Source organism: Bradyrhizobium sp. USDA 4353, assembly GCF_054063215.1.
The window spans coordinates 6,847,093-6,904,763 of record NZ_JBSSGB010000001.1; the positions used below are offsets into that span (position 1 = coordinate 6,847,093).

General features: G+C 66.5%; 32 protein-coding genes and 1 pseudogene (2 of these 33 only partly in view). 9 read left to right on the forward strand and 24 right to left on the reverse strand.

Annotated elements, in window-relative coordinates:
* On the reverse strand, positions 1-347 hold the 5' portion of the coding sequence (locus tag ACVILH_RS30995) for a MarR family winged helix-turn-helix transcriptional regulator (RefSeq protein WP_011925373.1). Its footprint begins 148 nt before the window's first position; only the first 347 of its 495 coding nucleotides appear in the window; the start codon lies at positions 345-347; its stop codon lies beyond the left edge, outside the window.
* A gap of 318 nt (positions 348-665) precedes the next feature.
* On the opposite strand from ACVILH_RS30995, the gene ACVILH_RS31000 reads away from it, so the two are divergent.
* Both ACVILH_RS31000 and ACVILH_RS31005 read left to right on the forward strand, forming a co-directional pair.
* Entirely contained in the window at positions 666-1,838 is a 1,173-nt protein-coding gene (locus tag ACVILH_RS31000) for an ABC transporter substrate-binding protein (protein ID WP_456716286.1), read from the forward strand.
* Positions 1,839-1,858: 20 nt separating this feature from the next.
* Positions 1,859-2,317 (forward strand): cupin domain-containing protein, encoded by a 459-nt coding sequence (locus ACVILH_RS31005; protein ID WP_456716287.1) that lies wholly within the window; start codon positions 1,859-1,861, stop codon positions 2,315-2,317.
* A 115-nt stretch (positions 2,318-2,432) separates the two neighbouring features.
* Here ACVILH_RS31005 and ACVILH_RS31010 read toward each other — a convergent pair whose 3' ends face one another.
* From ACVILH_RS31010 to ACVILH_RS31025, 4 genes are all read right to left on the reverse strand, one after another.
* A complete protein-coding gene (locus ACVILH_RS31010) occupies positions 2,433-3,680 on the reverse strand; it encodes a flavin-dependent oxidoreductase (protein WP_456716288.1) in 1,248 nt (415 codons plus the stop codon).
* 54 nt (positions 3,681-3,734) lie between these two features.
* The gene (locus tag ACVILH_RS31015) at positions 3,735-6,083 is read right to left on the reverse strand and encodes a bifunctional salicylyl-CoA 5-hydroxylase/oxidoreductase (protein ID WP_456716289.1); all 2,349 of its coding nucleotides are present in this window, start codon (positions 6,081-6,083) and stop codon (positions 3,735-3,737) included.
* Positions 6,084-6,170: 87 nt separating this feature from the next.
* Positions 6,171-7,007 (reverse strand): enoyl-CoA hydratase family protein, encoded by an 837-nt coding sequence (locus ACVILH_RS31020; protein ID WP_456716290.1) that lies wholly within the window; start codon positions 7,005-7,007, stop codon positions 6,171-6,173.
* Positions 7,008-7,049: 42 nt separating this feature from the next.
* Positions 7,050-7,811 (reverse strand): SDR family NAD(P)-dependent oxidoreductase, encoded by a 762-nt coding sequence (locus ACVILH_RS31025; RefSeq protein ID WP_456716291.1) that lies wholly within the window; start codon positions 7,809-7,811, stop codon positions 7,050-7,052.
* A gap of 170 nt (positions 7,812-7,981) precedes the next feature.
* On the opposite strand from ACVILH_RS31025, the gene ACVILH_RS31030 reads away from it, so the two are divergent.
* From ACVILH_RS31030 to ACVILH_RS31050, 5 genes are read left to right on the forward strand one after another with little or no spacing between them, the layout of a single operon-like run.
* Positions 7,982-8,806, forward strand: coding sequence for an alpha/beta fold hydrolase (locus ACVILH_RS31030; protein ID WP_456716292.1), 825 nt, complete (start codon positions 7,982-7,984; stop codon positions 8,804-8,806).
* Positions 8,803-10,089 (forward strand): acyl-CoA dehydrogenase family protein, encoded by a 1,287-nt coding sequence (locus ACVILH_RS31035; protein WP_456716293.1) that lies wholly within the window; start codon positions 8,803-8,805, stop codon positions 10,087-10,089. Before ACVILH_RS31030 ends, ACVILH_RS31035 begins: the two co-directional genes overlap by 4 nt.
* Positions 10,090-10,092: 3 nt before the next feature.
* Positions 10,093-11,607: a class I adenylate-forming enzyme family protein gene (locus tag ACVILH_RS31040; RefSeq protein WP_456716294.1), complete on the forward strand. Its 1,515-nt coding sequence runs from the start codon at positions 10,093-10,095 to the stop codon at positions 11,605-11,607.
* A gap of 12 nt (positions 11,608-11,619) precedes the next feature.
* A complete protein-coding gene (locus tag ACVILH_RS31045) occupies positions 11,620-12,714 on the forward strand; it encodes an NAD/NADP octopine/nopaline dehydrogenase family protein (protein ID WP_456716295.1) in 1,095 nt (364 codons plus the stop codon).
* Positions 12,711-13,697 (forward strand): 3-hydroxybutyryl-CoA dehydrogenase, encoded by a 987-nt coding sequence (locus ACVILH_RS31050; RefSeq protein ID WP_456716296.1) that lies wholly within the window; start codon positions 12,711-12,713, stop codon positions 13,695-13,697. Before ACVILH_RS31045 ends, ACVILH_RS31050 begins: the two co-directional genes overlap by 4 nt.
* A 1,259-nt stretch (positions 13,698-14,956) precedes the next feature.
* Here ACVILH_RS31050 and ACVILH_RS31055 read toward each other — a convergent pair.
* The 6 genes from ACVILH_RS31055 to ACVILH_RS31080 form a co-directional block, all read right to left on the reverse strand.
* Positions 14,957-16,003, reverse strand: coding sequence for a peptidase M29 (locus ACVILH_RS31055; RefSeq protein ID WP_456716297.1), 1,047 nt, complete (start codon positions 16,001-16,003; stop codon positions 14,957-14,959).
* Positions 16,004-16,035: 32 nt separating this feature from the next.
* Entirely contained in the window at positions 16,036-16,797 is a 762-nt protein-coding gene (locus ACVILH_RS31060) for an ABC transporter permease (protein WP_456716298.1), read from the reverse strand.
* The gene (locus ACVILH_RS31065) at positions 16,794-17,570 is read right to left on the reverse strand and encodes an ABC transporter permease (RefSeq protein ID WP_456716299.1); all 777 of its coding nucleotides are present in this window, start codon (positions 17,568-17,570) and stop codon (positions 16,794-16,796) included. The genes ACVILH_RS31060 and ACVILH_RS31065 overlap by 4 nt, the downstream gene beginning before the upstream one ends.
* Complete coding sequence (locus ACVILH_RS31070; protein WP_456716300.1) at positions 17,567-18,412, reverse strand: ABC transporter ATP-binding protein; 846 nt, start codon at positions 18,410-18,412, stop codon at positions 17,567-17,569. The genes ACVILH_RS31065 and ACVILH_RS31070 overlap by 4 nt, the downstream gene beginning before the upstream one ends.
* A 638-nt stretch (positions 18,413-19,050) precedes the next feature.
* On the reverse strand, positions 19,051-20,757 hold the full coding sequence (gene ilvD, locus ACVILH_RS31075; RefSeq protein WP_456716301.1) for a dihydroxy-acid dehydratase: 1,707 nt from the start codon (positions 20,755-20,757) through the stop codon (positions 19,051-19,053).
* 21 nt (positions 20,758-20,778) lie between these two features.
* Positions 20,779-21,756: an ABC transporter substrate-binding protein gene (locus ACVILH_RS31080; RefSeq protein WP_456716302.1), complete on the reverse strand. Its 978-nt coding sequence runs from the start codon at positions 21,754-21,756 to the stop codon at positions 20,779-20,781.
* A gap of 282 nt (positions 21,757-22,038) precedes the next feature.
* Between ACVILH_RS31080 and ACVILH_RS31085 the strand changes: the two genes are divergently transcribed.
* Positions 22,039-22,389, forward strand: a complete 351-nt coding sequence (locus ACVILH_RS31085; protein ID WP_006614884.1) for a RidA family protein — start codon at positions 22,039-22,041, stop codon at positions 22,387-22,389.
* Between the two features lie 246 nt (positions 22,390-22,635).
* Here the strand turns inward: ACVILH_RS31085 and ACVILH_RS31090 are convergent, their stop codons facing one another.
* From ACVILH_RS31090 to ACVILH_RS31110, 5 genes and pseudogenes are all read right to left on the reverse strand, one after another.
* Positions 22,636-22,872: a hypothetical protein gene (locus ACVILH_RS31090; protein ID WP_456716303.1), complete on the reverse strand. Its 237-nt coding sequence runs from the start codon at positions 22,870-22,872 to the stop codon at positions 22,636-22,638.
* 114 nt (positions 22,873-22,986) lie between these two features.
* Positions 22,987-23,872: pseudogene (locus tag ACVILH_RS31095) on the reverse strand (manganese catalase family protein).
* Positions 23,873-23,978: 106 nt separating this feature from the next.
* Positions 23,979-25,370: a sigma-54-dependent transcriptional regulator gene (locus ACVILH_RS31100; RefSeq protein ID WP_456716304.1), complete on the reverse strand. Its 1,392-nt coding sequence runs from the start codon at positions 25,368-25,370 to the stop codon at positions 23,979-23,981.
* Positions 25,360-27,168 carry a sensor histidine kinase gene (locus ACVILH_RS31105; RefSeq protein WP_456716305.1) on the reverse strand — a complete coding sequence of 603 codons (1,809 nt, stop codon included), beginning with the start codon at positions 27,166-27,168 and terminating at the stop codon, positions 25,360-25,362. The genes ACVILH_RS31100 and ACVILH_RS31105 overlap by 11 nt, the downstream gene beginning before the upstream one ends.
* A 171-nt stretch (positions 27,169-27,339) precedes the next feature.
* Positions 27,340-28,662 (reverse strand): NAD(P)/FAD-dependent oxidoreductase, encoded by a 1,323-nt coding sequence (locus ACVILH_RS31110; protein WP_456716306.1) that lies wholly within the window; start codon positions 28,660-28,662, stop codon positions 27,340-27,342.
* 25 nt (positions 28,663-28,687) lie between these two features.
* Between ACVILH_RS31110 and ACVILH_RS31115 the strand changes: the two genes are divergently transcribed.
* Positions 28,688-28,909, forward strand: coding sequence for a hypothetical protein (locus ACVILH_RS31115; protein ID WP_456716307.1), 222 nt, complete (start codon positions 28,688-28,690; stop codon positions 28,907-28,909).
* Here ACVILH_RS31115 and ACVILH_RS31120 read toward each other — a convergent pair.
* From ACVILH_RS31120 to ACVILH_RS31155, 8 genes are all read right to left on the reverse strand, one after another.
* On the reverse strand, positions 28,906-30,225 hold the full coding sequence (locus ACVILH_RS31120) for a dicarboxylate/amino acid:cation symporter (protein WP_456716308.1): 1,320 nt from the start codon (positions 30,223-30,225) through the stop codon (positions 28,906-28,908). The genes ACVILH_RS31115 and ACVILH_RS31120 overlap by 4 nt on opposite strands.
* A 495-nt stretch (positions 30,226-30,720) precedes the next feature.
* Positions 30,721-31,035: a hypothetical protein gene (locus tag ACVILH_RS31125; protein WP_456717124.1), complete on the reverse strand. Its 315-nt coding sequence runs from the start codon at positions 31,033-31,035 to the stop codon at positions 30,721-30,723.
* 196 nt (positions 31,036-31,231) lie between these two features.
* A complete protein-coding gene (locus tag ACVILH_RS31130) occupies positions 31,232-32,563 on the reverse strand; it encodes a lysine N(6)-hydroxylase/L-ornithine N(5)-oxygenase family protein (RefSeq protein WP_456716309.1) in 1,332 nt (443 codons plus the stop codon).
* Between the two features lie 14 nt (positions 32,564-32,577).
* Positions 32,578-33,657, reverse strand: coding sequence for a GNAT family N-acetyltransferase (locus ACVILH_RS31135; RefSeq protein ID WP_456716310.1), 1,080 nt, complete (start codon positions 33,655-33,657; stop codon positions 32,578-32,580).
* Positions 33,658-33,788: 131 nt separating this feature from the next.
* Positions 33,789-35,522 carry a cyclic peptide export ABC transporter gene (locus ACVILH_RS31140; RefSeq protein ID WP_456716311.1) on the reverse strand — a complete coding sequence of 578 codons (1,734 nt, stop codon included), beginning with the start codon at positions 35,520-35,522 and terminating at the stop codon, positions 33,789-33,791.
* A complete protein-coding gene (locus ACVILH_RS31145; RefSeq protein ID WP_456716312.1) occupies positions 35,522-36,502 on the reverse strand; it encodes an alpha/beta hydrolase fold domain-containing protein in 981 nt (326 codons plus the stop codon). Before ACVILH_RS31145 ends, ACVILH_RS31140 begins: the two co-directional genes overlap by 1 nt.
* A 7-nt stretch (positions 36,503-36,509) precedes the next feature.
* Positions 36,510-52,916, reverse strand: coding sequence for a non-ribosomal peptide synthase/polyketide synthase (locus ACVILH_RS31150; protein ID WP_456716313.1), 16,407 nt, complete (start codon positions 52,914-52,916; stop codon positions 36,510-36,512).
* Positions 52,909-57,671 carry the 3' portion of an amino acid adenylation domain-containing protein gene (locus tag ACVILH_RS31155; protein WP_456716314.1) on the reverse strand. The gene runs 1,810 nt beyond the window's last position, so 4,763 of the gene's 6,573 nt are visible here — the last part of the coding sequence; the start codon falls outside the window, past its right edge; the stop codon is at positions 52,909-52,911. The genes ACVILH_RS31150 and ACVILH_RS31155 overlap by 8 nt, the downstream gene beginning before the upstream one ends.

Genomic DNA, 57,671 nt, shown 5'->3' on the forward strand with positions numbered 1-57,671 from the left:
GCACGGCCGAGCTTGGTCAGCCGGATCACCTGCACGCGACGGTCGGTGTCGGAGGTGCGGCGGTCGAGATGGCCGGACTCGACGAGGCGCTCGACCAGCCCGGTGACGTTGCCATTCGACACCATCATGCGCTTGGAGACGTCGGACAGCGTCATGCCGTCAGGCGCCTTGTCGAGCTGCGCCATCAGGTCGAAACGCGGCAAGGTCACGTCGAAGCGCTCGCGCAGGCGACCACGGATCTCGCCCTCGATCAAGGTCGTGCAGGTGAGCAGTCGCAGCCACAGCCGCAGCTCCTCGGCATGGTCCTCGGGCAGCTCGACGGCCTTGGTCTCGGAATCAAGCGTCATGACGGATTCACTGGTGGCAGGATCATTTGGGGCACGTTCAGCCTCGTCGGCGCGGCTCATGAGTTTGACCTTCAGGACCATACGTGAGCAAGGAAAAACGTACCGTCATTTGCGCCAGACAATGGGCAAAGAAATTCCTTTAACCTTCAAGCAATTGGCGCGCCGCTTGCATACAGCCGAAACTGCCCTTTCCGCAAGCAGCTCGCTTGCGGCTCGGGGCATCATCAGACTAGGCTTGGTCCCAAGCTGCGGTCTGACCCATCATTCGGTCAGGTACCAAAAACAAGACCTGAATTTCCGCATCCCGGGGGAGTTGTCATGAAAGTGAGTTCGAAGCTGGCCGGTCTCGGCGTCGCGGCGTGCCTGCTGGCGCAGCCGGCGCTGGCCGCCGACAAGATCAAGATCGGCGTCATCGTCACCCTGTCAGGACCCGCAGCCGCGCTCGGCGGACAGGTTCGCGACGGCTTCAACCTCGCGATCAAGGATCTCGGCGGCAAGATGGGCGGCAAGGACGTCGAGGTCGTCGTCGCCGACGACGAGCTGAAGCCGGACGCCGCGATCACCAAGGTCAAGGGCCTGCTCGAGCGTGACAAGGTCGACTTCGTCGTCGGCCCGATCTTCTCCAACATGCTGCAGGCGATCCATCGCCCGGTGACCGAGAACAAGACCTTCCTGGTCAGCCCGAATGCCGGTCCGTCCAGCTATGCCGGCAAGGAGTGCAGCCCGTTCTTCTACGTGACATCGTACCAGAACGACCAGGTTCACGCCGTGCTCGGCAAGGTCGCCCAGGACCGCGGCTACAAGAAGATGTACCTGCTGGTCCCGAACTACCAGGCCGGGCGCGATTCCGTCGCTGGCTTCAAGCTCGACTACAAGGGCGAGATCGTCGAGGAGTCCTACGTTCCGCTCAACACGCTCGACTTCCAGCCCGAGCTGTCGAAAATCTCCTCGCAGAAGCCGGACGCCGTGTTCACCTTCATGCCCGGCGGCATGGGCGTGAACCTGGTGAAGCAGTTCAAGCAGGCCGGCCTCGCCGATACCGTGCCGGTGCTCTCGGCGTTCACGGTCGACGAATCCACCCTGCCCGCGCAACAGGATGCCGCGGTCGGCATGTTCGGCGGCGCCAACTGGGCGCCCAACTTCGACAACCCGCAGAGCAAGAAGTTCGTCGCTGGCTACGAGGCTGCCTACAACATCGTGCCCGGCACCTATGCCATGCAGGCCTATGACGCCGCACTGCTGATCGATAGCGCCGTGAAGGCGGTCGGTGGCGATCTCGCTGACAAGGACAAGGTCGCAGCGGCGCTGAAGAAGGCCGATTTCAGCTCGCTGCGCGGCAACTTCAAGTTCAACACCAACGGCTATCCGATCCAGGACTTCTATCTGACCAAGGTGGCCAAGCGGCCCGATGGCAAGTTCCAGACCGAGATCGTTCAGAAGGTGTTCGAGAACTACGCCGACCGCTACGCTAGGGATTGCGCAGCCAAGTAACGACAGGGAGCGAAACCATCATGAGCCATCCGGAAATCGCCGGCATCACCCGGGCGAACGAGGGCATCCAGGGCATCTCCTGGAACATCCTCGGCCAGGTCTACGTGCCGAAGAACCGCACCGAGCACAGCTTCTCCTGGCATGCGACGTTCCCGGTCGGCACCTTCGTGCCGCCGCACATCCATCCCGACCAGGACGAGTATCTTTACATCCTCGAAGGCCGGCTCGACTTCTTCCTCGACGGCGCCGAGGAATACGCCACCGCCGGCGACACGGTGCGGCTGCCCATGGGCAAGCCGCACGGCATCTTCAACAAGTCGCAGCAAACGGCGAAGACCCTGTTCTGGGTGTCGCCGACACGGCGGCTTTACGAGCTGTTCTGGGGCATCCACAACATGCGCGACCAGAACCCCGACGACGTCGTCAAGCTCGCCGCCGAGCACAACATACACTTCCTGCCCCCACCTCCGGGGGCATGAGGCAACTAAGCGCGTGACTCACGAGCGGTCGCGCAGCAAACGGTGCGCCCCCTCTCCCCGTCCTGCACGGGGAGAGGGCTGGGGTGAGGGACAGCGGCACGGGCAGTCTCGGCGATTACGACGCCTGCCGCGTCACCATCCGAGCCGCGAAGCCCGCCCGGCTCGCATAGCCGCGCACGATGCCCTCACGGGCCTCGTAGTTCAGGATGGTGTTGATATCGGTGAACCCCTGCGGCGCGAGCTGCTCCACCGCATCGATCACGCCCTCCGGCCCGCCACGGCGGTTCGACGCCACGATGTCAGCGGTCATCGGCAGCCGCTTCTGCTCATAGGCCATCAGCGCCTGGCGCGGATGCTCGGAGCGAGCCAAGGCATCGGCGAGCGCGCGGGCATCGAGGATCGCCTGCGACGCGCCGTTGGAGCCGACCGGGTACATCGGATGCGCGGCATCGCCGAGCAAGGTGACGCGGCCGCTCGACCAGTACGGCAGCGGATCACGGTCGCAGCAGGGATATTCCCAGAACTCCGGCGTCGCCCGCACCATCGCGGCGAAGTCGACCTGGGGAATGGAGAAGCCGTTGACATGCGGCATCAGTTCGTCGGCCCGGCCGAGCCGCGACCAATCCTCGCGCCGCGGCGGCGCGGTGTTGGCGTCGCCGATGCGCACCAGCACGGCCCAGTTGGTGAGCCGCGTCGCAGGGCTCGAGCCCTCGGCAATTGGATAGATCACCGCCTTGGCGTTGAGGCCGCCGGCGATGATCATCGACCGCCCGGTCAGGAACACCGGCCAGTCGGTGGCGCCGCGCCACAGCATCAGGCCGTTCCAGCACGGCGCGCCCTCGTTCGGGAACAGCGTCTGCCTGACCTTGGAATGAATGCCGTCGGCGCCGATCAGCACGTCGCCGCGGGCGGTGTGAACATGGGAGCCGGAGCGGTCGAAGAAATAGGCGGTCACCCCGCCCTCGTCCTGGGTGAAGGAGCCGAGCCGGCAACCGGTATGGACCTTCTCCGCTCCGAGCCGCTGCATCACCGCTTCATGGATCACGCTCTGCAGCCGGCCGCGATGGATCGAGAATTGCGGTACGTCGTGACCCGCATCGACGCCGCGCGTCTCGTGCCAGACCTCCTGGCCGCGCCGCGTCAGATAGAACAGCTCATAGGTGCGGATCGCGACCTCATCGAGCCGATCGAGCAACCCAAGCTGGGCGAGCTCGCGGATCGCATGCGGCAGGGTGTTGATGCCGACCCCGAGCTCGCGGATCGCGTCAGCCTGCTCGAACACCTCGCAATCGATGCCGCGCGCCCGCAGCATCAGGGCTGTGGTCAATCCGCCGATACCGCCGCCAACGATGATCGCCTTCATCGCCCCCTACTCCACCTACATTGGACGTACCGAGCGGCAGCGTTGCACGACGCCTTACTCCGCCGCAAGCGGCTTCGCTGCCTCGGCCTTCAGCTCCGCCCGCGTTTTCGGTTTAGCCTTAATCTTCAGCTCCTCGAAATCCTGCCTGTCACGCACGCTGTTGCGGAAGATCTGCTCCTTGCCCGGCAGATATTGCGGCGGGCAGAACATGTCGGCGCCATACCAGGCGGCAGCCTTCATGGTGAAGGCGGCATCCACCAGATGCGGACGGCCGAGCGCGACGAGATCGGCGCGGCCGGCGGCGAGGATGGTGTTGACCTGATCGGCCGTGGTGATGTTGCCGACGCACATCGTGGCGATATGGGCCTCGTTGCGGACCTGATCGGAGAACGGCGTCTGGAACATGCGGCCGTAGATCGGCTTGGCCTCGCGCACCGTCTGACCGGTCGAGACGTCGACGAGATCGACCCCCGCCTCGCCGAACGCGCGAGCGATCTGCACCGCGTCATCGCCGGTGATGCCGCCCTCGGCCCAGTCGGTTGCGGAGATGCGCACCGACATCGGCTTGTCCGCCGGCCACGCCGCGCGCATCGCTACGAAAACTTCGAGCGGAAAGCGCAACCGGTTCTCCAGCGAGCCACCGTATTCATCGGTGCGCTTGTTGGTCAGCGGCGAGATGAAGCTCGCCAGCAGATAGCCGTGGGCGCAATGCAGCTCGAGCATGTCGAAGCCGCATGCGTGACCACGCTCTGCTGCCGCGACGAAGTCCGCCTTGATCGCATCCATCGACTTACGATCGAGCTCGCGCGGCACCTGGCTGTCCGGGAAGTACGGCAGCGGCGACGCCGAGACGATGTCCCAGCCGCCCTGCTCCAGCGGTCGGTCCATGCCGTCCCACATCAGCTTGGACGCGCCCTTGCGGCCGGCATGGCCAAGCTGTAGCGCGAACTTCGCTTGCGAGTTGGCGTGGACGAAATCGACGATGCGCTTCCAGGCCGCCTCCTGCGCGTCGTTCCACAAACCGGCGCAGCCGGGCGTGATGCGCGCATCCCGGCTGACGCAGGTCATCTCGGTAAACAGCAGGCCGGCACCGCCGATCGCGCGCGAGCCGTAATGCACCAGATGGAAATCGCCGGGCACGCCCTCTTCCGCCGAGTACATGCACATCGGCGACAGCACCGCGCGATTGGCGAGCGTCATGTCGCGCAGCTTGAACGGCTGGAACATCGGCGCGACCGGCTTGTCGACATCGACGTCGAAGCCCTTGCCACGCACCTGTCGAGCGAAGGCCTTGTCCACCTCCGCCACGAAGTCCGGCGCCCGCAGCGTGAGATTGTCGTAGGTGATCGCCTTCGAGCGGGTCATCACGCCGAACGCGAACTGCACGGGATCGAAATCCCAGAAGCGATCGACATGCTCGAACCAGACCAGCGACACGTCGGCGGCATGCTGGGTCTTCTCGACCTCCTCGCGGCGGCCGTGCTCGTAGAGATCGAGTGCGGCTGGAATGGTCGGCGCACCCTGCATGGCGTCAGCCAGCGCGATCGCGTCTTCCATCGCGAGCTTGGTGCCCGAGCCGATCGAGAAGTGCGCGGTCGACTTGGCGTCGCCGAGCAGCACCATATTGTCCTTGACCCAGCGCTTGTTGCGGATCATCGGGAAATTGCGCCACATCGAGCGGTTGATCAGCAGCGGATGATCGCCGAGGAACCAGCCGAAGATCTGCTTCATGCGGTCGGCGGACTGCCGCTCATCGAGCCCCGTCAAACCCGCCTTTTCGAAGGTCTCGGGATCAGTCTCGAAGATCCAGGTCGAATGCCCCGCCTCGTACTGATAGGCGTGCGCGATGAACGGTCCCCACTCCGTCTCCTGAAAAATGAAAGTGAAGGCATCAAGCGGCTTGGTCGAGCCCATCCAGGCGAACTTGTTGGCGCGCAGGTCGACCTCCGGCTGAAAGTGATCGACGTACTTCTGGCGGAAGCGGCTGTTGATGCCGTCCGACAGAATCATCAGGTCGGCATCCGCGAACTGCGTCTCGTCCTCGAGATCGACCTCGAAGTGAAGGGCGACGCCGAGCTCGTGCGCCCGCTCCTGCAGAATCCGCAACAGCGTGCGGCGCGAGCAGCCACAGAAGCCGTTGCCGCCGACGCGGTGCACCGTGCCGCGGAAGTGCACGGCGATATCGTCCCAGTAGGCGAACTCCTGGGTGATGCGCTGGTAGCTCGGCAGGTCGTGCTTTTCGAAATTGTCGAGCGTGGCGTCGGAGAACACCACGCCGAAGCCGAACGTATCGTCGGCGCGGTTGCGTTCGTAGACCGCGATGTCGGCCTTGGGCCGCTGCTTCTTGAGCAATATCGCCGCATAGAGACCGGCAGGTCCGCCGCCGATGATCGCGATCTTCATGAGCGCCTCCACTGGAGAGCCGAGCCAATGGAAATTATTTTAGACCTAAAATATTTCCTGGCAAGCCCCTTCGGTTCCCGCGAGCGTTCAATTCCCTTCGAAGACCGGCTTCTGCTTGGCAGCAAAGGCTTCGAACGCGCGGTTGAAGTCCTCTGTTGTCATGCACAAGGCCTGGGCAACTGCCTCCGCCTCGATCGCTTCCTCCACCGACATCGCCCATTCCATCGCCAGCATGCGCTTGGTCATGGTGTTGGCGAAGGTCGGGCCGTTCGCGATCTCGGTGGCCAGCCCCACGGCCTGCGCCAACGCGTCGCTCGGCGCGACGATGCGGCTGAAGAAGCCCCAGCGCTCGCCCTCGTCTGCACTCATGAAGCGACCGGTGTAGAGCAACTCGGACGCCCGCGACTGGCCGATGATGCGCGGCAGGATCGCGCAAGCGCCCATGTCGCAGCCGGCCAGACCGACCTTGTTGAACAGGAAGGCAACCTTGGCGCCGGTCGCGGCGAGCCGGATGTCCGAGGCCATCGCGACGATCGCGCCCGCCCCCGCGCAGATGCCCTCCACGGCCGCCACGATCGGCTGCGGACAGGCGCGCATCGCCTTGACGAGGTCGCCCGTCATCCGCGTGAACGCGGTCAGACCCTTGGTGTCCATCTTCACCAGCGGTCCGATGATCTCGAACACGTCACCACCGGACGAGAAATTGCCGCCCGCGCCGGTCACGACGATGGCCTTGACGTCGTCGTCGAACGCGCAGGCGCGGAAGAAGTCGGTCAGTTCGCGATAGCTCTCGAACGTGAGCGGATTCTTGCGCTCTGGCCGGTTGAGCGTCACCGTCGCGACGCGATCCTTGAACGCGAGCAGGAAATGGCTCGGCTTGTAGTCAGCCAGCGGCACGGTGACGGAATTGGCGGGCTTCGACATGGTGGCTCCCTTCGTTCGACTGTTCTGATTGATCGATTCGACTCAGACTTCGCCGCCCGCGACCGCGATTGCCTGTCCCGTGATGGCGCTGGCGCCAGCGCCGCAAAGCCACAACACGGTATCGGCGACCTCCTGCGGCTTGATCAGCCGCCCCTGCGGATTGTGTTTGGCGAGCTCGGCGACGGCCTGCTCGCGGCTGCGGCCGGTCTTCTTCATGATGTTGTCGACGCTGTCGGCGACGAGGTCCGTATCGGTAAATCCAGGGCACACGGCGTTGACGGTGACGCCCGTGGCGGCCAGCTCCAGGGCAAGCGATCGCGTGAGGCCGACGACCGCGTGTTTTGCGGCCGTGTAGGCGCTGACATAGGGATAGCCTTTGAGACCCGCTGTGGATGCGACCGCAACGATGCGGCCGTAAGGCTGTGCCTTCATTGCCGGCAATACGGCCTGCACCGCGTGCACCACGCCCATGAAGTTGACGTCGATCATGCGGCGGAACAGCGCGGCATCGGACTTCAGGAACGGCGCGGACTCCGCGCTTCCGGCGTTGGCGACGAGAATCGTGATCGGCTGCCGCGCAGTTGCAGCGGCGACCGTCTCGCTCAGCGCAGGCTGATCGGCGACATCGGCAACGGCGGCGTGGTCGGCACATCCTGCAGCAATGGCCTCATCGAGCGTTGCGCGATGACGCCCGACGATCGTCACGGTTGCGCCGGCGAGCTTCAGGGCCCGCGCGATTTCACGCCCGATGCCGCGGCCGCCGCCCGTCACCATCGCATGCGCTGCTGCAGGCAGTCCGGACATGCGCGCGCCTCCTCATCTCTTGCCATACGATCGCAGCTTGCAGATTATTTTAAACTTCAAATTTTTGCAACAACGCGCCCGAAGCGGCTTGACACTCCTGTTGCCGTGGCTAGCGTTCGAAGGCCTGGAGCAAGCAGCGTTGCGGCTTCGGGCTCATCTCGGAGGTCTGCGTGCCCGCGTCGCAAATCCTGACCACGAAGGACGGCCGCTTCGGCTACGAGGCAGCGGGAGCGCCTGATCGGCAGACCCTGGTGTTCCTCCACGGCATCGGCGGCGCGGCGCGCGCTTGGCGCGGCCAGCTTGCGCATTTCGGCGAGCGCTTTCATACGGTGGCGTGGGACATGCCAGGCTATGGGCAATCCACCAAACTCGATACGGCGAGCATCACCACTCTGGCTGCTGCGCTTCAGGACTTCCTGATCCAGATCGACGCCCGCAAGCCGATCCTGGTCGGCCACTCGATCGGCGGGATGATCGTCCAGGAATGGCTGATGACTCACGCGCAGGCTGCGAGCGCCGTCGTGCTGGCGCAGACCAGCCCGGCGTTCGGCAAGGCCGATGGCGACTGGCAGAAATCCTTCATCGAGGCGCGCCTCGGGCCGCTCGATCGCGGGGCGACGATGGCGTCGCTGGCTTCGGACCTCGTGAAGGAGTTGGTTGGTGACGACCCCGACCCGCAGGGACTCGAACTCGCGACCTCCTGCATGGCGGCCGTGCCCGAGGCAAGCTATCGCGCCAGCATGCTGGCGCTGCTTGGCTTCGACCGTCGGCAGGCGTTGAAGGAGATCAAGGTCCCGACGCTGGTGCTGTCGGGATCGAAGGATCGAAACGCACCGGCTCCGATGATGGAGAAGATGGCGAGCTTCATTCCCGGCGCTCACTATGTCGAGCTTCATGGCGCTGGCCATCTCGTCAATCTCGAGCGCCCCAGCGAGTTCAACGCCGCGCTCGATTCATTTCTGACAGCACACGCGACGACTGCGGAGGCACGATGACCATCCAGGTGCAGAAGACGGCGACGGCATCCGGCGAGGCGCTCGATGCGCCGATGTTCGATCCGTCTGCTTTTCGGCTGACGCCTGAGCAGGCCGATATCATCACCCGTGCGCGGCAACTCGGGCAGAGCGTGCTGGCGGGGCGGGCCGCCATCTGGGACCGCGAGGCGACATTCCCCACCGAAAACTACAGGGACCTGCATCGGGCCGGCCTGCTCGGCATCTCCGTTCCCAAGGCGCTCGGCGGTCTCGGCGCCGGTTACCAGACCTACGCGCTGACGGCCGCGGAGATTGGCCGCTATTGCGGCGCGACCGCGCTGACCTGGAACATGCATGTCTGCTCGACCCTGTGGTCGGGGCCGCTCGCCGATGATCTCGACATGGACGACGATGTCCGCGCCGAGCACCAGCGGCGGCGCGCGATCCACTACAAGCGCATCGTCGAGGACGGCGCGATCTACTCGCAGCCGTTCTCGGAAGGCGGCGCAGCGGCGGCGGGTGGCGTCGCGTTCGGCACCGAGGCCAAGCCGGTCAAGGGCGGCTGGCTGGTCAGCGGCAAGAAGATTTTTGCCTCGCTGTCCGGCCATGCCGATTACTACGGCGTACTCTGCACAGAGATCAGCGAGGGTGAGAAGGCCTCGCGGCGGAATACGCTCTATCTCGCGATCCCCGCGAAGAGCGAGGGCGTGTCCGTCGTCGGCGACTGGGATCCCCTCGGCATGCGCGGCACGGTGTCGCGCACGCTGATCTTCAAGGACGTGTTCGTCGACGAGGATGCGGCGCTGATGCCGCGCGGGGTCTACTTCCAGGCGGCGATGCGCTGGCCGCACATGTTCATGACCTTGTCGCCGACCTATATGGGCCTGGCGCAGGCGGCCTACGACTTCACCCTCAAATATCTGCGCGGCGAGGTGCCGGGTATGCCGCCGGTCAAGCGGCGCATGTATCCCACGAAGCAGATCGCGGTGGCGCAGATGCAGATCAAGCTGGAGCAGATCAAGGGCATCTGGTTTCAGGCGGTCACCGAGGCGCGCGCCAACCCGACCAAGGAGCAGGTGCTGCGCGCCTATGCTGCGCAGTACTCGGTGATGGAAGGCGCCAACGAGCTCGCCGCGCTCGCCATCCGCACCTGTGGCGGACAGTCGATGCTAAAGACCCTGCCGCTGGAGCGCATCTATCGCGACAGCCGCTGCGGCTCGCTGATGCTGCCGTGGACCGCCGAGCTGTGCCTCGACCGCATCGGCCGCGAGGCGCTGTACGAGCCCGGCGAGACGGACGAGTAGAGCGTGGACCTCTGCAGCCTGATCGAGCGCAACGCCGCGTTCACGCCGGACAAGCCGGCGATCCGTTTCGAAAGCGCGACGCTGACCTATGCCGACTTCAGCGCGCGGATCGCGTCGATGGCCCGGGCGCTGAAGTCCGAGTTCGGCGTCGGACGCGGCGATCGCGTTGCGATCCTGAGCCTGAACCGGCCGGACTATCTGGTCCTGCTCTATGCCTGCGCCCGGCTCGGCGCGATCCTGGTGCCGCTGAATTGGCGGCTCGCGGTGGCCGAGCAGGTCTTCATCCTGTCGGATGCCGCGGCCAAGGTGCTGGTGCTGGAGCAGGCGTTTGCGCCGGTGCTGCCGGCGCTCGCGGAGCAGCATCCGGAGACGGTGCCGGTCGGCGTCGACTTCACGCCGGCCAACGGATTTGCGCTCGACGAGCTGCTCGCCCGTGGCCGCGGCGACGATCGCAATCCGCACATCGATCTCTCCTGCCCGCTGCTGATCGTCTACACCTCGGGCACAACGGGCCGGCCGAAGGGCGCGGTGTTGCGGCAGGAGGCGCTGCTGTGGAACGGGGTGATGAGCCAGCACATGCATGGCCTCACCTCGGATGATCACGTGCTGACGGTGCTGCCGCTGTTTCATGTCGGCGGCCTCAACATCCAGACCACGCCGGCGCTGCATCACGGCGCCACCGTCACCTTGCATGCGCGCTTCACGCCGGACACGACGCTCGCGGCGATCATTCACGAGCGACCGACATTGACGGTGCTGGTGCCGGCGACCATCCAGGCCATCACCGAGCATCCCGGCTGGGCCAAGGCGGACTTGTCGTCGCTCAAGGCCGTCTCCACCGGATCGAGCATCGTGCCGCCCGCGTTGATCGATCGCATCACCGCGCGCGGCGTGCCGGTGCTGCAGGTCTATGGCTCGACCGAGACCTGCCCGATCGCGGTCTATACGCGGCTCGGCGGCGACCTCTCGCGCGCGGGCTCGACCGGCCTTCCGGGCCTGTGCTGCGAGGCGAAGATCATCGATCGCGATGGTGATGATCTGCCGGCCGGCAAGGCCGGCGAGATCGCGGTGCGCGGGCCCAATGTGTTCTTCGAATATTGGGGCAACGCCAAAGCCACCCAGCAGGCCATCCACGATGGCTGGTACCGCACCGGCGACATCGCGCAGCGCGACGCCGACGGTTACTTCTTCGTGCTCGAGCGGAAAAACAACATGATCATCTCCGGCGGCGAGAACGTCTATCCCGCCGAGATCGAGCGCGTGCTCGGCGAGCATCCCGACGTCGTCGATTGCGGCGTGATCGGTCGGCCCGATCCACGCTGGGACGAGGTGCCGGTGGCGTTCGTGGTCAAGCGCAAGGACTGCGCGCTCGATGCGGAGACCTTGCGCGCGCATCTGCAATCGCAGCTCGCGCGCTACAAGGTGCCGCGCGACATCGTCTTCGTCGACGATCTGCCGCGCACCGCGCTCGGCAAGGTGCAGCACCATCTGCTGCGCCAGAGGCCCGATGATCGATAAGGAGATCCGCTTGTGAAGATAGCAGTGCTCGGCGGCGGCAACGGCTCGTTCGCGGCCGCGGGTGATTTCGCGCTGGCAGGCCACGAGGTCCGGTTCTGGCGCCGTGATGCGGACGCTGTGGCGCAGCACCAAGCGGCTGGCTCGATCATCACCCTCAAGGACGTCAACGGCCGGCACGAGGCCAAGCTCGCGCTCGTCACGACCGACATCGGCGAGGCTATCAGGGGCGCCGAGCTGATCCTTTGTCCGGCGCCGGCGTTCGCGCAAGGAGACATCGCGAAGCAGCTCGCGCCGCATCTCACCGATGGCCAGGTCGTGTTCCTGCCACCGGCGACGTTCGGCACGATGATCTTTGCCGCCGCCGCGCGCGCCGCCGGCAACAAGGCAGAGGTCAGCTACGCCGAGACCGGCACCCTGCCCTGGCTGACGCGCAAGCATGGTCCGTTCGAGGTCGCGATCACCATTCGCGCCAAGCGGCTGCCGGTCGGCGTCTTCCCGCTGAAGACGGCCGAGCATGCGCTCGCCGTGATCAGCAAGGCATTCCCCGGCGTGATCGAGCCGTGCGGCGATGCGCTGTCGGGCGCGCTGATGAATGCCGGCTGCATCATTCATCCGCCGCTGATCGTGATGAATGCCGGGCCGATCGAGCATTTCGAGCGCTGGGACATTCACAAGGAAGGCACGCAAGCCGCGATCCGCCGCGTCACCGACGCGCTCGATGCTGAAAGAATCGCGGTGCGCGAGGCGCTCGGCTATGGCGCGCCGCATTTCCCGCTGGCGCATCACTACGCCAAGGACGGCGAGATCTGGATGTATGGCCGCGGCTCGCATGACCGGCTCACCGACTCCGGCGACTGGCGCGAGCAGCTGGTGCTGACGGAGCATCGCTACATGCGCGAGGATCTTCGGCTGGGTCTTTCATTCCTGATCTCGGCTGCCGAGCTGACCGGCACCGCGACGCCGCTCGCCCGCGGATTCCTGGCCATCGGTGGTGCGATCTGCGGTGAGGATTTCATGGCGACGGGACGCACGCTGAGCAGCCTGGGCTTTGGTGGACTCGATCGATCCGCCTTGCAGGCGCTGCTGCGCGACGGATTCGCCGCATGAGCGCGCGCGGACACATCGCCTGCCTCGGCGCCGGCCGCATGGGCCGCGGCATCGCCGTGGCCTTCGCCTATGCCGGTCATCCCGTCACGATGATCGACATCAAGCCGCGCACCCCCGAGGAGTTCGCCAAGCTGGAGCGCGAGGCGCTCGGCGAGATCGGCGCGACGTTCGCCACCTTGGCGCGGCTCGGGATGTTGCAGGCGACTGATGCCGACAGGCTGATGGGCAAGATCGCCGTCGCGCCGGCAGGCGCGAGCAACGATGTGTTGGCACAGACCACGCTGGTGTTCGAAGGCGTGCCGGAGATCGTCGACCTCAAGCGCGAGGTGCTCGGCGCGGCCTCCCGCGCCGTGGCGCCGGATGTCATCATCGCGTCGACGACGTCGACGATCCTGGTCGATGATCTCTCCGGTGCGATCGACAAGCCCGAACGCTTCCTCAACGCGCATTGGCTCAATCCGGCCTATCTGATCCCCCTGGTCGAGATTTCGCCGGGCAAGGCGACCGATCCGCAACTGACGGCGCGGCTGAAGGCGCTGCTCGAAGGCATCGGCAAGGTGCCGGTGGTGTGCGCGGCGACGCCGGGCTTCATCGTGCCGCGCATCCAGGCGCTCGCCATGAACGAGGCGGCGCGCATGGTCGGCGAAGGCGTCGCCAGCGCCGAGGAGATCGACAAGGCGATCCGCTACGGCTTCGGCTTCCGCTACGCGGTGCTCGGCCTGCTCGAATTCATCGACTGGGGCGGCGGCGACATCCTGTACTACGCCAGCCGCTATCTCGAAGGCGCGCTGGGCAGCGATCGCTATCGCGCGCCCGAGGTGATCGAGCGCAACATGGCGGAGGGGCGCATCGGCCTGCGCACCGGGGCGGGGTTTCTCGATTATTCCGGGATGGATGTGAGCGCCTATCGCGAGCAGCGGCTTGGCGCATTGGTCGAGATGCTCAGGCATTTCAAGCTGGCCCGGCCGCCGGTGGTGGAGTGAGGATCGCGTTGTAGGGTGGGCAAAGGCGCGGCACGCTATCGCCGTTGCGCGACAATGTTGCGCGCGCCGTGCCCACCATCTCGCTCAACATCCGCGGATGCACGGTGGGCACGCCGCCGCCCTATCGGGCGGCCGCTTTGCCCACCCTACGACAGCTGTGCTCGTGGCCGATAGTGGTAGCAACTGCAACTACAAACACCGCCGTTATCCCGGCCTCGTGCGCAATTGCGCACGCGGAGCCGGGATCCATACCCCCAGGGAAACTGTTTGAGGCAGGCTGGTCATTGGCACTTTGCCCGTCACCTCTGCTGCGGCGTATGGGTCCCGGATCGGCGCCATGCCGCGCTGGCACGCGTCATGGCTTGTCCGGGACGACAATTGTGGGTTGGTCGGATACACGGGTCAAACAGCGATCGATATGTGTCCGCGCGATGTGAATCCGCGCGGCATGAGGGCGTATTCTCGCGGCGCGTTGCGCCCGAGGTCTGCGATCAGTTCGTCCCTCATACAAATGCAGAGGGCGCAGGGAAGGCCAGGCGTCGGCTGACGCCTGCGGCCCGCCTGCTAACAAGAATGCAGGCGGCAGGTACCACAGGTGCAGCCGGACACGCCCGGCCTTCCCTGCGCGATGGGCTTACGGCTGCTTCGCGATCTCCCCGGTGCGCCGGCTGGTTGGCCACCGTCGTTCACGTGATGCGTCAGCACCATCGCGAACTTGACCTCAGCTTCGGGAGGCCAGGACCACGCGACTTGACCGTCCGCAAGCGATCGTTCGTCCACGCCCTCGTCGCCGAGGACGCTGCGATCTCTCGCGGCCACCGCTCCCCGCCTCGCGTGTCGTGACGATCGCGCGCTACGCCCCTTCTGCTTGAGGCGGGATGGAGGGAGAGAACCATAATTTACGGAAAATGGCAAGCGAGTTATTTTTTTTAGAATTCCGATCGCGCCGCACGCAGCGCCGCGCTCCCTCTCCCCGTTCTTGACGGGGAGAGGGCTGGTGGCGAGGCGTGTCACACAGACGCTCGCTCACGATCAAATCCGCTCGACTAACAGGGATTCGTCTTTCGCGTTGACGCGGCACCACCCGTGCCATTGCCCCTCACCCCGACCCTCTCCCCGTGAAGAACGGGGAGAGGGAGCGCAGCGTGCTTGGAGTTAGAGCTTGCGTTACGTGCAATAGGAGTTCTGGCCGGCTCGTTGAAACCATTTCTGCAACATCGGCGCTGCACCTCTCAGCGCCGTTCCGTGCCGACCCTCACCTATCCGAACACGTCCTGCAGCACGCCGGCCTTGATCACGGCTGTGCCATCCAGCTCGATCGTCGTCCCCATCATCGGCAGGTCGAAATGGCCGGCCGTGTAGCGGCCGGCGAATTCGTTGGCGCCGGTGGAGAACAGGAAATTGCCGGGGACGGCGCGCAATTCGGTGCCGTTGGTGTCGCGCTGGTCATACATGGTCAACGCCTCGTAGCGGGCGCCAGGATTCATACCCCAGCCGACATGCGACACGGCATAGGCCTCGCGGTCGCCCCACGACGCCAGATAGGCGCGCATCATCGCAGCATCGGCGCCCTCGCCTTCCAGATTGGTGATGTAGTCGTCGCGCATGGTCAGCGTGACCGGCGACGACAGATAGCGCTTGAAGGTGAGGTTGATGTCGCCGGGCGCCATCACGATGGTGCCGTTGACCGATTTGCTCTTGGGGAAGCTCACGACGATGCCGCCCGGCCAATGCGCGAGCGTGCCGGGACGATCGGTCCAGCCCCACACGCCGACGGTGGAAGCGCCCTCCATGACGACGTCGAGATCGGTGCCGGCCTTGGAGGTCACGCGCATCCGCTTGGTGCCGCGCAGCATCTTGGCGGCGGCGCGCACGCGCTTCTCCAGTGCCGTGTCGGGCCGCATGCGCTCCAATGCCTCGGGATGCTCGTTCGAGATCACGAGAATGCGCGCGCCGGCCTTGAGAATCTCCGGCGTCTCCACCGCGTGCATCAGGCCTTCGATGGTGCAGTCGACGACGAAGCCGGCCTGCTGCAAGGCCGTCACGACGGGGCCGAGCTTGCCGATGGCCTCCGAGGCGCCGGTCGAGCGCACCGGCACCGGATGGGGATTGCGCGGCGTCGGAACGATCACATGGAACGGACGCGCGCCCATGCGCAATAGCGCCAGCTCGGCGATGTGGACGTTGAGCGGACGCGACTGCGTCTCCGACAGGATGGCGGCGGTGTCGCCGGCCTTCACCGCGCAGCGCTCGAAGATCTCGCAGAATGCGTCGATCCATTTCGCCTCGATGCGATCCGCCAGCATGGTCGTTCTCCCGATTGTTGTTTGTCGTTCTATCAGACTGAAGGGAAGCCGCGCAGCAGGTACGCGCGCAGGCCCTGCAGCAGGGCGTTGAGAATGAGGCCCAGCAGCGAGATCGTGATCAGCGGCACGAACATGTCGACCGCCTGGAAGGTGCGCGCCGCGGTGACGAGCACGTGGCCGAGTCCGTCGGTCGAGGTGATCATCTCCGCCAGGAACACCACGATGCAGGAAATCACGAGGCCGATGCGGCAGCCGGTCAGGATCGAGGGCATCGCGGCCGGCAGCACCACCTTCCACAGCACGTCGCGCGGCGGCGTGCCGGCGGCGAGCGCCGACCAGATCAGCTTCTGTTCGATCGTGGTGGCGCCGTAATAGGTCGACAGCAGGATCGGAAACAGCGCGTCGGCCGCCACCAGCATGATCTTGGATTCGTGGCCAAAGCCGAGCAGCAGCAGGAAGGCCGGATAGAGCGCGACCTTCGGCAGCGGCGCCAGCACGCGGACGATCGGCTTGACGGCGGCGTTGATCGGTGGACTGACTGCTGCGGCAATGCCGAGGGAGACGCCGAGCACGACGGCGATCGCGAAGCCGGCGAACAGCCGGAACAAAGTCGCGGCGATGTCCTGCTGGAAGGTGAGGCTGGAGAGCTGCTGCGCCATGCGCAGGAACACCTGCCCCGGCGGCGGCAGCAGGGTCGCCGGCGCGTAGCCGAACGACACGAGACCTTGCCACAGCAGCAGGACGAGCACGATCGGCGCGGCGCCCAGCAGGATATCGTTGGAGGTGCGCGTCATGAGAAGCTCAGGGGCATGTCGAATTGCGGCTCGGACCAGCGCACCAGCCAGCGGCGGATCACTTCGAATGCGGCATCGAGGCAGATGCCCATGGCGCCGATGATGATGATCATCGCGAACACCGTGTCGTACTGGCCCATGTCGAGCGCGTTGAACAGGATGTTGCCGGCGCCGGACTGCCGCGCGATCATCTCGCTGGTCACCATCGTGATCAGCGCCAGCACGAGGCCGGTGCGGCAGCCGGTGAGGATCTCCGGCAATGCAGCCGGCAGGACGATGCGCAGCAGGCGTTCGGCCGGCGACAGGCCCATGGCAGCGCCCGACCACAGCATCTTCTCCTCGACCGCCTTGGCGCCCTCGAAGCTGTGATAGATCACCGGCAGGCTGACGCCGAGGAAGATCACCAGCGTCTTGGAGATGTCGCCGACGCCGAGCCACAGCATGATGATCGGCATCAGCGCGGCTTTCGGGACGGGATAGATCAGCATCAGCAGCGGATTGAAGAAGGCGGCGGTGGCGCGGCTGCGGCCCATCAGCAATCCCAGCGGGATCGAGAAGGCCAGCGCGAGCACGAAGCCGATCGCCATCCGCCGCAGCGAGGCCAGGATGTTGATCAGCGATTCCTTGTCGGTGAGGATCGGCGGGATCGCGCGCAGCGACTCCAGCGCGGTCGGGAAGCTGTCGTTCTTCAGCCCGAGCGAGGCGAGCTGCCAAAGCAGCAACAGGCCGCAGCAGGCCAGCACCGGCGCGAGCGGCTTGAGAAGTCCGTTCATGACGGCAGCTCGTTGTCGCCGGACGCATCGAACATGCGCTCGATGTCGACGATGTATTTCTGATAGCGCGGATCGAGCAGCAGCTCCTCGCGGCGGCGCGGCCGCGGCAGGTCGATGTCGATGACCTCGCGGATGCGCCCGGGCGAGCGCGACATCATCACGACCTTGTCGGACAGGAACACGGCTTCCTCCACCGAATGCGTCACGAACAGCACGGTCTTGCGGTCGCGCTCCCAGATGTCGAGCAGGTCGTTCTGCAGCCGCGTGCGGGTGTGCGCATCGAGCGCGCCGAACGGCTCGTCCATCAGCAGCACCTCGGGGCCATAGGCCAAGGTGCGCGCCAGGGCGACGCGCTGCTTCATGCCGCCGGACAGCTCCTTCGGATAGAACTTCTCGAAGCCGGTGAGGCCGACCATCGCGAGCAAGGTCCGCGCTAAAGCCTCGGCCTTCGCGGCCTTCAGGCCCTGCTGCAGCGGGCCGTACATGACGTTGCCGAGCACGCTCTTCCACGGAAACAGCGCGAACTCCTGGAACACCGGACCGCGATCGGTCCCGGGGCCGGTGATCGGCTTGCCCTTCATCCTCGCGGCGCCGCTGGTCGGCTTGACGAAGCCGCCGACGATGTAGAGCAAGGTCGACTTGCCGCAGCCGGAGGGGCCGAGGATCGAGACAAAGGCGCCCTCCTCCACCGAGAGCGAGATGTCCGACAGCGCGGTGTGGTCACGGCGCGACGAGGTCTTGAACACCTGCGAGACGTGGTCGATCTCGATGATCGGCGTGGCCGGGCTGCGGCCGAGTGGAACGCCCGCGAGCTGGCCGGGTCGGATCGGGGTCACGCCCATGTCGGCTTCTCTTTCCGGTGCAGCACGCTTAGAGGCTCCCAATCATCAGGCATCACAGACCACCGCAGATATTCGTCCGTATCCACGTCCACCATCATTCCGGGGCAAGGCCTTAACCCGGCCGTCTCCCCGCCCGAGGTCGTTCCCTCCCCCCTTGTGGGGGAGGGTTAGGGAGGGGGGTGCCACACCCACCGACCTCGCGGCTACCCCCCTCCCCAACCCTCCCCCACAAGGGGGGAGGGAGCTTGCAGAGCTTGCCCGCCTCACGACGACGATCGCTTTGTGTCCGACCTCCGTCGTTCACGCCGCTTGCCGACTGCAATGAGCCCGGCCGTCTCCCCGCACGAGGTCGTTCCCTCCCCCCTTGTGGGGGAGAGCTAGGGAGGGGGGTGCCACACCCACCGTCCTCTCGGCTACCCCCCTCCCCAACCCTCCCCTACCAGGGGGGAGGGAGCCTGGAGAGCTTGCCCGCCTCACGGTGGCAACTTTGGAATTCCGAGCTTGCCTTGCGTTCATGCTCACTAGGCTCGAGATTCCTGGTTCAATCATCGAGGCTTCGCCTCGACGATTGCCCCGGAATGACGGGGTGTGTGGTCGCAAGATTAGCAAGAACCCTGCCAACCGTCGCGCGTCGCGGCTCATTCCTGCTCCTGATCGAACCATGGCCATTCGGCCGGTCCTTCATGCGTGACGGCGCCGAGCGGGGCCTGCCCGACCAGCTTGGCGTATTTCGCCAGAGCCCCTGCGCGATGGCGCGGCGGTCGCTGCGACCAGGCGCTGCGGCGCGCGGCAAGCTCACGCTCGTCGAGCAGCACGTCCAGCGTGCGCGCCTTCGCGTCGATGCGGATCGGGTCACCATCGCGCACCAGCGCCAGCGGGCCGCCGACGAAGGCCTCCGGCGAGACGTAACCGATGCACATGCCGCGGGTGGCGCCGGAGAAGCGGCCGTCGGTGATCAGCGCGACCTTCTCGCCCATGCCCTGGCCGTAGATCAGCGCGGTGACGCCGAGCATCTCGCGCATGCCGGGACCGCCGACGGGTCCCTCGTTGCGGATGATCAGCACCTCGCCCGCCTGATAGTTGCGCGCGCGCACAGCGGCGACGCAGGCCTCCTCGTCCTCGAACACGCGGGCGCGGCCTTCGAAGACCAGGTTCTTGAGACCGGCCACCTTGATGACGGCGCCATCCGGCGCGAGGTTGCCCTTGAGCACGGCGACGCCGCCATCGGGCATCATCGGCTTGGCCGGGGTGAAGACGACCTCGCCGTCAGGCGCATTCGCCGCGCCATATTCCTGTGCAAGCGTGCGGCCGGTCACCGTGATGCAGGAGCCGTCGATATGGCCGCTCTCGATCAGCGCGCGGATCACCACCGCCGCGCCGCCGATGTCGTAGACATCCTTGGCGGTGTACTTGCCGCCGGGCCTGAGATTGCCGATCAGCGGCGTGCGCGAAAACACCTCGCCGACATCGTCGAGCGTGAAGCGGATGCCGGCCTCGTTGGCGATCGCCGGCAGATGCAGCGCCGCGTTGGTCGAGCCGCCGGTGGCCGCGACGATCGCAGCACCATTCTCCAGGGATTTGCGGGTGACGACGTCGCGCGGCAGCGGGCCATCGTTGGCGAGCATCTGCATGATCAGGCGCCCCGCTGCGCGCGCGACATGGCCGCGCTCGGCATAGACGCCGGGGATCATCGAGACGTTGGGCATCGACAGGCCCATCGCTTCCGACAGCATGCCCATGGTGTTGGCGGTGAACTGGCCGGCGCAGGCGCCGATGGTCGGCAGACAGGAGCGCTCGATGCCTTCGAGCGTGGCGGCGTCGATCTCGCCGGTCATGTAGCTGCCAACGGCCTCATAGGAATCGAGCACCGTGAGCGTCTTGCCCTGATACTTGCCCGGCAGCGCGCTGCCGCCATAGATGAAGATCGACGGCACGTTGCAGCGGACCATGCCCATCATGACGCCAGGCAAGGTCTTGTCGCAGCCGCCGAAGCCGATCAGCGCGTCATAGGCGAGGCCGTGCACCACGGCCTCGATCGAATCGGCGATCAGCTCGCGCGAGAACAGAGAGAACTTCATTCCCTCATGGTTCATGCTGATGCCGTCGGACACCGAGACGGTGGCGAATTCGCGCGGCGTGCCGCCGGCCTCGGAGACACCGGTCTTGGCGGCATCGACCTGGAAGTCGTGCGTCATGTTGCAGGGCGTCTGCTCGCCCTTCTGGCTGACGATGCCGATCATCGGCTTGGCGATGTCGGCATCATCGAGACCCATCGCGCGCATGAAGGCGCGGTGCGGGGCGCGGTCGAGCCCCTCCACCGTGACGCGCGAGCGCAGCTTCCTCATCGACGAGCTCCGCGTAGCGCCCTACTGGATCGGCGCGACGATGGTGGGATGCTTGAACTGGGCGACGTCGAGCTTCGGCAGCATGCCGGTCTCGGCGTAGATATCGAGCATCTTCTGGATCGCGGGGAAGTTCGGCGCAGCGACGGGATCGCGGCCGAAATCATTGTCCTTGAGCAGATAGGTCTCGATCACGGGCACCGGCACCTTCATCACTTCGGACACGACCTTCAAGGTCTCATCGCGGTTGGCGAGCGCCTTCTTCATGCCGGCCGTGATGTCGCGGACGTAGGCCTTCACGAGATCGGGGTTCTTGTCGACGAAGTCGGCGCGGCAGGCCTCGAGGATGTGGACGATGTTGGGCATCGCCTGCGACAGCTGGAACAGTTTTCGCGTCCCGCCCTTGGCCTCGGCGCGCGCGGCGAACGGCTGGTTCATGTTGACGGCGTCGACGCGGCCCTGTTTGAGCGCGTCCTCGGCGACCGCGAAGCCGACCTCGACCAGCTTGATGTCCTTGGCGGGATCGAGCCCGGCCTGCTTGAGCAGCAGATTGAACGGACCCTGCGTGCCGCCGCCGATGACGGAGATGCCGACCGTCTTGCCCTTGAGGTCAGCAATGGTCTTGATCGGCGAATCGTCCTTCACCGCCCAATACACCGAGAACCCGCCGGGCTTTTCGTAGACGTGCTGGGCGACGATGTAGGCCTTGAGGCCGCCGCCGACGACGCCGTTCGACAGCGACAGCGGCGCCTGCGTCGCGCAGTCGAGCGCGCCTGCCGCGAGCGCCTGGGTCATCGGTGCCGTGCCTTGGAACTGGGTCCACTCGATATTGTAGGTTTTGCCGAGATCCGGAAATTCGCTCGGCCGCTTCATCATCCAATATTTGGATTCTTCCGCCGGGATGGTCCAGCCGACGCGGATCGTCTGCTGCGCAAAGCCCGCCCCTGCACTCGTCGCCCATGCGACCGCTGACAGCGCCGCCAGCATCAACCGTTTCCGCATCACGCCCCTCCGAAATCGCTTAAAAGGAACCTCGCGGGGAATGTTTCATGTCTCAAATATCGGTGCAAGCGCGGAAAACATTCCCTGTTTGCCCGCCCCATGAGCAAGCCGCTGTGCAGCGCGGCGAGACTGCGGCGCTTGCGGAAATGCCGCCGACCGTGTGTCGTTGCCATGTCGGCAACGCAAGGTCGTGCGCCGCAGATCGCCGCTCAGCCGACTGGCGCTGCCGCGCCGCACGCGCTAGGGAGAGGCCCCGAATTGACCTTCCAAGGAGTTCTCTCGATGTCCATCCAGCGCTTTGAAGTTGGCCCGCGCATGAGCCAGGTCGTCGTGCACGGCAATACCGTCTATCTCGCGGGTGTCGTCGCGCAGAAGACCGCCGGCGAGAGCGTGACCAAGCAGACTGAGGAAATTCTCGCGATCATCGACGGCCACCTCGCCAAGGCCGGCACCGACAAGACCAAGCTGCTGTCGGCGACGATCTACCTCACCGACATCAAGACCTTCGGCGAGATGAACGCGGTGTGGGACGGCTGGGTCTCCGCCGGCAACACGCCCGCACGCGCAACGGTCGAGGCCGGCTTGGCGGCGCCGCAGTACACGGTCGAGATCATGGTGATCGCGGCGAAGTAAGTTGGGTTGGCTGCGCGTGGGCGATCGCAGAATTGCCCCACGATCTCGCGGACCACTTACCTCTCCCCGCTTGCGGGGAGAGGTCGGATTGCATCGCCAGATGCAATCCGGGTGAGGGGGTACAGGTCTCTCCGCAAACGCACCTGGCGCGTTTGCCCCGATTTAGCACCACCCGCGTAGCTGCCCCTCACCCCACCCCTCTCCCCGTGAAGAACGGGGAGAGGGAGCGCAGCGAGTTCGCGGCTTCTACTCCGTCTCGTGCCGGCCGGTGTTGCGATTGAGCGGATCGCGGCGCTCGCGCGTCAGTCCTTCGGGCAGCACCGGCTCGGTGCCGGGAAGCGGCTCGGCGCGGACGTCGGCGCCCCACTGCTCCTGCTGGCGGGGCGTCGTGTCGTCCTTGACCTGCTGCGGCTGCGGCAAGCCGTCCTTGCTGACGGGGTCGTAGGCGCCGGAGCGCAGGTCGCGGGTGTCTCTGCCTGTCATGGCTCTTCAACAGATGTCGTCACGCATTCGTTCCTCATGGCCACGAGGAACAGAGCGCACGTCGATGAGGCGCGACGGCCGGCCCCGCAGAGGCGCCGGCCACTGCGGGTCTCATCAGGTCAGCGCGTTGGTCGTCGGCGTCGCGTTCATCTGATCGCGCTGCGCGGCGCTGTCGGGGCGGGCCGGGCCGAGATTGGGCACCTCGCCGAGCGGCTCGAAGCCGGGGCGGATCGAGAACTGGCCCTGGCCATCGAGCGACGGTCCCTCGGAGTAGCGGCCGGGCTCCGGCGGCGTGCCGTTGCGCTCGGTGCCCATGAACATGTAGGCGAACTCGGTCGCCTCCTTGCTGCGATCGAAGCTGTTCGGGATCGGCAGCTGGCCCGGGCCGAGGTCCTCGATCACGGCAAGCCATTGCTGCTGATGCATGGTGTCGCGCGCGATCAGATAGCTCAGCATGTCCTGCATGCCGCGGTCGGCGGTCGAGTTGTAGAGCCGCACCGCGAGCGTGCGCCCGGTCGCTTCGGCTGCGACGTTGCAATACATGTCGGCGGCGAGATTGCCGCTGGCATAGATGTGCGAGCAGTCGAACGGCACGCCGTCGGAATTCGCCGGGAACGCCGCCATTCCGGTCGACAGCAGGTGCCGGTGCAGCATGCCCTCGATGACGTGGCGCGGCCGCTCGCCGCCGCTCATGACGGCACCGACGACCGGGTTCGCCTGCAAGGTCGTCTCCTGCATCGTCGCCGGCGCATTCTCGAGATTGAGCGCCACGGCGGTGGCCAGCATCTCGATGTGGCTGATCTCCTCCGTCGCGGTGTTGAGCAGCACGTCGCGATATTTGGCGGGGGCCGCGATTTCCCCACGCCTGGAAGAAATATTGCAGGCAGACGCGGATCTCGCCTTCGACGCCGCCGATCGCCTGCTGCAGCTGGCGCGCGAAGATCGGATCAGGACTCTCCACAGCCACCGGATATTGCAGCCGCTTGTCAAAGTAGTACATGCAAAGGTCTCCTGTTCGAAGTGACCTCGCAGCAATGATGTGCTGTGGCGGCCGTTCCTACGGCCTGTGCGCTGCTGCTTTACAACGGCTCTAAAGCGGCGCCGTCCTAATCCAGGTTATGACGCGCGCCGCTTGTGCGTGACCGATCGTCGCGGACCCCGTCGACATCGACCGCAAGCCGCTTGATCTTGTCGTACAGCGTCTGCTTGGGAACGCCGAGCAGCGCGGCGGTCGCCTGCACATCACCGAGCTTGCGGCGGAGCGCGTCCTCGATGATGGAGCGCTCGATGTTCTCCAATTGACGCGGCAGCGACAGCTCGGAGGACGCGGCGGCGGACCGGCTCAGCACGCGGCGGTCGAGGACGCCGAGCACGAAGCGGTCGGCGATGTTGCGCAATTCGCGGACATTGCCGGGCCAGGCATGGCCGAGCAGCAGCGACATCGTCGCATCGTCCACGATCGGCGCGTCGCGCTCGAAGCGCTTGGCAGCGTCCAGGGTGAAGTGCTCGAACAGGATCGGAATGTCCTCGCGCCGCTCGCGCAAGGGCGGGAGCTCGATGAAGGCGACGCCGAGGCGATAGTAGAGGTCGGCGCGGAACTGCTTGCTCTCGCTGAGCTCGTAGAGATTGGCCTTGCTGGCGGCGACGACGCGGCAATCCACCGCGACCGTCTTGTTCGAGCCGACGCGCTCGATCGCGCGGTCCTGCAGGGCGCGCAGCAGCTTGACCTGGACGCTGAGCGGCATGCTCTCGATCTCGTCGAGGAACAAGGTGCCGCCATGGGCGTACTCGATCTTGCCGATCCGCTGCTTGGTGGCGCCGGTGAACGCGCCGGCCTCGTGGCCGAACAACTCGCTCTCGACCAGCGATTCCGGCAGGCCGCCGCAGTTGACGGCGACGTAATTGCCACCGCGCCTCGGGCTGTGATTGTGCAGGCAGCGCGCGACGACGTCCTTGCCGGTGCCGGTCTCGCCATAGATCGTGACGTCGACATTGGTGGAGGCGAGATTGGCGACCAGGCGCCGCACCTCCTGGATCTGCGGCGAGCGTCCGAGCAGGCTCGCCTCGATGCCTTGGCGGTCGGCGAGCGCCGAGCGAAGCTTGCGCACCTCGAGCGTGAGCCTACGCTTGTCGAGCGCGCGCCGCACCACCGAGACGAGCTGCTCCGATGAGCACGGCTTCTCGATGAAGTCATAGGCGCCGTTGCGCATCGCCTCCACGGCCATCGAGATGTCGCCATGGCCGGTGACCAGGATCACCGGCAGATCCGGATCGAGCCGATGCAACTCGTTGAGCCACGCCGTGCCGCTCTTGCCGCGCAACTGCACGTCCGAGACGACCACGAACGGCATATCGGCGCGGACGACCACGCTCGCCGCTTCGACGGAGGCGAACGGGGTCACCGGGAGGCCGGCGAGCTGAAGCGCCTGCACGGCGCCGATGCGCACGTCCTCGTCGTCCTCGACATAGATCACGCCGATCGGCTGTTCAGAGCTCATGAGCGGACCTTCCGGCAAGCGGCAGCAGCAGGACGAACTCGGCGCCGATAGGCTCGAGGTTGCGCGCCCGCAGCTCGCCGCCGAACGAGCGCGCGATGTGGTTGGCGATGACGAGACCGAGGCCGAGCCCCTTGCCGGCCGGCTTGGTCGTCACGAACGGCTCGAACATGCGCCGTAAAACGTCCGGGGGGATCGCCGGCCCGCTGTTGCCGATGGCGATGCGGCACTGCCCCTCCGCGCGCTCGGCGCGGATATGGATGGACTTCTGCTCTGCGCTCTCGACGGCATCCAGAGCGTTGGCGACGATGTTGCAGAGCAGCTGCTCCAGTCGGATCTGTTCGGCGCGGACATGCAGCTCCGGCGCGAGATCGATGCTGATCTCGACGCCGCCGTCCTTCACCCGATTGCCGAGAATCTTCAGCGTCTCCGCAACCGCCTGCTCGACCGATACGGACTCGAGCGGCGCATTGGATTTGTAGGCGAACACGCGCAGCTGGCCAGTCAGGCGCGCGAGGCGACGCACCAGCTCGCCGATCCGGACGAGATTGCCGCGGGCTTCGCCGATCATGCCGCGGTCGACGAACTGCACGGCATTGTCGGACGCGGTCTGCAGCGCCGCCAGCGGCTGGTTGATCTCGTGCACCATGCCGGCCGACATCTGCCCGAGCACCGCGAGCTTGCCGGCATGCACGAGCTCGTCCTGCGCGGCGCGCAATTCGGCGGTGCGCTCCTGCACCCGGATCTCCAGCCGGTCATTGGCGGCCTGCAGCGCGGCCTGGCTCGCCAGCCGTTGCCGGATCTCGCTTCGGCGCTGCGCCAGCAAGCCGAGCAGCAGCAGCGCCACGATGCAGGCGAGCCCCGAGAGCGTGCCGATCACATAGGCCGTGCGCCGGATCGGCGCGATGTCGTCGAGCAGCATCAGCTGCCATTGCCGCTCGTGCAGCGGGCGCTCGTCGATGCTGTAGACCGCGCCGCGCTCGGTCGTCACTCGGCCGCCGTGCTCCATGAAGGTCCAGCCCAGCGGCGCAAGGCTGGAGCTGCCATAGGGTTTCGACGTCGCGATCTCCTCCAGCGCATCGACCGCGAGCGGCGTCAGCGGGCGGAAGCGCCATTCGTCGCGCGAGGCGAGAATGGTGACGCCGCGGGCGTCGACCAGCAGCATGTCCGCGCCGCGGTTGCGCCACTCGCGCTCGAACGCATCGAGATTGACCTTGACCACGGCGACGCCGATCGTGCGCCCGTCGTGCTTGATCGCATAGGACAGATAATAGCCAGCGCGGGCGCTGGTGATGCCGATGCCGAAGAACGCGCCACGACCGGTCGCCAGCGCCTGGCGCATGTAAGGCCGATAGGACAGATTGCTGCCGACCGGCGTCCCCGGCTGGTCGAAATCCGCGGCCGCGATCGCGTCGCCGTCGACGGTCAGCACATAGAGATTGTCGGCGCCGGCCAGCAGATTGATCGACTTCAGGTACAGGCTGACGCTCTGCTGCAGGGCGTGGTCATCCGGCGTGCCGAGCAGCCTGAAGACATCCGGCGACGTCTCCAGCAGCGAGGGCAGATATTCGAAGCGCGAGAGATAGCCGTCGAGCTGCGCGGCCTCGACCGCCAGCCGCTGCTGGGCTGCGGCGTGGCGCTGATCGAGCCCGCGCGCGAAGGCGACGGCATAGCCGAGCCAGGCCGCCGCCGACACCAGCGCGACCGCCACGAGCCCGCGCAGGAGCCAGCCCGCGCGCCCCCGGACCATGGCGGCGTCGGGATATCCCTCGAGGCCGATCCGGAGAGGAAGATCCGTCATCTGCTGAGCCAGGCAAATCCGGGGCGTGGCGGGCCGCGCCCATCGCGCCCGCATCAAGCCCTAAGTCTACGATCTTGCTCCGGAATTTGCGACAGCAAAATCGGCCGCCGGAACCTCGCGAGGCTGCCCGGCGGCGGCCGGACAAGGGCACCGCCGCGACGGTCTCGGCGATCAATGCAGCTTCACATGCGGCTCGGTGCGGCGGGTGATCAGGCGGGCCAGCGTATCCAGCGTGACCTTGGCGAGGCCATGCAGCGCGTATTCGTGCATCTTGTACAGCGCTAGATACATCATGCGGGCGAACAGGCCCTCGAACACCAGATTGCCGCCGACCAGCGCGCCCATCATCGAGCCGACGGTCGAGAACTCGCCGAGCGACACCAGCGAGCCGAAATCATGGTAGCGATACTCCGCCAGCGCCTCGCCGCGGATGAAGCGCGGGATCTGCTTGGTGAGATGCGAGGCCTGCTGATGCGCCGCCTGGGCTCGCGGCGGCACGTTGCCGCGCTCGCCCCAAGCGCAGGCCGAGCAGTCGCCGATCGCAAAGATGCGCTCGTCGCGCGTGGTCTGCAGCGTCTGCTTGACCACGAGCTGGTTGATGCGGTTGGTCTCCAATCCCGCGATGTCCTTGAGAAAGTCAGGCGCCTTGACGCCTGCGGCCCAGACGATCAGCTCGGCCGGGATGACGCGGCCATCGGCCAGGCTGACATGATCGGCCGCGACCTCGGCGACCTTGGCGCCGACCAGCACCTCGACACCGAGCTTTTCCAAGAGCTTGCCGGTCTCGCTCGACACGCGCTCGGGCAACGCCGGGAGCACCCGGGGCGCGGCCTCGATCAGCGTGATCTTGATGTCCTTCTCGGCGTCGACCTGGTCGAGACCGTAAGCCACGACCTCGCGCGTCGTGCGGTGCAGCTCGGCAGCAAGCTCGACGCCGGTCGCGCCGGCGCCGATGATCGCGACCTTGAGCTGATGCGCTGCGATCGGCGACGATTGCGAATGGGCGCGAATGCAGGCATTGATCATGCGCTCGTGGAAGCGCCGGGCGTCGCGCTGCGACTCCAGCTTGATCGCGTGATCGACCACCCCTGGCGTGCCGAAATCATTGTTCTGGCTGCCGATGGAGATGACGAGCACGTCATAGGGAATGGTCCGCTGTGGCGTGACCTCCCGCCCCTCGGCGTCGAGATAGGGCGCGACCAGCACCTCGCGCTTGTCGCGATCCAGCCCGATCATGTCGCCGATGCGGTAGTGGAAGCCGTGCCAATAGGCCTGCGCGAGATAGTCGACCTCATGCGCCGAGATGTCCATGCTGCCGGCGGCGATCTCATGCAGCTTCGGCTTCCACACATGGGTGCGGTTGCGCTCGACCAGCGTGACGTCGAGCTTGCCCTTGCGGCCATATTTGTCGCCGAGCCGGGTCGCCAGCTCCAGGCCGCCGGCGCCACCGCCGACGATCACGACACGAGGGACTCCCGCCTGCGCAACGGCCATCACCAACTCTCCCCTGGGGGTGACCGTGGCGCTGCCGGTGTCACGCCGTCAGCGCCAAGTCCTCAACAACCTACAAGTCCTCGACAACCTAGATGTCATCGATACCTTAGCAGATCATTTGATGTTGCCCGCATCACGATTGGGCAGCATCAGCAGGTTCGCCGGTTCTGCTCCGGATGCCCTCGCTCTGGCGCATCGCGTCGCCGCGCGCGAGCAGCGGCGACGCCTGCACGGCCACGTTGCTTAGCCGGTCGTGACGGCCACCTCGACATCCGACGGATCGATGTCGCGCTCGAGCGCCGCGCGCAGCTTGTCGCGGTCGAGCTCGCCCTCCCACCAGGCGACGATCACGCAGGCAACGCCGTTGCCGCAGAGATTGGTCAGCGCGCGGCACTCGCTCATGAACTTGTCGATGCCGAGCACGATCGCCATGCCCGGAACGAGCTCCGGCCGGACGGCGGCGAGCGTTCCGGCCAGGGTAATGAAGCCCGCCCCGGTGATGCCCGACGCGCCCTTCGAGGTCAGCATGGCCACGAGCAGGATGGTGATCTGCTCGCCGAAGGACAGATGCACGTTCATCGCCTGGGCGATGAACAGGGTCGCCAGCGTCATGTAGATGTTGGTGCCGTCGAGGTTGAAGGAATAGCCGGTCGGAACGACCAGGCCGACGACCGGCTTGGAGCAGCCGAGCCGTTCCAGCTTCTCCATCATCTGCGGCAGCGCGCTCTCCGACGAGGAGGTGCCGAGCACGATCAGGAGCTCGTCCTTGATGTATTTTAGGAACTTGAAGATCGAGAAGCCGGCGATCCGGGCAATGATGCCGAGCACGATGACGACGAAGGCGAGTGCGGTGAGATAGAAGGTCGCAATCAGGCCGGCGAGGTTGCCGAGCGCCTGCGGGCCATAGCGGCCGATGGTGAAGGCCATGGCGCCGAAGGCGCCGATCGGGGCCGCCTTCACGACGATGGCGATGACGCCGAAGATCGCATGCGCCGCATCATCGACGAAGGCGCGCATGGTGTGACCGCGCTCGCCGAGGCTCATCAGCGCGATGCCGAACAGGATCGAGAACAGCAGCACCTGCAGGATCTCGCCTTGCGCGAAGGCGCCCACCACAGTGTCCGGAATGATGTGGAGCACGAAGTCGACCGACTTCATCTCGCTCGCCTGCTTGGCGTAGTTGGCGACCGCGGCGGCATTGCTCTGGCCTTGGAACCCCGCTCCCGGCTGGATGACATTGCCGACGATCAGACCGAGCGCGAGCGCGAAGGTCGAGACGATCTCGAAATAGATCAGCGCCTTGACGGCGACGCGGCCGACCTTCTTGACCTCGGAGACGTGGGCAATGCCGGAGACGACGGTGCAGAAGATGACCGGCGCGATCACCATCTTGATCAGCTTGACGAAGCCGTCGCCGAGCGCCTTGATCCATTCGTTCTTGCCGACCTCCGGCCAGACCCAGCCGACGATGACTCCGAGCACGATCGCGACCAGGACCTGGACGTAGAGGACCCGATAGAACGGCTTCTTCGGGGCCGGAGCCGCCGTGGTGGTTGCTGACATCGTCTCTTCTCTCCCTGGTCCTACTTGGTCTACGTCTCGTTCAGCCGCCGAGATCAGCGTCCGCGGCGGGGGCGCGATGCTCTTCAAGGGTCTTGGCAGGCATGTCGCCGAGCGCATCCGAACGCGCCGGCCGCCGAGGCACGCGCGCGAACGACGCGCAGGCGCAATCGCCTGCTCGTTGCTTCAGAAGCTGGTGGGGCTGTGGGCTGGCATCCGGACGTCCCCTCGCATCTGTTGTTGTCGAGCTGGCGCTCGTTTGGCGGCTCTTTAAGCAGCATCCGTGCCAGGGGAGCGGCGGTGCGCGACCGCCGGATGTCGTCGGATATGCTCCTGTTTACAAAGCGTTAGCGATCTGACCGGGCCGCGCCCCGGTCAGCCCGTCCGAACTTTCGGAAAGCGAGCTCAGGGCTCGTCCGAAAATCCGGACGGCCGGCGGGAGCGTCCGGTCAGCGTCGTCAGCGGCGATCCTGTGAGTGGCTCATCGGCCGCCGGCGGTCAGCCCCGCTCCTTGGGAGGGGTCTTCGGAGCCAGCGGGCGTCGGCGGGCGCCGAGCCGCGACCGCCGGATGCGCCGCTTGCGGAACTCCAATCCGCACATCGCAACGTCGATGCTCTCGGCCGGCCGCCGCAGGCGGCGGTCGTGAAACCCGAGCCACTTCTCGACCTGACGCATCAGATTGCGGTCGTGTCCCAGACGTCGCAGCAGCTCGTCGCGCGTGTGCAATGACGCGATATCGACGATGTAGTCGAGCTGCTCCGTCGTGGTCCGGCCCACAAGCCGGGCATAGTCACTCGATATCAATAAAGTCACGACCCGCTCAGGCAAATGCGGCTCAGCCATTTCCCATTCCCAGACTTCGCCGTGGCTGCTTGCCGTTCCGGAGTCCCGGCTTTCCAACATGCGCAATCACGACGACCACCGATGTTCATCCACCGTGCCGCTCGAACGGCGCCACGGTCATCATCAAGGCGTGGCGTGCCGGCTCATTCCGGTCGACGCCCGCTCCTTAAGAGTAGACCGGCTCGACCACGTGCGGCCCCTGCTCCGGGCTGCGCCGCCCCGCCATCCCTGGCACGAGCGACGCCGTGATCTCCTGGGCGCGCATCGGCAGCACCGACAGCAGCGTGTCGCTCAGGCCGTGCGAGATCTCCGAGCAGCCCTGCAGATAGACCTGCGGCCGAAAGCCCGGGCTCATCTGGAGGCGATAGTCGCGCTCCAGCGCGCTCGTCTCGATGTAGCGGCTGATCGGATCGAGAAAGGCCGGGATCGGCGACCGCTCATAGCCGGTCGCCAGCACGACCACGTCATAGGTTTCCCGATGCCGGACGTCCTCGTCCTTGTTCAGGAGCTCGAGCGTAATCCCGTCGGAGCCTGCTTCGGCGCTGACGATCTCGCTGCGCGGATGGAGCGCAAGCTTCCGCTCTCCGGAGACGCGCTGCTGATAGGTCATGCGGTAGAGCTGATCGAGCAGATCCGGATCGACCACGGCATAGTTGGTGTTGCGGAAGCTGCGGATAATCGCGGCGCGCTGGCTCTCCTCGCGTGAATGGAAATAGTCGGTGTAATCAGGATTGAAGATCTCGTTGACGAACGGGCTGCTGTCGGACGGCTTGAGCGCATGTCCGCGGAACACGAGATCGATCCGCACATCCGGATGCCGCTCGCTGAGATCGAGCGTGACCTCGGCTGCGCTCTGGCCGCCGCCGATCACCGCGACGCGGGGCGCCCTCCCCTTCATCTCGCCGATGACCGGCGATTCGAGATAGCCGCTCGTATGCACCATCCTGCGGTCACTGGCGATTGCCCGGAACATGGCTGGGATATGCGGCACGCCCCCCACTGCGGCCACGAGGTTCCGCGCGACGCGCGACTGCTCCGTTCCGTCCTGCGTCCGGGTCACCACGCGCAGCGCGGCGACCGACTGGCCGGAGCTGACCGGCTCGACGGCAACCACCGTCTCGCCATATGCGACCATCGAGCTGAACTGGCCCGCGACCCAGCCCAGATAGTCGTTGAACTCGATGCGGCTCGGATAGAACGTCTTGCAATTGGTGAAGTCGAGCAGCCGTCCCGATTTGTGCAGATAGTTGATGAAGGTGAACGGGCTGGTCGGATCGCGCAGCGACACGAGATCCTTCAGGAAAGAAATCTGCATGTTGCTACCGGGGAGCAGCATGCCGCCATGCCATTTGAATTTGGGCTGCCGCTCCACGAACAGCGCGCGGCAGCTCTGCCGCTGATGCCTGGCGCAATCGTCGAGCGCAATCGCCAGCGCCAGATTGGACGGCCCGAAGCCGACGCCGACGACATCATATTCCGGTGCGAGTTGATAGGACATGAGGTGATGCTCCGTCAGCGTTGGGTCTCGAGGACAGCGTCCCTGGCTGCCGGCTGCCACAGCCGGTCGCCGAAGAAACGTTCACGAAGCAACATGACCAGGGTTGCTCGCTTATGCGGGAAGTCGAAGGTCTTGATCTGGGCAAAGCCGGCGCGATCGAGGTTGCGCAGCTGCTGGACGTGGGCCGCCGCGGGCTCACCGACGATGCGCATGGTGCGGGGATCGTCGAGGAACATGTAGTGCATCAGCGAGGGCAGCCACGCGGTGATGAAGTCGCGGCCGCGAAACGCGTCCTCGCCGACGATGACATGCCAGCCACGATCATGGTCGCCGGCATCGTAGAACGGCGCGATCCGGTTTTCCTTTGCCCAATACAGCTCGAAATAACCGAACGGCCGCTCACCGAAGCAGCCGATCAACGGCAGCATGTGCGGATCCGCCAGGATCTTAGAGAGATACTGCCGGTGCTTGTCGAGGTCTCCGGCCTCGTTCCAGAACGCATCCACTCTGGGATCGTTGAGCCAGCGGTGGACGAGCGCGAGATCCCGCTCCACATCGACGACGCGAAAGCTGATCACCTCCGAGATCCAGGGAATGAAGCGGCCATAGACGCGGCCGACCGGCTTCGGCGGCCGTCGTGGATGCCGTTTGCCGTCGGTCATCACATAGGACAGCGGAAACGCCGGCCGCGCCGCGTCCGTCAGCCAGCCCTCCCGCCGCTGCATCAGCATGTCCGGCAGCAGCACCGGCGCGCCATCCACCATCACCACCAAGCCGTCGCGTGCCAACTCTGATGCGGCGGCCTGCCGCTCTCCGAGATCAAGCACGAGCCGTTGGAGCGACGGATGCCAGCCAAACAGCGCTTCGGCCGCGGCGGACAGCCCGTGTCCGATTTGGTGGGGATCGCCGAGACCGCTCGAGACAGCCAGCACGCCTCGATCACCGTCGAACCGAAGCGACAGCAGCGCCTCACCGTGGGCCATTACGCGGATGTCTGCTTTGTCGCGCACGACCGACAGCGCGAGATCGGCGCCGGCCCGAAAGGCCCCTCCTCCTGCATAGACTCTTGCATCGAAGCGCGCGCTTGCGTTCATCTGCCCCTCACTCTGTTGCCCTGCGCGAGCTTCACCACCGTCCGCTCCCGTTCAGGATGTAAATTTGTCGAAGCGTCCAAGACAAGCAGGCGGGCGCTCTCTCGATCTAGATTAGTTACAAAGCGGCGGGCTCACGCCCGCGTCGGCTCGTGTGACGCGACGTCGTCCTTGACCCTTGACTTCGGCGTCCGCTTCGCCCGCGACAGTTCGCCGCGTTGCGCCGGTTCATCCTCTTCGATTTGTCCATTGCGCAGCCGAACGATCCGGTCGGCGCAGTGGAAGTAGCGGTCGTCGTGCGAGATCACGATGATGGTCTTGCCCAGCCGCTTCAGGTCGGCGAGCAGCTCGGTATAGAAGACATGGCGGAATGCCGGATCCTGATCGGCCGCCCATTCGTCGAAGACAAGCACGGGGCGTCCCTCGATCCAGGCATTGACCAAGGCGAGACGCTTGCGTTGGCCGGTCGACAGGTCCGTGGTCGAGAACGTCCCATTTTCGACCGAGACCTTATGCGCGAGCTCGAGCCGGTCGAGATAACGCTGCGCGAAATCCGGCGTGGCGCCGCTCTGCTGAAGCAGCGTGTCGAACAGGTAATAGTCGGAGAACACGGTGGTGAAGAGCTGACGATAGTCGTCCCGTGTCTCGCTGACCACGGGCACGCCGTCGCGCAGCAGCACGCCGCTATCGGGCACATAGAGTCCGAGCAGCAGCTTGATCAGCGTCGTCTTGCCGCTGCCGTTCTCGCCGACGATGAAGACGATCTCGCCGCGGGAGATGCGCAGATCCATCGGCCCGAGCACGAATGGTCTGTCACTGGCTGCCGCAGGGAATGCATATGTCACCCCGCGCAGCTCGATGGAGTCGATCCGCTCGCCGCTGCCTTGCGCCGGCTCGGCGAGCAGGTCCTGCTCGGCGGTCGCGAAGCGCTCGGACAATTCGGCGATGCGCCGCATCGCGACCTGCGCGCGTCCGAGCGAGGGCAGCATGCCGATCAGCTGATCGATCGGGCCGCGCATGAACAGCAGCACCAGGACGAAGCCGCTGGAGACCGATGGCGGACTATCCGGCCAGAGCAGCGGCCGCAGCACCAGCGCGGTGCCGATGACGAGGAACAGCAGCACCGTGCCGAGCGCGCGCGCGGTGACCAGGAGATTGATCGCGCTGATCTGAACGTCGCTGATCCGCTCGACCGTGCGCTGGATCAGGTCGACATGCACATGATGCCGACGCGACCGGTGCAGGCGCAGCTCCTTGGCGCCCTCGGCGATCGTCCGATAATGCTTCTGAAGATCGTCCTCATATTGGCGGGCGAGATTGAACCCGGACATGCCGCGCCGGCGCGCCAGAAAATGCGCAGATGATCCGAGCGCGATCAGCACTGCTACGACCAGAAACAGCGGCCACGACAGCACGGCGAGATAGACGAGGCAGCCGGCCACGATGACGCCGGAGACCAGGAAGGCCGGGAAGAAGAAGGCGAAATCGCTGATCGCATCGACGTCCTTGGTCAGCACGGGGATCAGCCGGTGCGTCCGATAGGATTCCAGCTGATCAATCGGCGCCATCAGGATCTTCGCGGCCAAGGATTTGCGCAGCGAGGCGATGATGCGCTGGCCGACGACGTTGGCGCTGATATCGGAGCCGACCGATCCGACCACGATCAGCACGCACAGCCCGGCAAACGAGGCGATCAGGCTGCCGACATCGTCGGAGCCGGCATAGAGGCCCCTGTTCACCACGGCGAGCAGGCTGGCGACGCTGGCGCCACCGACCAGGCCAAGCACAATTCCGCAGAGAACAAGCTTCCAGTACGGCCGCAGCAGGCTGCCGGCATGCACGATCCCGGGATTGGATGAGGTCGTCATCAGCGGCCGACTCCGGTTTGCTGAGCAAAGGCGTGCGCGAGCCGGGCGCCGATGTCGCTACGCGCTTGCAGCGCGTCCGGCACGACGTTGCCCATCCGCAGGAACTCGTGGATCATGCCGGGATAGATCTTCAGATCGACGGCAACGCCGGCCGCGAGAAGCCGCGCGGCATAGTCCCGTCCCTCCGCGATCAAGGGATCGAACTCGGGCAGCAACAGCATCGCGGGCGCGACGCCGGACAGATCCGGCGCAGCCAGCGGCGCGAACCGCCAATCGGTCCGGTCGGCGTCGTCGCGCAGATAATGATTGAAGAACCAGTCCACGGTCTCGCGCTCCAGCAGGAAACCGGAGCCGTATTTCGCGTAGGACTCGGTGACCTGCTGCGGGCTGAGGCCGGGATAGGCCAGCACCTGGAGCAGAGGTCGCGGCAAGCTGCTGTCGTCGCGGGCGGCGATGGACAGCGCTGCCGCAAGCGTGCCACCCGCGCTGTCGCCACCGACCGCGATGCGCTCCGGATCGAGGCCGGCCGCAGGCCCCTCGCGTCCGATCCAGGCGAGCGCGTCGACGCAATCCTCGAACGCGGTGGGAAAGCGATGCTCGGGCGCAAGCCGGTAGCCGATCGAGAGCACGGCCGCAGCGCTGTCGCTGGCAAGCCCGCGACACAGCGGCTGGTGCGACTCGAGGCTGCCGACGACGAACCCGCCGCCATGCATGTAGAGCAGCACGGGCAGCGGCGCGGCGCAGTCCGGCGTCCGTGGCGCATAGAGCCGGGCCGCGATCTCCGTGCCGTCGCGCATCGGCAAGGACAACTGCCTCTCATGCGGAAGCGGCGGCGGATCGACATCCAGCAGCGGTGACGAGGCGTCGAAATCGGCGCGCGCCTGGGCCGGTGTGAGCTGTGGAAACGGAATGCGCGCGCCGGATTCCGTTCCGAGCTGGATCATGTCGAGCAACGCTGCGATGTCGGGATGAAGGCCCATGATCACCTCATTCTGCCGGTTCGGATTGCAGGGCTGGTGTCGGTTGCGCCGTGCGGTTCGGCTCCAGCCATGACGAGATCGATGACAGGAAGATATCGTTCGCCAGGATCGAGAAGTGGTCGTCACCGATCACGCCGAGATCCACCGCCCCCGTCAGCCGTGCCTCCAGCGAAGCGCGCTGCGCCAGACGCCCGGATGTCCACCAGCAGGCGGGATCGGCAGCGAGATCCGCGGGCCAGTCTGCCGCATAGGCCAGCCGCGCGAGCTGCCGGCCGACGTTGAATGCACTGACGATGTCATCTGCGCCGAGCAGACGAGCGCGCGCTTGCACTGGGGTCGTTCCAATCGCGCTCGCGACCAGGCTTCTGATCGCCGCGTCCGTATCGGGCTCACCGGCCTCGCGCAGCACGGCGGCCTGCGATCTGATCGTGGCCAACTCCACGCTCGGCGCTGCCACGGACAACAATCCGAGCAGATCATCGGTCCAGTGCCGCGCGGCCTTGCTCTCCGCCTTGCGCTGCGGATCTGGAACGAAGCTGTCGATCAGACCGAGGCTCGCGACCTCCCGGCCGCGGCGCTCCAGCTCGGCGGCGACCAGGCACGCGATCAGCCCGCCAAGCGACCAGCCGATCAGATGATAAGGGCCACGGTCCTGCGTCTTCAGGATCTCGTCGGCGTAGTCGGCGGCCATGGCGGTGAGTGACCCATCGGCAAACGACGGATCGATCAAGCTCCGGCATTGTAGCCCGATCAGTTGGCGCTGGCCCTCCATGCGGCGCGCCAGCGGCGTATAATCGAACACCGTGCCGAAGCCGCCATGGAAGCAGAAGACAGGCTCCGTGCCCGCGACCGGCGCATTCAGCGGCAGCAGGGCCGATGGCCGCGCCGCCGGGCTCGCGTCCGTGCCGAGCAGCGCGCGGATGGTCGGCTTCTGCAAGAGATCGCGGAGCTTGATCTCGGTGCCGAGGATCGGCTCGCGACGAAGCCGCGCGATCACCTTCAGGCTCAGGATCGAATTGCCGCCGAGCTCGAAGAAGTTGTCGGTGACGCCGACCTGGGGAATGCCGAGGACATCGGCCCACAGCCGGGCCATCGCGATCTCGGCGGGACTTTCGGGCGCGACGAAGCTGCGTGCCGCCGCAGCCTCGGGCGCCGGCAGCGCCTTGCGATCGACCTTGCCGCTCGACAGCGTCGGCAGCCGCTCGAGCACGGCGATCCGGGCCGGAACCATGTAGGCCGGCAGGCTCCGGCGCAGCGAGGCCGCAAGACTCGCGGACAGCCGCTCGGCCGCAGAGCCAGCGGCATTGCGCGCATACCTCGGCGCCACATAGGCGATGAGCTGGTTGCCTCCAACGCCGGGCACGGCGAGCACCGCAGCCTGCGCCACCGCTTGTTCGAAGAGCAGCGCCGACTGGATCTCGCCGAGCTCGATGCGGAAGCCGCTGACCTTGACCTGATCATCGCCGCGTCCGAGATACTCGATGACGCCATCGGCATCCCAGCGTGCGAGATCGCCGGTGCGATACAGGCGAGCGCCTGGAGCGGACGAGAATGGATCCGGCACGAAACGCTCGCCGGTCAGCCCAGCCCTGGCGTGATAACCACGCGCCAGACCGACGCCGCCGATATAGAGCTCTCCGGCCGCGCCGGCGGGCACGACATTGAGCTGGCCATCGAGGATGTAGGCCGTGCGGCAGCCGACGGGGACACCGATCGGCGCATAGGCCTTCTCACAGTCGGCGTTGCCGTCAACCTTCCAGACCAATGGCGTCACGACCGTCTCGGTCGGCCCATAGCCGTTGATCAGGATCTGCGGCTCGAGCGTCCGCTTCACCTTGTCGAAGCCCGCCTTCGGCATCGCCTCGCCACCGAACGAATACAGCTTCACCGGCGGCGGATGGCCGGTCTGCTCGACCCAATCAGCGACCTGCTGCAGATAGGCCGGCGGCAGACCGAGATGGGTGACGCCATGCGTGCGCGCGGCCTCCACCGTCTGCTCAGGCGTCCACAACTCCGCATCGCGCATGACGAGCCGTGCCCCTTGCGACAGCACCGTGAGCCAGCGCTCATGCGCGCCGTCGAAGGCAAGCGACAGGAAGTGCAGCTCGCAGGACTGCGCGTCGATCTCGTAGAGCGCAGCGGTGGCGCGGCAATGCATGGCCAGGGGTCCATGCGCGACCGCAACGCCTTTCGGCCGTCCGGTCGAGCCGGAGGTGTAGATCACATAAGCAAGGTTCTCCGGATGCAGGCGCAGCTGTGGTTGATGATCCGGTCCTGTCTCGAAGTCGAAGCTGGGAAGATGGATGCGCGCCACGCCATCCGGCGCGGCCACGTCACGCGCCCCGCACAGCAGGAGGGCAGCACCGCTGTCATCCAGCACGTAGGCGATGCGCTCGGGCGGCAGCTCGGGATCGAGCGGCACATAGGCGCCGCCCGCCTTGAGCACGGCGAGCAGCGCCAGCATCGTCGCCTCGGTGCGCTCGACCACCACGCCGACGCGCTGATCCGGCGTCAGTCCAAGTCTGATCAAGTGATGCGCCAGGCGATTGGCGCGACGCTCGAGCGTCCCATAGGACAGGCTGCTCGCGCCGATCGTCAGCGCTGTTCGCTCGGGCGCGAGCAGCGCATGCTGCCTGATCGCCTCATGCACGAGCGGGACCGATGCGGCGGACACCGCATGGGCGTTGCAGGCATCCGCACGCGCGAAGTCCTGGCTCGTGGCGGCATCGATCGCGCCGACCATCAACGCGGAGTCCCTCGTCAGAGCCGCGAGCAGATGCTCGAACTGCGCCCGGATCCGTTCCGCCTGGTCGGGCGTGAAGTGGCTCGGCATATAGGTGAGTTCGACCTGCAGCGTGTCCTCGACCATGACGGACAGGTCCATCGGGTAGTTGGTCACATCGACATGGCGCAGGCCTGAGAAGCTCAGCGAGCCGTCACCGATCAGGCCGCGATCGACCGGATAGTTCTCGAACACGATGATGCTGTCGAAAATCGCCTCGCCGGTCCGGCCGGCCCAGCTCTGGATGTCGTAGAGCGGCGTCTGCTCATGATTGCGGATCGCGGCGTTGCGGGTCTGCATCGCGCGCAGCCAGTCGCCGATCGTGGCGGCCGACGGCGGCGTCTCGATCATCGGCAGCGTGTTGATGAACAGGCCGATCATCTGCTCGGCGCCATCCAGGCTCGCAGGGCGGCCGGCGACGGTGACACCGAACGTCACGGTGCTCTGGCCGGTGTAACGCTGCAGCAGCAACGCCCAGACGCCCTGGATCAGGGTATTGAGGGTGACCCGCTCCCGGCGGGCAAACGCCTTCAAGGCTGCGGTCGCGCTTTCCTCGAGCCTGACGTAGCTGCGAGCATGGCCATGCGCGTCATTGCGACGGGCGCCGAATGCGTCGGCAAGCTGCGTCGGCTGCTCGAAGGCGGCCAGTTGCTCGCGCCAGAAGCGTTCGGCCTCTCCCGCATCCTGGGCGGCGAGCCAGGCCATGTAGTCACGATAGTGCGACGGCGCGGGCGCGAGCTGGCGTCGGGCATAGCTTTCCAGGACTTCACCGAGGAAGCGCGCCGAGCTCCAGCCATCCATCAGGATGTGGTGATAGGTCCAGATCAGGCGGTGGCAATCATCGTCGACCCGCAACAGACGCACGCGCTGCAACGGCGGCCGCGCCAGATCGAACTCCGCATCGCGCTCGCCGGCCAACGCTGCCGAAAGCCGGGTCTCGTCGATCGCCTGCCCGCGCCAATCGTCGATTTCGAACGGCACGACCGCGTGGTGATAGACGGCCTGCAGCGGCGAGCCGGACAGCTCGCGCCAGAGGAAGCCCGTCCGCAGCATCGGATGCCGCGCAGAAACGATCTGCCATGCTGCGCGCAGGCGCTCGGGATCGAGCCCGCGGATCTCGACGCTGATCTGGTTGACATAGATGCCGCTGCCGGCGTCGCGCAGGCTGTGGAACAGCATGCCCTGCTGCATCGGTGACAGCGGGTAGATGTCCTCGATGCGGTCCCAGTCGAGACCGAGCCGCGCGAGCTCGTCATCGGAAAGGCCAGCCAGCGCGCCACGTGTCAGGGCCGTCCTCTTCCGGTCCTCCCGCGCTTCACGGCTGACCGACGCTAAGAGCTCGATCGTCTGGTGCCGGAACACATCTCGCGGCTCCAAGAGAATGCCGGCACGGCGTGCGCGGCTGACCACTTGCAGCGAGATGATGGAATCGCCGCCGAGCTCGAAGAAATTGTCGGTGACGCCGACATCGTCCCGGTGCAGCAGCTCGGCCCAGATCGCGGCGAGCGCGGCCTCTGTCGGCGTACGCGGCGCGACGCGCTGCGCGTCACTCGGCCTGGTATCGGGCAGCGGCAGCGCCTTGCGATCAATCTTGCCGTTCGGCGTCAGCGGCAGCTGCGGCAGCACCATCACCCGCGCCGGCACCATGTAGTCGGGCAGCACGGCGGCGAGCGCCGCGCGCAGCGCTACACCGTCGACATCATCGCCGCTGACATAGCCGACCAGCTGCCGGCTCCCGCCAAGCTCCTGCGCCACCACGACACTGTCGCGCACCCCCGGCTGCTCGCGCAGCCGCGCCTCGATCTCGCCGAGCTCGATGCGATGGCCACGGATCTTCACCTGGTGATCGGCGCGGCCGACATGGTCGAGCACGCCATCGGCGCGCCACCGGGCGAGGTCGCCGGTCCGGTACAGCCGTGCGCCGGCAGGGCCGAACGGATCTGGGACGAACCGCTCGGCGCTCAGCGCCGCGCGCTGCCAATAGCCACGGGCGAGGCCTTCGCCTCCGATGAAGAGCTCGCCGACCACGCCGACCGGCGCGAGATTGAGATCCGCGTCGAGCACATGCAAGGTCGTATTGCCGATCGGACCGCCGATCACGGGCGATGGATCAGCCGCATCGAGACGATGGCGCGCCGACCACACCGTGGTCTCGGTCGGCCCATACAGGTTCCAGACTTCGCTGCTCAAGGCCGTTAGCCGCCGCGCCAGATCCGGCGCCAACGCTTCGCCGCCGCTCAGCAGACGGCAATGCGCGGGCAGCCAGCTCGCCGTCTCCTCATGATCGAGCAGCATGCGCCAGCTCGACGGCGTGGCCTGGATCATGGTGACGCCATGCCGGGCCACGATCGACTTCAGCACGGCCGGATCATGCGCCGCTATGCGATCGGCGAGCACGATCTGCGCGCCATGCGTCAAGGGCAGCCACAGCTCGAGCACCGCGATATCGAACGACAGCGAGGTCAGTCCGAGCACGCGATCCTCAGTCCGGATGCGCGGCTGCTCGGCCATGGTCCCCAGGAAGTTCGCCACCGCGCCATGGCGCACCATCACGCCCTTCGGTAGCCCGGTCGAGCCCGAGGTGTAGATGACATAAGCGAGGCTTTCCGGATGTAGTTCGACGTCGAGATTGCCGGCATCGGCGTCACCCTGCCCGGCCTGCGCATCGAGCAACCAAGCCTCGGCACCGCTCGCCTCCAGCACCGACGCGAAGCGATCCTGCAGCGCAGCCTGCGTCAGCAGCAGACGCGCCCCGCTGTCTCTGAGCATGTGGGCGAGCCGCTCGGACGGATAGTCCGGATCGAGCGGCACATAAGCTCCGCCCGCCTTGAGCACTGCGAGCAGCGCCACCATCATCGTGACGCTGCGCTCCAGCGCCAGGCCGACCACGACGTCAGCGCCGATCCCGTGCGCCCTCAGATGAGACGCCAGCCGGTTCGCGCGCGCGTTCAGCTCGCCATAGCTGATCATCGTATCGCCGTGGACCAGCGCGATGGCATCAGGCGTACGTTTCACCTGCGTTTCGAACTGGGCAACGAGACTGGTGAATGTCGCGCTCTGCGCCGTGTCATTCGCGCGCGCGAGCATTGCGAGATCATCGGCCGCATGGGCGACGATGTTCCCGACGGGCTGCTCCGCATCGCCAATGAGCGCCGCCAGCAATTGCACGAACGTCGCCTGAAGCCGGCGGATCTGGATCTCGTCGAAATGCTGCCGCTGAAAATTGAACACCAGCCGCAGCTCGCCGTCGAGGCCGACGCTGATGAACAGCGGATAGTTGCTGGTCTCCAGGATCTGTGTCCGGCTGGCGCTGAGATCGCCGCGCTTCGTCTTCAGGGCCTGATCGACCGGATAGTTCTCGAACACCAAGATGCTGTCGAACAGCGCGCGCCCGGCCCGCCCCGCCAACCGCTGGATATCGGCGAGCGGCATCCAGCCGTGCTCGCGCAGAGCAAGATTCCGGTTCTGCAGCTCGCGCAGCCAGGCGCCGACGCCGTGCCCCGGATGCCGCGTATCGACCACCGGCAGAGTGTTGATGAAGAGACCGATCATCTCCTCGGCGCCGACGAGGCCAGCGGGCCGATCGGAGACCGTCACGCCGAAGCACACCGTCTCCTGACCGGTGTGCCGCCGCAGCAGCTGGGCCCACGCGGCCTGCACGACCGTGTTGAGCGTCACGCGCTCGCGGGTCGCGAAGTGCTGCAGACTCGCGCTGAGATCCGGATCCACCGCCATCGTCAGAGAGCCGTGACCGACGATGTCTGCGCCGGCCGATGTGAGAAGGCTGGGCTCGTCGAGCTCAGCCAGCGTCTCGCGCCAGAATGCTGAGGACGCGTCGTGGTCGCGCGTCTGAAGCCAGGCAATGTAGTCCCGATAGCGCAGCTTCTGCGCCGGCAACGAGCCCTGCTCCAGCAGCAGCATCACTTCGGCCATGAACCGGGCCGAGCTCCAGCCATCCATCAGGATGTGGTGATGCGTCCAGATCAGCCAATGACGGTCATCGCCAAGCCTGATCAGGCTGAGGCGCTGCAATGGCGGCCGCGACAGATCGAACCCGTCTGCACGCTCGCGCCTTGCGACCGCGTTCAACGCGTCGTCCAGTGCTGCCGGAGCCAGTCCAGCCGCGCGCGCACGCCAGTCTTCATCGACGAACCGCATTTCTGCGCGGCGATACACGACCTGCTGCGGCGATCCCGACAGCTCTCGCCACAGGAAGCCGGTGCGCAGCACGTCATGACGATCGGTCACCGCCTGCCAGGCCGTCCGCAGCCGCTCCGGATCGAGGCCGCGAATCTCGGCCGTCAGCTGGTTGACATAGAGGCCGGTGCCGTCGTCGTGCAGCGCATGAAACAGCATGCCCTGCTGCATCGGCGACAGCGGATAGATGTCCTCGACCTCGCGCCAATCGAGCGCCAGCATATCGAGCTCGTGCTGCGTCAGCTTCGACAGCGGCACGTCGGATGGCGTCACGCCCCGAACATCGCCCGCGCAATGATCGAGCAACTCCTGCAGGGCCGCCTTGAAGCCGTCCGCGAGGCGATCGACCGTCGCCGTGCGGTAGCGCTTGCGGCTGAAGCCGAACGACACTTGCAGCCGGCCACCCTGCACCCGGGCATTGATTGCGAGATGGTGCCGCAACGGACTCGATGCAGCGCGCGATGGGCCCGCGCTCTCGGGCGCCATGGCAAACAACGCAGCTTCGCCGGCGCCGTCATCCATCTGCCCGAGATAGTTGAAGCCGATGCGCGGCTCACCGCACGCTGCGACCGCTTTGCGCTGCGGATCGGAGCCGAGATAGCGCAGCAGGCCGTAGCCCAGACCGTGATGCGGAACGCCGCGCAGCATCTCCTTGGTCGCCTTGATCAGCGATGCCGGATCGAGGCCTCCATTGGCCAGCCGCACGGGAAACGCCGTCGTGAACCATCCGACCGTCCGCGACAGATCGAGCCCGGCCCCGATGTCCTCACGGCCATGGCCCTCGAGCTCGATGAGCACATCCGTGCTGCCCGACCATTGCCACAGCGCCCGCGACAGCGCCGACAACAGGAGATCATTGACCTGCGTGCGATATGCTGCATGCGCCGGTCCCAGCAGAGACGCGGTCAATCCGGCGTCGATGTCCAACGTGACCTCATGCGCATCGGCCACCGTATCGCGGCCGGCGTGGTCGTCGTCGCATGGCAGATCGTCCGTCGGCTTGATGGCCGTCCAATACGCGAGCTCCGCAGCCAGCTCATCCGAGGCGGCATAGGCGTGCAGCGCTGCGCCCCACTGCGCATAGGCATGCGTCTTCGGCGGCAGCGCGACGCTCTCGTCTCCGCGGACGAATTGCTCATAGGCGGCCGCGAGATCCTCCAGCAGCACGCGCCAGGACACGCCGTCGACGACCAGATGGTGAGCCACGATCAGCAGCCTCTGCTCGCCGCCGGGCAAATCCATCCCGACGACGCGGAGCAGAGGTCCCTGCGCCAGCGAGAGACTCGCTTGAACCTCCGCGGCGACCGCCGTCACTGCGGCGGCATCGGCGACCTCGCAGGCTCTGAACAAGTCAGTGCGCGCGGATCGATCGTGCTCTGCGCGCCAGACGCCTTCGTATCGTTCAAAGCGCAAGCTCAAAGCATCATGGTGAGCCACGACGGCCTCGACAGCACGACCCAGCGCGGTCCAATCCAGTCGCTCGCGCGGCCGCAACAGCAAGGCCTGATTCCAGTGGTCGGGCGTCTCCAGCTCCTGCGCGAAGAACCTGAGCTGGATCGGCAGCAGCGGATGCGCTCCGGTGATCGGGCCCTGCTCAGCCTGCGTCACCGCATGCAGCTCGACACGTGCCTCGCGGGCGAGCGCTTCGAGCGTCTGGTGCTTGAAGACGTCGCGCGGCTCGATCACGAGACCGGCGCGCCGGGCGCGGCTGACCATTTGCAGCGAGATGATGGAGTCGCCGCCGAGCTCGAAGAAATTGTCGGTGCCCCCGACATCCGGCGCGCGGAGCAACTCCGCCCAGATCGCAGCGAGCTTGGCTTCGTTCGGCGTTCGCGGCGCGATCCGCCCGGCCGTCGTCCCCAGCTCCGGAGCAGGCAGCGCAGCACGGTCGACCTTGCCGTTCACCATCAGCGGCAGACGGTCGAGCACGACGATGCGCGCCGGCACCATGTAGTCCGGCAGCTCAGCCGCCAGCGCCTCGCGTAGTGCCGAACTATCCAGTGCGCCGCTGCCGCTGACATAGCCGACGAGCTGGTGCCCGGCGCCGAACGCGCGCGCGACCACGGCCGCGGCGCTGACCGCGGGCTGCTGCAAGAGGCACGCCTCGATCTCGCCGAGCTCAATGCGGAAGCCGCGGACCTTCACCTGATGATCGGCCCGGCCGACATAATCGATCGCGCCATCGCTGCGCCAGCGCGCCAGATCACCTGTCCTATAGAGCCGATCGCCCGGCTCGCCGAACGGATCGGCGATGAACCGCTCTGCCGTCAGCGCCGCGCGGCCGAGATAGCCGCGCGCGAGTCCGACGCCGCCGATATAGAGCTCGCCGGTCGTCCCCTCATCGACCAGATTCAGGTCGGCATCGAGAATGCGCAGGATGGTTCCCGGAATCGGATGGCCGATCGGAACACGCCGTCCGCCCGGTCGGACGCACGTCCAGAACGTCGCGTTGATCAGCGTCTCAGTCGGTCCGTAGCGATTGTCGAACCGGAGCGCGGGGAGCACGGCGCGGACCTCGTCCATGAGCTGCACCGGCAGCGCCTCGCCGCCGGAGAACAGCCGCGTCAGGCTGGTGCAACGCGCGACGTCCGGCTCGGCGATGAACTGCGCAAGCATCTGCGGCACGAAGTGCAGCGTGGTCACGCCGTGGGCTATGACCGTATCGATCAATCGCCTGGGCTCGCGATGCGCGCCGGGCGGCGCGATCGCCAGCCGCGCGCCTGTCGTCAGCGGCCACAGCATCTCCCAGACCGCGACGTCGAAGCTGAACGGCGTCTTCTGCAGCAGGGTCTCGCTCGGCGCGAGTCGATATTCCGCCTGCATCCATGCGAGCCGCGCCGCGAGCGCGCCGCGCGTGCAGCCGACGCCCTTGGGCAGGCCGGTCGAGCCCGAGGTATAGATGACGTAAGCGAGACTTTCGGGATGCACTGGCAGCGAGAGATCGAAGCCGTCGCTGTCCAGCGGGCGACCACCATCAGCGGCATCGGTCACGATCAGATCGGCGCCGGCCTCGGCGCTCACGGCGCTGAAGCGGTCGTGCAACGCAGACATCGTCAGCACCAGCCGCGCGCCGCTGTCGCGCAGCATCATCGCAAGCCGCTGGCTCGGATAGTCCGGATCGAGCGGCAGATAGCCCGCGCCGGCCTTCAGGACCGCGAGCACGGCGACGATCATGTCGATGCTGCGCTCGAAGGCGAGGCCGACCGGAACATCCAGATCGACACCCCGCGCACGCAGTTGCCGCGCGAGCCGGTTGGCGCGCCGATTCAGCTCGGCATAAGAGATGCGCTCGTTCTCGGTGACCAGGGCGATTGCGGCCGGCGCCATGGCAGCCTGCCGCTCGAACTGCGCGACGACATCATCGAACTCTTCGTGGGGCGTCTGTCCGACAGGCCCGGCGCTCCAGCCAAGCACACGCTGCGCATTGGCGTCGTCCAATCCATGCAAATCGGCGAGCGGCCGCGTGCTTGCGTCGGTCATCCGCGCGAGCAGACAGGCCAGCGCCGCCTGCAGCCGCTCGATTTGTGTGCCGTCAAATCGGCTGCGGTCATAGCGGAAGCCGAGCCGGATGCCGGCCTCGGTGACGAAGACGGCAATGGTCAGCGGATAGTTGGTGACCGAGATCTGCTCGGCCCGGCTCGCGCGCGGACCGTCGCCGGAGTGATCGCGCAGGACGTCGTCGACCGGATAGTTCTCGAACACGAAGATGGTGTCGAACAGCGCGCGGCCGGGGCGGCCCGCGAGCCGCTGGATGTCGTAGAGCGGCATCCAGCCGTGCTCGCGCAGATCGACGTTGCGGTCCTGCAGGCCGCGCAGCCAGTCGCCGATCAACGTCTTCGGACTAGTTTCATCGAGCACCGGCACGGTGTTGATGAACAGGCCGACGATCTCATCCACGGCGGCGATCTCGGGCGGCCGGCCCGACATCGTGGCGCCGAAGCAGACGGCCTGCTGACCGGTCAGCCGCCGCAGCAATTGAGCCCAGGCGCCTTGCAGCACCGTGTTCAGCGTCACCCGCTCGCGGCGAGCCAAGGCCTGCAACTGCTCGGTCTGCGCGGCATCGATGACCAGGTCGATGGAGGCGTGACCGGTCGCCGCATGCTCGGGCGCACCGAGCGCATCGGCCAGCAGGCTCGGCTCCTCAAGCCGCGAGAGGAGTTGCGACCAGAACACGCCCGACGCGTCCTGGTCCTGCAGCTGAAGCCACGCGATGTAGTCGCGATAGCGCCCCCGCACAGCGGTGAGCGAAACGCCACGGGCCTGCTGCATGATCTCTGCGATCAGTCGCGCCGCGCTCCAGCCGTCGAGCAGGATGTGATGATGCGTCCAGATCAGGCGTTGGACACCGCCGCCGAGATCGATCAGGCGGACCCGCTGCAGCGGCGGCCGCGACAGATCGAAGCCGGCCTGACGTTCCTCTTGCGCAGCGGTAGCGAGCGCGCTGTCACGCGCGGCGGCGTCCATCCCGGCGACACGATCGCGCCAATCCTCCGCAACGAAGGGCACCGCGACCTGCCGATACACCACCTGCTGCGGCGCGCTGGACAGTTCGCGCCAGACGAAGGCAGTCCGCAGCACGGCGTGGCGCGCCGTCACGGCTTGCCAGGCGGCCTGCAGCGATGATCCGTCGGCCCCGCTGATGTCGACCGCGATCTGGCTGACATAGCTGCCGCTCTCGGCATCGCGCAGCGCGTGGAACAGCATGCCCTGCTGCATCGGCGATAGCGGGTAGATGTCCTCGATCGCGCGCCAGTCATGGGAGGCGCCAAGAAGATCGAGCTCGGACTGGCTGAGCCGCGACAGCGGAACGTCGGACGGCGTGAGGCCGTGGACGCCGCTCGTGCAATGCGCGACGAGCTCGCGTAGCGCCAGGGAATAGCAGGCCGCCAGCCGTTCGATCGTGGCGCGACGATAGCGTTTGCGGCCGAAGCTGAACGTCAACCGCAGCTCCCGATCCAGCACCTGTCCGTTGATGCTGAGCCAGCGGCCGAGCGGCGCGCTGGCGCTGCGCGCGGGTCCGGCGCTTTCCGCCGCCAGGCTGAACGCACTGTCCGCGCCGAGGCTCGATCCGAACTGGCCGAGATAGTTGAAGACGATGCGCGGCTTCGCTGCGGTCGCCAAGGCCTCGCGTTGCGCAGGGCTGCCGCAATAGCGCAGAACGCCATAACCCAGCCCGCGCGCGGGAATGGCGCGGAGTTGCTCCTTGGTCGCCTTGATCAAGGTCGCATTATCGCTCGCGCAACCCGACAGGCAGACGGGAAAGGCGGTCGTGAACCAGCCGACCGTCCGCGACAGATCGACACCATCGAAGATGTCTTCGCGCCCATGTCCCTCCAGCTCGACGAGGATGTCGTCGAGCCCAGCCCAGCGTCCGACCGCCCTGGCCAGTGCCGCGAGCAGCAGATCATTCACCTGCGTACGATAGGCCGCAGGCGCATCCTTCAGCAGCTTCGCCGTCAGCTCCGCGTCGAACGCAACGACGACGTCCTCGCCATCAGCCACGCGGTCGATATCGCCATGGTCGTCGTCGCAAGGCAGATCGGCTGCGACGGTCCGGGTCTGCCAGTAGTCGAGCTGATCAGCGAGCTCCGCGGTCGACGCGTAGTCTGCGAGACGACGGCCCCATGAGCCGACGGATTGGCTCTTGGGCGGCAGCGCGATCGCGATGACGCCCTGCACGGCCTGACCGTAAGCAGACGCGAGGTCCTCGAGCAGGATGCGCCAGGACACGCCGTCGACGACGAGATGGTGCACGACGATCAGCAGCCGCTGGCTACCATCCTCCACATCCATTCCGACCAGACGCAGCAGCGGTCCTTGCAACGACAGGCTCGCCTGGGCGGCCGTCGCAAGCCCGGTGATCTCTGCAGCGTCCGCAACGCTCCGCATCCAGAGCAGATCGCGGGATGACGGCGCCTCGCCATACTCCGCCTTCCAATCACCGTGGCCTTCCGCGAACCGCATCCGCAGCGCGTCGTGCTGGGCCACGACCGCAGCGACGGCTCGAGCCATGGCGGCCCAATCCAGCCGTGCATTCGGCTTGAGCAGCACGGCCTGATTCCAATGATGGCGCTCGCCGGCATCCTCGGCAAAGAAGCGACGCTGGATCGGCAGCAACGGCGCCGGGCCTTCGTCCGGCTCGGTCGTCTGCTTCGCGAGATCAGGAGCCTGCTCGCTGCGCGCAACTCGGGCCAGCTGTTCGAGCGTCTGATGCCGGAACAGATCGCGCGGCTCGATCGAAAGGCCGCGTTGACGGGCGCGTCCCACCACCTGAAGCGAGATGATGGAGTCGCCGCCGAGCTCGAAGAAATTGTCGTGCAGGCCGACGCGCGCCTGTCCGAGCAGCTCGGACCAGATCGCAGCCAACGTCAACTCCGCCGTGGTCTGCGGAGCGACGTAGTCCTTGTCGGCGGAAGGCGCTGCGGGAAGCGGCAAGGCATCGCGGTCGATCTTGCCATGCGCCGTCACCGGCATCTGCGCCACCGGCACGATCCGTGCCGGGACCATGTAGTCGGGCAATTCCGCAAACAGAGCCGCGCGAAGAGTCGCCTCCTCGAGCTCGCCTTCGCCGCAGACGTAGCCGACCAGTTGCTGGCGTCCGCCGATCTCGCGCGCGACGACCACCGCCGAGCGTACCCCGCCCTGCTGAATCAGTCGCGCCTCGATCTCACCGGGCTCGATGCGGAAGCCACGGATCTTGAGCTGATGGTCGGAGCGCCCGACATAGTCGATCACGCCGTCCTCGCGCCAGCGCGCCAGGTCACCGGTGCGATACAGCCGTGCCCCCGGCTCACCGTGGGGATCGGGAATGAAGCGTTCCGCTGTCAGCCCCGGACGGTTCCGGTATCCGGTCGCGAGCCCCTCGCCGCCGATATACAGCTCAGCCGTGACCCCGACGGGCACGATGTTGAGATCGCCATCGAGGATGTAGGCCGAGCGTTGTCCGACCGGCCGGCCGATCGGCGCGTAGGCGCAATCGATGTCGACATCGGCATCGACCTTCCAGACCAACGGCGTCACCACGGTTTCCGTCGGGCCATAGCCGTTGATCAGCTTGCGTGGCCGCAGCGCCTTTCGGACCTTGTCGAAGCCCGATTTCGGCATCGCCTCGCCGCCGAACGAATACAGCGACACCGGCGGCGGATCGCCGCGCCATGCCGCGAACTCGGCGAGCTGCTGCAGATAGGCCGGCGGAAAGCCGGCATTGGTGACGTTGTGCGCCCGCATCACCTCGAGCGTCTGCTCGGCCGACCAGAGATCCGCGTCCCGCATCACCAGCGTCGCGCCGCAACTCAGCGCGGTCCAGAGACGCTCATGCGCGCCATCGAAGGTGAAGGAGAGGAAATGCAGCTCGCGTGACTGCCGGTCCATCTCATAGAGATCGGCCGTCGCCACGCAATGTCCCGCGAACGGTCCGTGCGCCACAGCGACGCCCTTCGGCATGCCGGTCGAGCCGGACGTGTAGATCACATAGGCGAGACTCTGCGGATGAACGTCGATCGCGGGATCGATGTCGCTGCCCTTGCCCGGCAAGGCGCTGACGTCGAGAACGCTCACGCCCGGCATCGGCGGCCATTGACTATCGCCAGTCGCCGCAACTAGCACGACTGTCGCGCCCGCGTCGCGAACCGTTGCAGATTGCCGCGCCGGCGGGTGATCCGGATCGAGCGGGAGATACGCCGCGCCGGTCCTCAGCACGGCGATGAACGCCGCGACGAGCTCGGGCGAGCGTTGCATCGAGATGGCGACGACATCGCCGGGGCGCACGCCATGAGCCAGGAGATGCTGGGCCATCACATTGGCGCGGCGATTGAGCGCCTGATAGCTAATCGTCTCGGTACCGAAGACCAGCGCCGGCGCGGCCGGCCGCTCCTCGGCATGCCGCGCGAACATGCGATGCACCGGCACAAATGGCCCGGAGGCGCGCACGCCTTCATTCCACCGCCTGATTTCGTCGCGCTGGCGTGCCGAGAGCAGATCCAGCGTCGCGATCGGACGCATGGAATTCTCGGCCATCGCGTCGAGGATCGCACGCCAGTCGCCGGCGAGACGGTCGATGGTCGAGCGGTTGAACAGCGCCGTGGCAAAGGAGAACACGGCGGAGACGTCGCCGGATGGCAGCTCCTCGGTGTCGAGGGCCAGATCGAATTTGACGGTGTCGATCTCCGGCGCGATCGCCTCGATCCGCAGCTCCGCGCCGCCCGGCATGTGCGACGGATCGCGGCGGCGCTGATGATTGTAGAGCACCTGGAACAGCGGGTTCTGGCTCAGGCTGCGCTGTGGCTGCAGAGCGTCCAGCAACTGCTCGAACGGCAGGTCCTGATGCTCCTGCGCCTCAATCGTGAGCTCGCGCAGCGCAGTGATGAAATCCGCGACCGTGCGCTGCGTATCGATCTGCGTGCGCAACACCTGTGTATTGACGAGCAGGCCGATCAGCCGCCGCGTTTCTGACCGGTCGCGGTTGGCGATGGGAACGCCGACGCAGATGTCGGACTGTCCGCTGTACCGATGCAGCAGCAGCTTCAGGCCTGCGAGCAGAACGACGAAGATCGTAGTCTGGTGCCGTTGCGCCAAGGCCCGCAGGCGGTCTGCCAGGGGACTGCCGAGCGAGAGGCGCACGCCATCGCCGGACTGATCGGGCTCGGCGGCACGGGCGCGATCGAGCGGCAACTGCAGCATCGTCGTGTCGCGCAGCCGGCTGGTCCAATATCCAAGCTGCCGCTCGCCCTCGGAAGCGCCCATGCAGAGCCGCTGCCAGGCGGCGAAATCACCATAGTCGATGTCGAGCGCAGGCAGTACATGCGTCTCGCCTCGAAGCTCGCAATGATATAGCTGCCAGAACTCGTCGGTCAGCACCTGCAGTGACCAGCCGTCGGCCACGATGTGATGCAGCGTGACGGTGAGGATGTGGTCCTGATCGCCCAGCTCCAGCAATGCCGCACGCAGCAATGGACCGGACTCGAGGTCGAACGGCTGTGCGGCCTGCTCTCGCCGCACCCGCGCGGCCTGCTGCTCGCGGTCCTCGCCGCCAAAGATGATCCGGCGCAGCGCGACCGGCTGCGGCGCACAGACGATCTGCTCGGGCTCGCCGCCGTCCTGCCGGAACACGGTGCGGAGCGAAGCATGGCGAACCACCAGCTGATCGAGCGCCCGTTGCAACGCATCGATGTCGAGCACGCCGCGCAGCCGGATCGAGACCGGCATGTTGTAGGCCGAGCTGCCCGGATCCATCCGCCACAGAAACCAGAGCCGGGATTGTGCGAACGACAAGGGCGCCCGCTGCAGCTGCTGGCGCGCGATCGGCAGGATCGACAGATCGATGCCCTTCGCGGCCAGCTGCGTCAGGAAAGCCCGCTGCTTGGCAGGCTCCAGCGACGCAAGGCGGCGGGCGATCTCGCTGAGCTGCTGCTTCTGAAGTCCGGACTGATCATTCATGGGCGAGCTCGACTTCCTTCAGCAGATCGAACATGGCGGCGATGTCGCCACTACGCGAATTCTCGAGTGGAGCGTCCGCCAACACCGACGCCATTCGCTCGACCGTCGTCAGCTCGAACAGGCGCTTCAACGGCAGGTCGCGCGCGAGATCGCGCTTAATGCGGCCAACGAGCTGAACCGCGACCAGCGAGTCGCCGCCGAGCTCGAAGAAATTGTCGGTGACGCCGACATCGTCCCGGTGCAGCAGCTCGGCCCAGATCGCGGCGAGAGCGGCCTCCGTCGGCGTGCGCGGCGCGACACGCTGCGCGTCACTCGGCCTGGTATCGGGTAGCGGCAGCGCCTTGCGATCGATCTTGCCGTTCGGCGTCAGCGGCAGCTGCGGCAGCACCATCACGCGCGACGGCACCATGTAGTCGGGCAGCACGGCGGCGAGCGCCGCGCGCAGCGCTGCACCGTCGACATCATCGCCGCTGAGATAGCCGATCAGCTGCCGGCCGCTGCCAAGCTCCTGCGCCACCACGACGCTGTCGCGCACCCCCGGCTGCTCTCGCAGCCGCGCCTCGATCTCGCCGAGCTCGATGCGATGGCCGCGGATCTTCACCTGATGATCGGCGCGGCCGACATGGTCGAGCACGCCATCGGCCCGCCAGCGCGCGAGGTCCCCGGTCCGATAAAGCCGTGCGCCAGCAGGACCGAACGGATCTGGAATGAACCGCTCCGCGCTCAGCGCCGCGCGCCGCCAATAGCCGCGTGCGAGGCCCTCGCCACCGATGAAGAGCTCGCCGACCACGCCGACCGGCGCGAGATTGAGATCGGCGTCGAGCACATGCAAGGTGGTATTACCGATCGGACCACCGATGACCGGTGACGGATCGGCCGCATCGAGCCGGTGGTGCGCCGACCACACCGTGGTCTCGGTCGGCCCATACAGGTTCCAGACCTCGCTGCTCAAGGCCGTTAGCCGCCGCGCCAGATCCGGCGCCAACGCCTCGCCGCCGCTCAGCAAACGGCAGTGCGCGGGCAGCCAGCTCTTGGCTTCATCATGATCGAGCAGCATGCGCCAGCTCGATGGCGTGGCCTGGATCATCGTCACGCCATGCCGGGCCACGATGGCCTTCAGCACCGAAGGATCATGGGCCGCGGTGCGATCGGCGAGCACGATCTGCGCGCCGTGCGTCAAGGGCAGCCACAGCTCCAGCACCGCGATGTCGAACGACAGCGAGGTCAGTCCGAGCACGCGATCCTCACGCGTGAGGCCGGGCTGCTCAGCCATCGTCGCCAGGAAGTTCGCCACCGCGCCATGGCGCACCATCACGCCCTTCGGTAGCCCGGTCGAGCCCGAGGTGTAGATGACATAAGCGAGACTTTCCGGATGTCCCTCGACGTCGAGATTGCCGGCATCGCCGTCACCCTGCCCGGCCTGCGCATCGAGCAACCAAGCCTCGGCACCGCTCGTCTCCAGAACCGCCGCGAAGCGATCCTGCAACTCGGCCTGCGTCAGCAGCAGACGCGCCGCGCTGTCTCTGAGCATGTGGGCGAGCCGCTCGGACGGATAGTCCGGATCGAGCGGCACATAAGCTCCGCCCGCCTTGAGCACCGCGAGCAGCGCCACCATCATCGTAACGCTGCGCTCCAGCGCCAGGCCGACCACGACATCAGCACCGATCCCCTGCGCACTGAGACGAGACGCCAAGCGGTTCGCGCGCGCGTTCAGCTCGCCATAGCTGATCACCGCATCGCCGTGGACCAGCGCGATCGCGTCAGGCGCACGTGCGGCCTGCGCTTCGAACTGTCGGTGTAGGCAGCGCGCGTCCTGCTCCCGCGCCGTCGCGTTCCACGCCTGGAGCAGCCGCGCGCGATCCTCTGCCGGGACGACGTCGAGCCGGCGCACCGGCATGTCAGGCTCGACCTCCAGCGCCGATGCCAGCCGATCGAGCGCCTGCTGCATCATCGCGCAGATCCGCTCCGGCGGCACCGGTCCGACCACCTGGGCCGTCAGGCGCAGACCATCGCCATCGTCGTCGACGGCCAGCATCAGCGGATAATTGGTGCGCTCCTCGACGCCCAGCCATTCGATCGCCTGCAGCGGGCTCGCGGGCGCCACCGTGGCGTCGTGATCCCGTCGGCTGTGGCGATAGTTCAGAATTGCGGTGAACAGCGGGGCCGGCGGCGCGACGCCGCTGCAGCGCTGAGCCATCGCCAATGATGCATCCTCGTGCGTCGTCAGCTCGGCCAGCCGGGCATGCGCCGCGCGCACGCTGCTCTCGACCGCGATGCCGTCGAGATCGAGGCGCAAGGGCAACGTGTTGATGAACAGTCCGAGGCTGCGATCGAGCTCGGCGCCGGCCTGCATGCGGCCGAGCAGCACCGTGCCGAACACGACCTGCTCGCGGCCGCTGCTGCGGGCCAGCACCTGTCCGAAGGCGAGGTGGCAAAGGCTGGCGAGGCTGACACCGATGCGTCGCGCCTGGGCGCGGAGCCGACCGTCGAGCACAGAAGCAATCGGCAACTTCGCTTCGCGAACTCCGTCGCCATCGCTGCGCACCTCCATGAGCCCGAACGGCGCAGTCGGCGCATCGATATCGGCGAGCATGCCGCGGAAGAAACGCTGCTCGGCTTCCTGCCTCGCCGCATCGCGGGTCCGTGCGACGAGATTGCGGAACGGCGTCGGAGCCGGCAGGGCATGCACCCGCCCCGACATGATGGCCTCGACCTCGCGATGAATGGCCTCCAGGGTCGAATGATCGCCGATCAGATGGTGCAGCAGGACCAGCAGCAGCACGCGATCCTCCTCGGGATCACGGGCGGTCGCAAACCGCAGCAGCGGCGCCTTGGCCAGATCGATCCGGGTAGATCTCGGATCGAACCGCCTCGCGAGTTGCAGATGCGCCGGCGCGACGCCGTCGAGCGCGACCTCCGTGACGTCGAGCCGCGCGTGGCGCCAGACCACCTGCGCCGGAACCGATAGGCCGTCCCAGACGACCGATGTCCGCAGCACGTCATGGCGATCGATCACCTGCTGAACCGCGGCAAGATAGCGGTCGAGCAGATCGCGGTCGGGAAACGCCATCTGCGCAACCAGCACGTAGGGATCGCCCTCCGTCGCCAGCATGTGATGAAACAGGATGCCTTCCTGCAGCGGCGACAGGGCGTAGACGTCCTGGATGTTGGCGACGCCGCCTGGCACCTGATCGACCACCCGGTCGATCTCGGGCTGACTGAGCGTGATCAGCGGCAGCAGCTCCGGCGTGATCGTCGTGGTCTGGGCCGTGATGAGATTGGCGGGAATGATGGTCTGCTCGATACGCTGGACGCTTGACGCGAGCTCGCGCAAGATCGGCTTCACGAACACGGTCTGCGCTTTCGTCGTAAAGCCGCGACGCTGCAGGCGGTCGAGCAGACGGACGATCAGAAGCGACTGGCCGCCGAGCTCGAAGAAGTGATCGTTGCGGCCGACGCGCTCGATGCCGAGAAGCTCGCTCCAAATCGCCGCGAGCTCGCGCTCGATCTCGCCCTCGGGCGCCTCGTAGATCCGGCGCGGCAGCGCGCCGTCATCCGGGGCCGGCAAGGCGCGCCGGTCGACCTTGCCGTTCGGCGTCAGCGGAAGCGCCGGCAGGCATATGATCGCAGACGGCACCATGTAGTCGGGGAGGCAGGCCTGCAGATCGGCGCGCAATCGCGCGCTCCATCGCGCGGCATCGTCGACCTCCTCGGTCGGCACGACATAGGCCGCGAGAGTGGCGTCGCCTTGCGCGTTGCGGCGCGCCAGCACGGCGGAGTCGCGCACGCCGGCGAGCGCGCTCAAGCGCGCCTCGATCTCGCCGAGCTCGATACGGAAGCCGCGGATCTTGACCTGATGATCGTTGCGGCCGAGGAACTCGATGTCCCCATTGGCGCGATAGCGGCCGAGATCGCCGGTGCGGTACATCCGCGCATCATCAGCAGGCGCAAACGGATCGACAGCGAAGCGCTCCGCGGTGAGATCATCCCGGTTGAGATAGCCTCGCGCGATCCCTGCCCCGCCGATCCAGATCTCGCCGACGGCGCCGCGCGGCACCGGCAGGCCGGCCTCGTCGAGCAGATAGATGCGGGCATTGGCGATCGGGCGTCCGATCGGAACGACATCATCGCTGAAGCCCGCAGGACGGCGCCAAGCAGTGGCGCAGACCGTGGCTTCCGTCGGCCCATAGCCATTGAACACGGCAACGCTCGGCGGCAACGCTGTGATGAGCTCGGCCCTCGGCAGCTCGCCTGCCAGCACCAGGACCTCGAGCCCAGCGAGGCGCGCGAGGTCCGGACGGCCCTGCAGCATCGCCGGCGGCAATGTGGCATGGGTGATGCGATGGTCGGCGAGATAATCGAGAAGCAGCGAGGCGTCGCGATGGGCGTCGCGCCCGATCAGATGCAGCTCGGCGCCGGAGCACAGCGCCATGACGATGTCCCACACGCTGGCATCGAAGCTGAGGGACGCGAATTGGACGATGCGGCTATCCTCGCTGAGGTCGAACAGCGCGATCTGCGCCAGAGCGAGATTGACCAAGCCACGGTGCTCGAGCATCACCCCCTTCGGCTTGCCCGTGGAGCCGGAGGTGTAGATCACATAGGCGAGATGCTGCGATGTCAGGTCAGAAACCGAGGGCGCGACGTCAGGCAAATCCTGCCACGCCAGCGCATCGCGCGGAACGTTGATGACGTGGCACGGGACATTGCCGAGCGTCGCGGCCCCCTCATCGTCACACAGCAGCAGCAGAGGCG

Bases quoted from the DNA above. Each gene is read 5' to 3' on its own strand.
- ACVILH_RS31135 (WP_456716310.1), bottom strand. From the start codon at position 33,657: ATGAACGCAAGCGCGCGCTTCGATGCAAGAGTCTATGCAGGAGGAGGG.
- ACVILH_RS31080 (WP_456716302.1), bottom strand. From the start codon at position 21,756: ATGCGGAAACGGTTGATGCTGGCGGCGCTGTCAGCGGTCGCATGGGCG.
- ACVILH_RS31070 (WP_456716300.1), bottom strand. From the start codon at position 18,412: ATGGGCGTGACCCCGATCCGACCCGGCCAGCTCGCGGGCGTTCCACTC.
- ACVILH_RS31100 (WP_456716304.1), bottom strand. From the start codon at position 25,370: ATGAGCTCTGAACAGCCGATCGGCGTGATCTATGTCGAGGACGACGAG.
- ACVILH_RS31010 (WP_456716288.1), bottom strand. From the start codon at position 3,680: ATGAAGGCGATCATCGTTGGCGGCGGTATCGGCGGATTGACCACAGCC.
- ACVILH_RS31085 (WP_006614884.1), top strand. From the start codon at position 22,039: ATGTCCATCCAGCGCTTTGAAGTTGGCCCGCGCATGAGCCAGGTCGTC.
- ACVILH_RS31145 (WP_456716312.1), bottom strand. From the start codon at position 36,502: ATGGGCCTTCATCCCGACATCGCAGCGTTGCTCGACATGATCCAGCTC.
- ACVILH_RS31065 (WP_456716299.1), bottom strand. From the start codon at position 17,570: ATGAACGGACTTCTCAAGCCGCTCGCGCCGGTGCTGGCCTGCTGCGGC.
- ACVILH_RS31150 (WP_456716313.1), bottom strand. From the start codon at position 52,916: ATGAATGATCAGTCCGGACTTCAGAAGCAGCAGCTCAGCGAGATCGCC.
- ilvD (WP_456716301.1), bottom strand. From the start codon at position 20,757: ATGAGGAAGCTGCGCTCGCGCGTCACGGTGGAGGGGCTCGACCGCGCC.
- ACVILH_RS31055 (WP_456716297.1), bottom strand. From the start codon at position 16,003: ATGCTGGCGGATCGCATCGAGGCGAAATGGATCGACGCATTCTGCGAG.
- ACVILH_RS31015 (WP_456716289.1), bottom strand. From the start codon at position 6,083: ATGAAGATCGCGATCATCGGCGGCGGACCTGCCGGTCTCTATGCGGCG.
- ACVILH_RS31035 (WP_456716293.1), top strand. From the start codon at position 8,803: ATGACCATCCAGGTGCAGAAGACGGCGACGGCATCCGGCGAGGCGCTC.
- ACVILH_RS31090 (WP_456716303.1), bottom strand. From the start codon at position 22,872: ATGACAGGCAGAGACACCCGCGACCTGCGCTCCGGCGCCTACGACCCC.
- ACVILH_RS31140 (WP_456716311.1), bottom strand. From the start codon at position 35,522: ATGACGACCTCATCCAATCCCGGGATCGTGCATGCCGGCAGCCTGCTG.
- ACVILH_RS31060 (WP_456716298.1), bottom strand. From the start codon at position 16,797: ATGACGCGCACCTCCAACGATATCCTGCTGGGCGCCGCGCCGATCGTG.
- ACVILH_RS31120 (WP_456716308.1), bottom strand. From the start codon at position 30,225: ATGTCAGCAACCACCACGGCGGCTCCGGCCCCGAAGAAGCCGTTCTAT.
- ACVILH_RS31025 (WP_456716291.1), bottom strand. From the start codon at position 7,811: ATGTCCGGACTGCCTGCAGCAGCGCATGCGATGGTGACGGGCGGCGGC.
- ACVILH_RS31110 (WP_456716306.1), bottom strand. From the start codon at position 28,662: ATGGCCGTTGCGCAGGCGGGAGTCCCTCGTGTCGTGATCGTCGGCGGT.
- ACVILH_RS31105 (WP_456716305.1), bottom strand. From the start codon at position 27,168: ATGACGGATCTTCCTCTCCGGATCGGCCTCGAGGGATATCCCGACGCC.
- ACVILH_RS31005 (WP_456716287.1), top strand. From the start codon at position 1,859: ATGAGCCATCCGGAAATCGCCGGCATCACCCGGGCGAACGAGGGCATC.
- ACVILH_RS31000 (WP_456716286.1), top strand. From the start codon at position 666: ATGAAAGTGAGTTCGAAGCTGGCCGGTCTCGGCGTCGCGGCGTGCCTG.
- ACVILH_RS31130 (WP_456716309.1), bottom strand. From the start codon at position 32,563: ATGTCCTATCAACTCGCACCGGAATATGATGTCGTCGGCGTCGGCTTC.
- ACVILH_RS31020 (WP_456716290.1), bottom strand. From the start codon at position 7,007: ATGTCGAAGCCCGCCAATTCCGTCACCGTGCCGCTGGCTGACTACAAG.
- ACVILH_RS31050 (WP_456716296.1), top strand. From the start codon at position 12,711: ATGAGCGCGCGCGGACACATCGCCTGCCTCGGCGCCGGCCGCATGGGC.